The following is a 49,604-nucleotide window of genomic DNA, read 5'->3' as shown; positions in this document are numbered from 1 at the left end:
TATCGACCGCGCTCCTCACGAACGGATCTTTCCGACACGAAGCTTTGGAAGCTCTCCAACGGACAACTCTACGAACGCATCTCAGCGGCCAAGTCCGCGTGACCACCAGCATGGTCAACGACAGGGGGCAGGTCATCCATCTTCGGCGCACGTCAGAGCCCGAACCGGTTCACTTGAAAATTGACAATGCTCTCGCCGTCTGGCCTCGGCCCCTCAAAAGGCTGATGACCGTCAAATGAAAAATTTGTAGTGAAGAATCGAAAATGCACTCCCAACAATATCACTACCTTACGCAGAAAAGTGACAAACTTGGGCTCATGGCTGCCCGTGTGGCCCCTGGCCCACAAGGAGGTGGTCCCATGGTCCCATGTAGTGGGGTATTGATGGCCATGCGCCAGCGAGCCGAGGGCCCATAAGGGCGAAGTTCCATGATACCTTTTGCCGTGAAAAGCTTGATCCGCGGGGATGCCGCCGTGGGTTCGCGCATTGCCTCACGGCCCCGCCCATGGCAAAGCCTTCGTCATTGACTTGGAGCGGCCAGCTGCGCCCGCAATCGGCGCGCGTTGTCTCGCGCAAAATCCAGGGACGGATCCAGTTCCAAAGCCATTTCAAATAAACGCAAGGCTTCTTGCAAATGCCCCATTTCTCTCAAGTTGGATCCGATATTGGCGTAGTCGATGGCGGATCCTGGGTCGATGTCGATGGCTTTTTCAAAGGATTCAATGGCCTGCAGGTGTTTCTTGAGTTGATAGAAACAGAATCCCTTGAGGTTATAGATTTCCTTGAGCGTGGCATTCCATTTTTCCGCTTCCTGCAGCGCTTCCAGCGCCTCCTCATAGCGGCCGAGGTCTTTGTGACAAGAAGCCATATGGACATAGATGCTGGCGATTTCCTTGGGGTCCGGTTTCTGGGTAAGCGATTGTTGAAAGAGGGCCAGCGCATCTTCAAATTGTTCTAATTTTTCCAGAGCATGAGCTGTAAAAAAGGTGAGGTCAAAGCGGGGCCCAAAGAGGTCGGCGAGACGGCGCAGGTGGGACAGCGCCTCAAAGGGCTCAAGGCTTCGAAGGATCGTTCGGGCCATGTGCTGAGCGAAATCCGTCTGGCGCGTATGCTCCAAGAAGTGCGCTCCGGGAATGATCACATACACGCTGGGAATCTGCAAAGCTTCGTGGGTCACATTGACCGCCAAAACGGGCAGGTCCAGTCGGGACAAGCTCTGAACGGCCTGCTGAATTTCCACGCGCATGTTGTCGTGACTTATATCGGGCAAGGCCGTCAGCGGCACCGTGCGGTCGGATTCCATAAAATAGCGGGCTTCCTGAAGGGAGGCGTACTTGGGCAGCGTCGGCTTGTAGGTGGTGCGGTTTTCAAAATCGCCGGCCAGTTGGGCCACTTCCGTCAAAGCGCGGCACAGGGATTTTGCGGGATGAGACGTGGTGCCTGCGGTAAAGACGATTTCACTGCGCTGGGGAAAGGTTTCGGGATCGTAGGCCAGAACCCCCACGGAGGGAATCCCCGTGTTCAAGGAGAAATCGTGGACAAACAGGCGAATGCCGCACCGCTGGAACTTTTCCAACAGCTCCTTAGCCGCCGCATCGTCGACGCTTTGAAGATCAATGGCCGGGGTGATGCGCCGCTCATGAGAGATCACCGACCCCACGTGGCGTTCCACCACCTCGCACAAACCCTGCAAGACGGCCTCTTCCAGCGTGTTTCCCGCTGCTGGGCCGTTGTATTCATTGATGAGATAAAACCAATCGATGGGAACCCATTCGTCTTGTTCGTCGGTGAAGTTCCGGCCGGGAACCCAGCGCAAGGGACAGGTTTCCAGAAAAGAGCGCACGCGCTCTACAGGGGTTTCCGGATCATGGACGGACTGCAAAAGCCGTTCCGGTGGCGTAAAGGGGCCGCGCAAGGCTTTTATGGAAGCTTTCAGGAACCTCTGGGCATGAATAAAGGAGAAAAAGCTGAACCGTTCCATGAGTTCCATAAGGGCGCTGGCTTCCGACTGGGCTGGGGTCGCGCCTTTACCCATCTGTTTCTTGGTGCCTGTTAGTGGGGATGCGTCGGAACCGCACAGGCTGATATAGACGGGAATGTTCAGACGCCCGGTATCGATGCGCAGGGTCTCGGCCAGAATATCCATGTTCAGGTTTTCCAGGCGTTGACGAACCCAGCGCACGGTGTCCTGAGGATCTTTGGCCTTTTCCTGGTCATGGCGAAAGGTTTTGAAACAGTCTTGTAAGGTAAGGTGCGCATCGAGAATCACAGTGCCCTCCATGAGTCCTAAAGTTGTTCGGGGTTCACTCGTAAAGGCGGTGCCGTGCCATGGGTTGAGCCGTTGTCACGAAAACAGGCTTTGTTCGCCAGCGTTTGGATGGGCTTCCAGGGCATCACGAATCACGGCCAAGAGTTGCCGAGCCTCGGTGCCTGTCTTAATGGTCTGAGGCAATCCCTTGACGGCACGAAGCTCTTCCATGGTTGTGGGCAGGCGTTGTGCCAACCGCACAAGGGCTTCGTTGGGGAGCACGCGGAAGGGGGCGCGATTTACTCGTCTGGCCAACGTGTCTCGATAGGCGTACAGATCGCGAAGGAGGGCTTTGGCTTTTCGAGAAAGGCTGCGCGTGCCCGGAAGCCGCTCATAGCCGTTGGCGGGAAAGCGTTCTCGAGGGGGCGCCTGAGCGCACACCTTGGCAAAGGCTTCCTGCGCCTGAGGCCACAGGCCGCGCCGAACCAGCTCTTCATGCAGTTTATCCCGCAAGGGAATGAGGTAGTGGGTGTCCAGGCGCGCGTAATGGAGTTGACTGTCTTTCAAGGGACGCGCTCCCCAGTCGCAACGCTGCCATTTTTTGTCCAGCTGCACCTGAAAATGAGTTTCCAGAACATGGGAAAGGCCGAGGCGCTTTTCCCCCAGCAGTTTACAGGCGATGGCGGTATCGAAGACATGGCGGAAAGTGAACTGAAAATCTCTTTTGAGAGCTCCGATGTCGTTGGACGCTGCATGAAAGATCTTTTCCACGGCCGGATTTTCAAAAAGCTTTGACAAACACGCCGGGTGGGCGATGTTTAAGATATCGATGATGTAGTCGTCCTGGTCCGTGGACAACTGGATCAGGCAAACCCGTTCATAATAGGCGTAGTAGCCGTTGGATTCGGTGTCCACGGCGATGCGACGGCACGTGAGAAGCGTCGAAATGGCCTCTTCCAGCCTCTGGTCCGATGCAATGAGGATGTAAGGACGCATGAATACGTGTCCCGGTTTATGCCCTTGGGTTGTGTGTCCAAAACCTATGGAGTGCGCTCATGAGTCGAAGACGAAAAAGAATCAAGACCCCGTCGGCCCATGAAAGCCCGCCGCCCGTCAAAGAGCACGGCTTCTATACTCCCTTCTCCTGCTTGAATCAATACGGGAAACACCAGAAGAAGCGGGGTGCGAGCCAGGAGAGCCTTTCGCAAGGGCTGCCCAAGGATACCGTGGTGAAGGCGCCGCCCGAAACGGAAGCGAATCTTTTCTTGAGGGCTGTGGACGACGTGACGCCCTTGCCCGAGGATTCCCGGCGTCGTGTGGCCCCCAAGGGGCCGACGCGCCGTTTTCCTCATTTTGCCCGGCTCGAGGATGCCGAGGTGCTGGCGCATTTGGCCGAACTGGTGAGCGGAGAAAGCCGGTTTTCCGTGCATTTTTCCGATGAATACATGGACGGTGCGGTGATCGGCCTGGCGCCCCACATCCTCAAAAGGCTGCGCAACGGCGACTTCAGTTATCAGGCTCACATGGACCTGCACGGGTTAACCCGCCCAGAAGCGCAAAGGGCCTTGACGGATTTTCTTGTGTGCAGCCACACACGAGGTCTGCGCTGCGTGCTGGTCATTTGCGGGCGCGGGCTCAATTCCAGAGGCAAGGAACCTGTATTGAAGCGGAACCTTGTGGGATGGCTGACCCGAGCGCCCCTCAAAGGACTAGTCTTGGCCTTTGCCAGCGCCAGAACGTGGGACGGCGGGGCTGGAGCCGTCTATGTGTTGCTGCGGCGCCGCAAGGGGAAAACCCCCGTGTGCACGCCGGCTCTTTGATCGTAGAACCTGTAAGATCTTGAACAAGCCCTCGCGCTCGGCCCCTTGGTGCGAAGAGGTGCTTACGCGCACGCCCGCCAGAATAAGGAGGGCGCCCACCAATTGAGCCCAGGACAAGGTCTCGTTGAGGAGCGCACGCGCGCTCAGCACAGTCACCAGTGGAATCAGGTTGATGAGCACGGCCACTTGAGATGCCGGCAGAACACTCAAGGAAAAATTGTACAGCCAAAACGCCCCCAGTGTGGCTAACACACCCAGAAAGATCAAACTGCTCAGGGCCGATGCCGATAAAGGACTCAACACGACGGAGGACTCGTCCGTAAAGGCCAAGAGGGTGAAAAAGACCGTGGCAAACGTCGCTTGAATGGTCGTCAAGGTCATGGGGCGGTACCGAGCGCTTAAAGAGCGGCTGACGATGGTGTAGACCGAAGCACATAGGGCCGCGCCCATCATGAGCAGATTGCCCTTAAGCAGAGAAGGGCCCACCGAGGCCGCAGCTAAGTCCTTGTGCACGAGAAAGGCAATGCCCACCAAGGTCATGGCTGTGCCCAGCGCGGTCCTGAGGTGCAACGGCTCCTTTAGGAAAATGGAAGCCAAAAGCATCACGAACACGGGAATAGACCCGATGATGAGTGACGCCACGGATGCGCTCGTGTAGAGCAGACCTCGCGTTTCGCACAGAAAATACAAACCCGGTTCCATGAAGCCCAAAAGGCAAAAGAGCCCAAGGTCCCGTAGACGCAACACCTCCCTTTGAAACACCAGGAATGCAGGCACCAAAATGGCGCACGCCATGGCGAAGCGCAGAACGAGCAGTCCGTGGGGTGTGAAACTGAGCAGGGCCACCTTGGTGGCCACAAAGGATCCTCCCCAGATCACACACGCCGTCAGGGCCGCCAAGTAACCTTTTGCCTTTGGATGCATGGGGTGTGCTTGAAGCGCCAAAAAAAGAGAGAACCCCCATGAAGAGCCGGCGGGTTCTCTCGTGGAATGAATCGTTCAGTCCGCCATCAATCCCAGCTGAGAATCTGGTCGTCGTAGATTTCCTCAATCTTGCGTTTGTGTTTGATCTCTTCCTGCGCAAGCATCTCAAAAACCTTGGCCGTCTTTTCGTGTATGCACTTGTCTTTCCAGGCACTGTAAAAGGCATGCGCCTTTTCTTCCTTTTTCATGGCCAGTGTGAGTGCCTCTTGGTACGTCATATCATGTCGAAAAGGAACGTCCATAAGGTAATCGCTGATCTTAAGATCTTGCACCGTGTCGAGCTTGAAGCTTTCCAGCCCGGCGGGATCCAGTCCTTTGAGCAGTTCGCGATGTTTCTTCTCTTCCTCGACCATTTCCAGAAAGAATTCCTTGATGCCGGGGTTCTTGGCCTTATCGGCGCACTGCTGGTAAAAATCCATGGACAGTTCCTCTTTCTTGATAGCGAAATTCACCACGTCAGCAAAGGATCGACAAGTCAAGACGGACATAGTGGCCTCCTCTTTCGGTCCATTGTTGGAAAAATTTCTTCTAAGCGGCGAGCCGCGAGCTTGATTCCTCATAACAGAACCGCTCGGCTCGAAGCAACTGGTTTCCCCTTTCTTTTCTCCATTGGCCCTTGGGTACCTGTCTTGAAACCATCACCGCATGCGTTCCGTCGATGTCTTTCGTGTGGGCTCAAAACTTTCAATGAATTACAAGGCTGCATTTGACCAAAATAGGCATTTTCGGAAGCCCTAAAGCTTGTTTGAGAACGCCTTCAGGAGGAGCGGCGCAAGCGGCACTTCGGACTGACGCGGGTTCCATGGCCGTCTGGGTCCATGGAAAGACCGCGCCTTGCGGAGCTCTCAAAGAATGCAACGAAAACGGCCCCGAATAGCCATTTTCAGATACGTTCCAGCCCATGCGCAGGCCTTCGCCTGAGGCTCAGACAAACAGGGACACAATGGCAAACCGTTCCACATCCACTAACCCCCGTGAGCTTATCTTGAGGGCCGGTATGACCGGCAGAGCAAGAAAAGACAGGGCCATAAAGGGATGCCGAAGCCTTGAACCCAGGGCGTGCGCCGCTCGGGTGACCTCTTCCAGCGCTGCACACACACGATCCAAGGGCTCCACGCTCATGAGCCCGGCAAGGGGCAGAGGCATTCGGGCCACGACACCCTTGGAATGACTGACACAGAAACCGCCTCGGCTTTCCACCACGGCCCGCACGGCACGACTGATGGCTTCATCACTGGCCCCCACGGCAATGAGATGATGCGCATCGTGGGCCACCGTGGCGGCCAACGCGCCTTCTTTCAGTCCAAAGCCCTGCACAAAACCCACCGCCGGCTGCTCGGGCGCTTCGGATCCCGAATACCGGTTGAAGACCACCACTTTCAAAAGATCCCGCGAAGGATCACAGACCGCCAAACCGTCCTGAACCGTGGCGGGAAGAATCCGATGATCCGTTATCAGAGAGCCTTCCCGCACTCCGATAACGCGCAGGTTCCGTCCTGCCGCGGCAACGCGAAACCGTTCCACCTCCACGTTCCGGACGGCCATGGGGCTGGGCAGGGCTTCCAGCAAAGCGTTTTTGTCTGTGAAGGTGGTTTCACAGAGGCACCCGTTCGAGGATACCAGACGCCCGTCTTTAAACACCATCACGGGATTCCAGGGGGTGAGGGTTGGGCTGACGGAAAAATCGGCGATATATCCTGGCGCCAAGGCTCCTCGGCGCCGAAGCCCGAAAAGATGGGCCGGATTCCAAGACGCCATGGCCACGGCGCGCACGGGATCCATACCCAAAGCCGTCGCACGGTTCACAATGGCGTCCATGTGCCCTTCGTGAAGCAGATCCGTGGGGTGGCGATCGTCGGAGACGAACAGGCATCGAGGCCATGTGGTGTCAGTGACGGCGTCAAGAAGGGAAGCCAGGTCCTTGGATTGGCTGCCTTCTCGAATCATGAGGGCGAGACCCTTGGCCAGTTTTTCCCGAGCTTCTTCAAGGTCCGTGGTTTCGTGGTCGGAGTGGATGCCGCAGGCGATATAGGCGTTGAGGTCCAAGCCCCTGAGTCCCGGGCAGTGGCCGTCCATCAAAGTGTCCTGAAATAGAACAATCTTATCCAGAACCTCGGGATCCATGGCCAGCACCCCGGGAAAATTCATCATTTCCGCCAACCCAAGGACATTGGAACGGGTCCGCACGGTCTGCAGGTCGGCTGCGCGAAGCACAGCTCCGGCAGGGTCCAGGGGAGCCGCGGGCACACAGCTGGGAAGCATGAAGAAAAAATCCAGCGGAAGCCCCTCGCAGGCCTGTATAAGGGCGCGCACACCGCGCAGCCCCAACACATTGGCGATTTCGTGAGGATCCAGCACCACGGCCGTGGTGCCGTGAGGGACCACGGCGGCGGCAAATTCCGCCGGGCACAGCAGGGTGCTTTCCAGGTGAAGGTGCGCGTCGATGAATCCAGGGGCCACGTAAGCCCCGTTCAACGGGATTTCTTGAAGGCCTTGGTAGGTGCCCCAACCCACAAAGCGGCCGCGGTGCACGGCCAGATCCTGGCTCAGCACCTCCCCCGTCCAGACGTTGATCAGGCGCGCGTTTTTCAGGCACAGTTCGGCGCATTGCGTGCCGCGGGCCACCGCGATGAGATCCGCCAGGGTCTCCCCATCCATCATGGCGGCATGGCGCTCACAAACCATCGTGAAGGCTCACATCTTGTATTTACCGAAATCTTCCGGGTCTAGCTTCTCCAGCAGCTCTTGCAGATTGTCCTTGTCTTCCTGGCGAAAGACGGGAGGCGTTTCTTTTTCCGAAACCTTTTGGGAACGCCGCAGCACATCCTCTTTCACGTAAATGGGGGCGTTGGTCCGCAGCGCAATGGCAATGGCGTCACTGGGGCGCGAATCGATGGGACTGATGCCCATTTCGGTCCGCAAGTAGATCAAGGCATAGTACGTGTTTTCCCTCAGGTCGTAGACTTCGATTTTTTCCACCTGAACCTGCAGGTGGTCCAGAAGATTTTTCACCAGATCATGGGTCATGGGACGCGGAAACTTAATCTTTTCTAGTTCAGTGGCAATGGAAGTGGCCTCCAGCAGACCGATCCAAATGGGCAAATGGTCGTCCCCTTTGGGGTCGTTTAAAATGACGATGGGCGTATTGGTCTGCGGGTCCATAACCAAACCGGCAACCTTCATCAATCGATACATGGGATCTCCTCGTATGGAAAGAGCGAAGGCAGTGCACTGGGGGCTTGCCGAACCTTACGCCCCTATCCCGCTCGAGGTGCGAAGCGGTAAAACCGGTCGTCCCTTGAGCGAATGCGCATAGGCTTCCGTAATTGTGACCGGAATCAAGCGGCCTTTCAATGCCTGCGAGCCTTCTAAATTGACGATCCTGTTTTGAGGCGTGCGCCCGCTCATTTGTCCTCGTCCGGCTTTGCTCGTCGATTCCACCAACACTTCGCGGGTGCGACCCACTTCCGAAAGGTTTTTTTTCAAGGTGATGGCCGCCTGTAGGGCCTGCAGTTCGGTGAGGCGACTTGCCTTTTCTTGCTCGCTCACCTTGTCAGGAAACAGACGGGCCGCCGTATAGGGCCGGTCCGAATAGCGAAAGGAAAAGAGGGCGTCGAATTCCACACATCGCATGAGATCCAAGGTTTTTTGGAAATCCTCTCGTGTTTCTCCGGGAAACCCCACCATGACATCGGCGGTGAGGCTGATTTCCGGGCAGGCGCCTCGAAGAAGTTCCACTTTTCTGATGTATTCTTCCGCGCTGTAGCCGCGATGCATTTTTTGAAGAATGCGGTCGGACCCGGCTTGAAAAGGCAGGTGAATGTGGGGGCACAACTGAGGAAGATCCACAAAGCACTGGATCAAATCTTCGGTCAGGTCTTTGGGATGCGATGTGGTAAAGCGCAGGCGAACCACGTCGGTTTCTTGAGCGAGAAGGCGCAACAGATCTGAAAACCGTGTTTTTTCCTGCAACCCCTTGCCGTAGCTGTTGACATTTTGGCCCAAGAGAAGGACTTCTCGGGCTCCTTTTTCCACCAGCAACTGTACTTCTTGAAGAATTTCCCGGCTGGGACGGCTGCGTTCCCGGCCGCGCACATAGGGCACGATGCAATAGGTGCAAAAGTTGTCACAACCCTGCATGACCGTCACTGGAGCCACCACGTCCGTGACCCAAGCTTCGGTTTGCCCGAACAATTCCCGCCAGCCTTCTTCATCCTGGTCCGGCAGATGCGCTACCCGTGGAGCGCCGCTGCGGACGGAACGAACAATGTTGGGTAACGACCCTAAAGCCCGGGTGCCCACAACAATATCCACGAAGGGAAAGCGTTCCAAAAGGGAGGATCCCAGTTGCTGTGCCACACAGCCCCCGACCACGATGATGAGAGAAGGCTTGCGCCATTTCAGACGCCGCAAGCGCCCCAGCAGGGAAAAAACCTTTTGTTCGGCTTTTTCCCGCACAGAACATGTGTTGACAAAAATGACGTCCGCGTCGGCCGCGTTGGTGGTAAGGGCATAGCCGTCTTGCGCCAATAGCCGTTGCACGCGCAGGGAGTCGTAGGTATTCATCTGGCAGCCGAAGGTGTGCACGTAAAGTCGCCGCGGCTGCGCGGCCTGATTCACACAAAGTCCTTCCATTCTTTCGACCTGATGTCCTTTTCGGTCAAACGAATATTGGCAGATGAAAGCCGCCGGGCGAGAGTGCCGATGATTTTCATGGCCAGCTGAGGGTTTTCAGACACGATCTGTTCCAAGCGTTGTGGCCGATAGACCTGCACCAGGCTTTCCCCCATACTGGTCACCGTGGCTTGGCGCGGGACCTTGAGTAAGCAGGCCATCTCCCCGAAAAAATCCCCCAGGCCGTCGATGCGACCGATTTCGACCCCTCGAAGCGTGACGCGAAGGCCGCCGTCCGAAGAAATCAAGCGGTAAAATTCCTTACTGTCTTCCCCTTCCACAATGATGGTTTCCCCGTCCCCGTAATGACGCACTTCCACATCACTGGACAGGACAAGCGGTTCTTCACCGTTGACGGCAAAGGAAGTGTCCGTCAGTTGCCGAAGCAGCGACATGACCAGTTCGCGAAAGGCTCGAGGACGCGTGTGTAGAAAGTCGTCAAAGGCTTCCGTCTCATAAAACATCACGCGGCACGGTGTCAGGGCTCTGGCGCTGAGAGGAGACCTTTTCTTAAAGACCATGGACTCCAGCCCAAAGACATCCTTTTCCCTCAAGACGCGCACTCGACGGTCCCCTCTGGAAAGTCGCACACGGCCGTCCAGAATGACAAAAAACCCCTCAAGGGGCTCGTCCTCCGCCACGATGAGCTCCCCTTCCTGATACGTGCGGGCTTCCGCCGCATAGGGTTGAGGTTCACCTGAGCCGTTGGGGGCCTGATGGACAGGCCGAAAGCGCGTGTCACTCATGGCATGTGGCCTCTTTGGGTTCAAACGTTTCCTGCCGCTCAAGGCTTTCAATGTCTCCGGTCATCGTTACCGTCCCATTCCTCTTAGTCCAACCCAAAGCGTATTTCAAGAAACGCCGTGCACAAAGGATCGAATGCCCAGGCGTTCTCTTTCATGATCGAGCACAGTCAAAAGGTCCCCTTCACAGCCCGGAGCCACGGCAATGCGCACGTGTGCCAGTCGAGGATCTTCTGTGGTGACCACACCCAGGCCTTCGTAAGCTTCGATGATGGAAGTGAGCAAATGGATGTGTCGTGGATCCATCCACACCTCAAAAACCCGACATCGATCCATGTTCATGGAGTCACATCCCGCCACTTTGAACTTTGAGTTGAGAATCAACTTATGATAACAATAAAAATTAGTGCAGGAAAGAGAGGATGTTTCGGGATAGGGCATCTCAAAGGCTTTTCCACAGGATCGGGGTGCACACAGGGTGAGGGACCCATGAAAAGACATTTCGGCCACCGATGGGTGCTCGGGCTATTTTGTCTCGTCATGGGGCTTGGCCTGGGGATCGAGCCGTGGGCAGGGACCGCGCAGGCAGGTCCCCAGACCTTTGTGGCGCAGGGGACCGCCCCCTTGCAGCCGAGCAATCGCGCTCAATCCCGCGCTCAAGCCCTTGAGGATCTTCTCCATCAGGCGGTGTGGCAAGCCGTGGGAACCATCCTTTCGGGGCAGGAACTGTCCCAGAAAAGCAAAGAGATTCGAAAGGATGTTCTTTCCCAGGCGGAACGGTACGCCCAGAGCTATAAAATCCTCGGCGAATACACAGACGGGGATCTTTACCGCGTGCAAGGAGCCGTGGACGTGGCCCTGGAAATGCTGCGAGCCGATTTGGAAAAATTGGGCTTGATCGCTCAAGCCCCACCTTCCACGGGAGAAGGAGCTTCGGAAGCTTTCCACGAAGAAGCGCTGCGCGAGGTGACGGCCAGGGTGCCGCCTCCACAGATGAAACCTACAGGTTTGGATCGTTCGCGCCCTGAAACAGTGGAGAAGCGGATTTTGTGGGTGGTGGCGGAAAACTGGGACGGGTCGTGGTTTGCCTTTACCAGAGACACCCTATTGACCTCAGGGGGCCTGGCCCGGTGGGTGGCCGACGAAGCCTCGGACTATGGATGGCAGGTGGAATTTCCGGGCATGCTGCCCAAGGAGCTTCCTCTGACGGCGGAACATATGACACCGTGGTTGGAAGAGGCCCGTCGATTGGGAGCGTCCCACCTGGTGATGGGGACGGCGCAGAAAATGGGTGACGCCTTGGCGGTTCGACTGGAGGTGGTGGAGGTGGGTTCCGGGCGGCGTGCGGGGATCGTGGACGAACGGGTCTCGGCTCTCGGGCAGGACGTCCTGGAAAGTCTGCTTCTTTTGGCGGCGGTGACGGTTTCCAAAATGGAAGGGGTCTTCCGCGGAGGGACTACCCCAGGGCCGGTGGCCGCCAAGCCGGCACCCACAGCCCCTGTTGCGACTCCGGCAAATCTTCCGGTCGGCATCTGGGAAATGGCCGTCAAGGGCGATGCGGCCTATGCCGCATGGTTGGCCATGGAAAAAAGGCTTTCGGAAATATCCAAGGAATTTGCCGTGGAGTCGGTGGTTTTGAAAACGGAGGGCGTGAACGCGCGAACCAAGAACCTGCCTCCTGAAGCGGCAAAGGTGCTGGACGGCATGCGCATAGGCGCGGCCATGGTTGTGCGTTTAGAGGGCATTGACCCCTCCGCCCGCACGCTGACCTTTACCGTGGAAGCCATGCCCGTGGAACCGGAAGCGTCCCCGGCCCAGGAATCAAAAACCCAATGACTGTTCCCAATATCCTGACGCTCCTGCGCATCCTGCTTACCCCCCTGCTCGTCTGGCTTCTGGTGAACGAGAGACTCTCGGGCGCCCTGGCGGTTTTCTTTGTGGCCGGCATCACCGATGGTCTGGACGGTTTCATTGCCCGCGTGTTTCATCAAAGGAGTCGACTGGGGGCGTACTTAGATCCTTTGGCGGACAAGATTCTTTTAGTGAGCAGCTTCATTTTGCTGGGGCATATGCACCTGGTGCCCAATGCCTTAGTGATTGTAGCCGTCAGCCGAGACCTGCTGATTTTGACCGGGGTGATGACCTTTTGGTTGTTTCAGATTCCTTTGGAAATTCGTCCGAGCCTTGTGAGTAAATTGACCACATTGGCCCAGATTCTAACCGTTTTGGTCACACTGTCGCAGCCTCTGATGGCTTGGTCCATGGGGCTGCGCCGCCTCCTTTATGTGGCCACTGGACTCATTACCATGGCCAGCGGACTGCACTACATCCTTGTGGGGATGCGGCTCTGGGACAAAGGCCGACCTTCGGGAATGGCCGGATTCCCGTGACAGCCATGGATGAGGGGCAGCATTTTCCTTGACACGGTGGGCACCGATTCGCTAATAGGAAAGCCAACTTCGTAGGCACGTAGCTCAGTGGGAGAGCGCTACCTTGACGCGGTAGAAGTCGGCGGTTCAATCCCGCCCGTGCCTACCATGTGGAACCTCTTGACGGGGTCCACGGAATCGAAATCGGACGCAGACCAACGTACCAGAGAATGGTTTAAGGCTCGCGGGTGGAACAGCACGGGGTACGGGTTTTTCCTTTCAGCGCCCAGACAGGTTGAATGGAGTACAAAGCATCGGATCCGTCTTGAGGCGGCTGATGCTTTTTTTATGGATGCGGCACCGCGCCCAGCCCCACACCGGCTGCAGCGGGAAGAGGGGAAGAAAACAACCATGGCGGAACAGGCAGAAAGCGTTCGTGTAAACTTTTCAGACGGGACATCCATGGAAGTGCCCAAAGGGACGGCCGTTGCGGAGGCTTTGGCCCAATGGAAAAGAACCAAGAATACGTGGGTGGCGGCTCGGCTGAACGGTAAGCTGTTGGATCTTCGAGCGCCCATTGAAGAGGGCGGCGCCTTGGAACCCTTGGCGCCGGAGTCTCCGGAAGGGTTGGAGATTCTTCGTCACAGCACGTCCCACATCATGGCGCAGGCGGTGCAGGAATTGTTTCCCGGAACCAAGATCGCCATCGGCCCGGCCATTGAAAACGGCTTCTACTACGATTTCGACCCACCCCAGTCCTTCAGCCCTGAGGATCTGGAAAAGATTGAAGCCAAGATGGCGGAAATCATTGTGGCGGCCTTGCCCTTTGAGCGCCGGGAGATGCCTCGAGAACAAGCCATAGAACTGTTTCGCCAACGCGGGGAAACCTATAAGGTGGAACTTCTGGAAGAGCTCACGGAACCCACGGTGTCCGTGTACCGCCAGGGAACGTTTGTGGATCTGTGCCGAGGGCCACACATTCCCGACACCGGCTGCGTGAAGGCGTATAAGCTTCTGTCATTGGCTGGAGCCTACTGGCGCGGGGATGAACGCAATCCCATGCTGCAGCGGATCTACGGGACCGTGTTCCCCGATGCCAAAGGGCTCAAAAAATACCTGGATTTCCTTGCCGAAGCCCAGCGCCGGGATCATCGTCGGCTGGGGCGGGAACTGGATCTTTTCAGTTTCTCCGACGAAGTGGGCGCGGGAATGGTCATCTATCATCCCAAGGGAGCCCTTTTGCGGCATATTCTGGAGACTTTTGAAAAGAAAGAGCATCTGCGTCGAGGTTACCAGATCGTCATGGGGCCCACGCTGCTCAAGACCGATTTGTGGAAGCGATCGGGCCATTTCGACAATTACCGGGAAAACATGTACTTTACGGAAATCGAGGGGCAATCCTACGGCATCAAGCCCATGAACTGCCTTTCGCACATGCTCATCTACAAATCCAAGGTGCGCAGTTACCGGGATCTGCCTATCCGGTATTTCGAACTGGGCACGGTGCACCGCCACGAAAAATCCGGTGTGCTGCATGGGCTTTTGCGCGTGCGCCAGTTCACGCAGGATGATGCGCACATTCTGTGCACGCCCGAACAATTGCACGCGGAAATTCAAGGCATTGTGGACTTCGTCATCGAGGTCATGGGGCTCTTTGGGTTTTCCTACGAAATGGAGATTAGTACGCGGCCGCAAAAGTCCATCGGCACCGATGAAGATTGGGAACGGGCCACCACGGCGCTCATGGCCGCTCTAGAGGACAAGGGCATCCCCTATCAAATCTGCGAAGGGGAGGGGGCTTTTTACGGGCCCAAGATCGATGTGAAGCTTCGAGACGCCTTGGAACGCAAGTGGCAATGCGCCACCATTCAATGCGATTTCACTTTGCCCGAACGTTTCGACCTCACCTATGTGGGCCCGGACGGTCAACGGCATCGGCCGGTGATGCTGCACCGCGTGATCCTCGGGGCCATGGAACGGTTTCTGGGTGTGCTCATTGAACATTATGCCGGCGCCTTTCCCACATGGCTGGCCCCGGTGCAGGCCGTGATTGTGACCGTGACGGACAAACAGCTGCCCTTTGCCCGTGCCGTGTATGAACAGATGAAGGCCGCGGGAGTGCGTGTGGATCTCGACGAACGCAGCGAAAAGTTGAGCTTCAAGATTCGAGAAGCACAGATGCAAAAAATTCCTTACATGTTGGTCATCGGTGACAGCGAAGTGGAAGCTCAAGCGGTGCGTCCCAGAAGAAGAGACGGGCGGCAATTGGAAATCATGCGCCCCGAAGCGGTGATCGAACTCTTGCAAAAGGAATGTCTGGAAGGGTCCGGTGGACGGATTGGTTTGGGCGCGGTGTAACATGGCCGCGGTGTGCAAGCGTGACCTTAAGCGAAGGGAGGACCAGGCTCTGAAAAAAGAACAAGAAAACATCAATGAAAAAATCCGCGCACGGCAAGTGCGCGTCATTGGTGCGGACGGAAGCCAACTGGGCATTCTGTCCTTGGAAGAGGCTCTGAACGCGGCTCGAGAAGAAGGGCTGGACTTGGTGGAGGTGGCGCCTACTGCCGATCCGCCAGTCTGCAAGATCATGGATTACGGCAAGTTCCGCTACCAGCAGAGTAAGCGTTCTCAAGAAGCCAAAAAGAAGCAAACCGTCATTCAAGTCAAAGAAGTCAAACTTCGACCTAAGACCGACGAACACGACATCCAGACCAAGGTGCGCCATATTCGCCGCTTTTTGGCCCAAAAGGACAAGGCCAAGGTGACAGTGATCTTTCGAGGCCGAGAGATTGCCTTTAAAGATCGAGGCGAGATGGTCCTGCAAAGGGTGTTGGAGGAACTCAAGGACGAGGTGGTGGTGGAAATGCCGCCAAAGATAGAAGGGCGCAACCTGGTCATGATTCTCGCCCCCAAGTCTTGAGGTTCCCGAGCGCCCTTCAAGGCGGGTGCCACGGGACAAAAGGCTTGACACCCATAGGGCCTGTCAATAGATTACACGCTTCAGTCGCCGAAAGACCGCGGTTCAGAGTGGCGTGAGCCACAGGTGATGTGTTGCGACCACTGATGAAAGAATTGTGGAGGAATTCATGCCCAAGTTGAAAACCAAACGTGGAGCCGCCAAGCGCTTTCATCGCACGGGTGGCGGTTTATTTGCGAGAGCCAAGGCGGGCAAGAGCCATATTCTGACCAAGAAAACGGCGAAACGCAAACGCGCTCTGCGCCAATCCACCCTGGTGGACTCCGCCAATTTCAGGGCTGTCTCGCGCATGCTTCCTTATGCCTGAAACGAACCGAGAAGGCAAACGCCGTCTGTGGCACGGCGCGCGTGAAGAAGGACGGAAGGAGCTGGTACCATGCCTCGTGTAAAAAAAGCGGTGAAATCGCGCCAGCGGCGCGGAAAGATTCTCCAGATGGCCAAGGGGTATCGAGGGGGGCGAAGCAAGCTGTTGCGCACGGCCAAGGAAACGGTGCAGCGGGCTTTGGTTTACGCCTACCGGGATCGAAAGGCGCGAAAGCGTGATTTTCGAAGCCTATGGATTATGCGCATCAATGCCGCCGCCCGTCAGCATGGCATGAGTTACAGCCGTTTCATGGACGGACTGAAGAAGGCTCAGGTGGCTTTGGACCGCAAGGTGCTTGCGGGGCTGGCGGTTCATGATTGCCAGGCCTTTGCTCAACTGGTGGCCCTGGCCAAAGAAGTTGCATAAAACCCATGGAAGACACAGCCCGTGCCCTGCTCGATCAAGCGGAACAGGCCTTAACCGCCGCCGCGGAAGACCTCAAGGCGCTGGAGGCGCTGCGGGTGCGCTATTTAGGGCGCAAAGGCGAACTGACGGCCTTGTTTAAGGCCCTGGGTCAAGTGGACCCGGACCGGCGCCCCGCTGTAGGAAAAATCCTCAACGATGTCAAGGCCCGCCTGGAGGCGCTCCTGGATGCGGCCATTCAACGGGCCAAAGAACAGGCGGCTCAAAGCGGCGATTCTTTGGACATTACGGCGCCCGGCCGACGCCCCCTTCGAGGGCGGCTGCACCCCATCACGCAAATCGCCATGGAAATCGCCGCCATTTTCAATCGGCTGGGCTTTGAAACGGTGGAAGGTCCCGAGGTCGAGCTGGATTACTACAACTTTGAAGCCTTGAACATTCCCAAGGACCATCCGGCTCGGGACATGCAAGACACTTTCTACGTCTCCGAAGATGTGGTGCTACGCACCCACACATCGCCCCTGCAGGTGCGCACCATGGAACGCAAGAAGCCGCCCATCAAAATCATCGCGCCGGGAAAGGCCTACCGGTGCGATTCCGACGTGACCCATTCTCCCATGTTCCATCAGGTAGAAGGCCTCATGGTGGGCCAGGGCGTCTCTTTCGGCGACCTCAAGGGAGTCCTGACCGTCTTTGTGCATCAGATGTTCGGCCCCGATGTGGGCCTGCGGTTTCGCTCGAGCTTCTTTCCTTTTACGGAACCCAGCGCCGAAGTGGACATTCAATGTGTCATCTGCAAAGGGGCGGGATGCCGTGTGTGCTCCCACAGCGGCTGGCTTGAAATCCTTGGCTCAGGCATGGTGGACCCGGAAGTGTTCAAGATGGTGGGCTACGATCCCGATGAAGTCACCGGGTTTGCCTTTGGGATGGGCATCGAGCGCATCGCCATGCTCAAATACGGCATCAACGACCTTAGGCTCTTTTTTGAAAACGACCTGAGATTCTTGCGACAGTTCTGAGGGGATGACGAACTCACGAGGTCGGCGGCGCGGATTGGACGGAGCACGCAAAAGGGCACGAGAGCGCATGGTCGTGCCCTTTGCCTTGGTGAGACCGGCCCGCCCGCCCAGGTTCATCAAAAGGGGATAATCCATGATTGTCAGCGGCGAGTGGCTTCGCGATTACGTGACCCTGACCATGGACATGGAACAGTTGGCGGAACGGCTGACCATGGTGGGGCTCGAAGTGGAAGCCGTGGAAAAACCCTATGCCTACCTGCAAACGGTAGTGGTGGGGCGCATAACGGCCGTGGAAGCGCACCCCAAAGCCGATAAGCTCAAGATTTGCCGAGTCCATGACGGCCACCAAGAACGGCGCGTGGTGTGTGGCGCGCCTAATGTGGCGGAAGGCCAAAGGGTGCCCCTGGCTTTGCCGGGAACGGTGTTGCCGTCCGGCATGCCGATTCAGGAAGCGACCATTCGCGGCCAAGTGTCGCAGGGCATGCTGTGTTCCCAAAAGGAACTGCAACTGGGCGAAGACGCTTCCGGCATATGGATTCTGCCGCAGGAAACGCCCATAGGCCTGTCGTTGGCGGACGCCTTGGATCTCGACGATGTGCGGCTGGACGTGGCCATCACACCCAACCGAGGTGACTGCCTGTCCATGGTGGGCATGGCTCGGGAAGTGGCGGCCATTTGCGGCACCTCCGTGCGTTATCCGGTCATTGATGTGAAAGAGACAGGACCACGGATCGAAACGCTGGCTTCTGTGACGGTGGAAGACCCCGTGGGCTGCCCTCGCTACGCAGCGCGCCTCATCGAAGGGGTCACCATCGGAGCGTCCCCTCAATGGATGCAACGCCGTCTGGAATCCGCCGGCATTCGTTCCATCAACAACATCGTGGATGTGACCAACTACGTGCTCTTGGAACTGGGACAGCCTTTGCACGCCTTTGATTTCGACCGGCTGCGTGAAAGGCGCATCGTGGTGCGTCGCGCCGTGGCCGGAGAAAAATTTGTGACACTGGACGGTGTGGAACGCACCCTCTTTGATGACACTCTGCTTATCTGTGATGGGCAAGGCCCGGTGGCCATTGCGGGCATCATGGGAGGGTTGGAGTCGGAAATTACGGCATCCACCACGCGGGTTCTCATTGAAAGCGCCTATTTTCAACCGGAATGCATTCGCCGAAGCAGTCGCAAACTGGGGTTGCGAACGGAGTCCAGTTACCGTTTCGAACGCGGCGTGGATCCCGAAGGGGTGCTGCGGGCCGTCGACCGAGCGGCGCAGCTCATGCAAGAGCTTTCCGGAGGATCCATTGCTCAGGGGCGTTTGGACGTGTATCCCACGCCTGTGCCTCGGCCCCGCATTCGGCTGCGTGTCTCCAAGGTGAATCGCTTTTTGGGCATGAATCTGTCCGCGCACCAGATGGTCGATGTGCTGCGGTCTCTGCATATGGACGTGGAATCCGTGGATGCCGAAACCTTTGAGGTCATCCCGCCTTCTTTTCGACCGGATGTGACCCGGGAAGTGGATCTGGCCGAAGAAGTGGCCCGCTTGATCGGATACGACAAGGTGCCGGTGACCCATGCGCAGGTGCCCCTGTACAGCGATCCCGTGGATCCTCATGCCCAGACCCGTGGGGAGCTCAAGAGGGTTTTGGAGGCCGCCGGGTACCACGAAGTGCTCACCTTTTCCTTTACTTCCGAGAAAGCGCTGCGATCCCTGCGGCTCGTCGAGGACGACGTGAGGCTGCAGCCGGTGCGGTTGCGCAATCCCCTGAGCGAGGAACAGGCCGTGATGCGCACATCCCTTCTTCCGGGATTGTTGCAGACGGCTCGGCTGAACCTGGATCGCGGCAACACCGATGTGCGGATCTTTGAACTGAGCAAGGTCTTTCTGCCTCGACAAGGTGAGCTGCTGCCTCGAGAAGACCATCATCTGGTCGGGGTGGTGGTGGGCCGTCGGGATCCTCGACCGGTCTATGGAGCCGAGGACCCGGTGGACTACACGGACGTCAAAGGGGTGGTGGAAGAGGTTCTTGCGGCGCTACATCTGGACGAATCCCAGTATCGTTTCACCCGGGACGCGCTCCCCCCTTATGGGGATCCGCGATATGGTGCGACCCTGGAAGTGAAGGGCCGTGGAGTGGGTTCCCTTGGGCGCATTCACCCCGATGTGCAGGAAGCCTTTGATCTCAAGCGCGAAGCCTACTACTTCGAACTGGATTTTGAAGCGCTGTTTGCTCTCCGGAATCCCCATCCCGGATTTGTTCCGCTGCCCAAGTTTCCATCCGTTGTTCGGGACATGGCGCTCGTTGTGGAAGCCAAACTGCCGGTGGCCGACCCCTTGGCCTTTATCCGCTCATTGCCGGAACCGCTCATGGAATCCGTGTCCATCTTTGACCTCTACCGCGGAAAGCCCTTGGCCGACCATCAAAAGGGGGTGGGATACCGGATTGTGTATCGGGCCGCGGATCGCAACCTCACCGATGAAGAGGTTAATGCCGTGCATGAGCGGGTTACGGCACAAGTGCTGGAGCGGTTTCAGGCGACCTTGCGCTGAAATGGCCCTCATGCGGCTCAACTCTTGCGTGCGCGTTCTTGAAGGATTTCCATGTTAGCCAACGGCATCCTGCAGGACAAAGGTGAAGAGGATCGTCCCAAACCGTGTCACGTGACCTTTGTCCACGAATCCCGAAAGGGTCTGGGCCGGTCCTGTCATTTTAATGAAATCGGCATGCTGGTGCTGTGTGCGGATCCGGCGCCGCTCCAGGCGCGACTGCGCATGAGCCTCCTTTTCCCCGGTCTGAAGAATCCCATCGACGTGGAAGCCGAGGTGGTGTGGACCAATCCTTATGGGGCCGAAGACGCCGTGACGCCTCGAGGCATGGGTGTGAAGTTTGTGGAACTGGATGCGGCCACGGCGCGCCTTCTCGCCGATTTTTCTCAGCGCTACAGAGTGTACGGCACGCAGTACGAAATCTTTTACACCTAAAGCTATGGCTGGAAAGGCGCTTGAACCTCCAGCTCGAAAGGCCGCTCGAAAAACCTCCCATGAGTGCCTTGGAAACCCTTCTTCTTGCCGTGGCCTTGGGCTGCGACGCCTTTGCTGTGGGGCTTGGTGTGGGCACCAGGTTTTGTGCGCCTCGGCAAATCTTTCGGCTGGCCTTTCATTTCGGACTCTTTCAGTTCGCCATGCCCCTTGTCGGCTGGGCCATGGGTCTTTACCTGGTGAACCTGGTGCAGCGGTGCGGACCGTGGCTGGCTTTTTTTCTTCTTGTTTTCATTGGCGGAAAAATGGCTTATGAAAGCGTGCGGGGTGAGGAATCCCACGAGGTGTGTGCGGATCCCACGCGGGGCATGAGCTTGGTGGTGCTTTCTGTGGCCACCAGCATGGACGCCTTGGGCGTGGGGTTCAGTTTGGGTATTTTGGGTCGCCACTTGCTGGGAGCGGCGGTGGTCATCGGGATCACGGCCGCCGTGATGACCTGGGCGGCCATGCGCATCGGCAACCGTTTCTCCGTCCTCTGGGGGCGGCGCATGGGTGTCTTTGGCGGCCTTGTGCTGATCGCCATCGCCTTTAAGCTTCTCTTGGACTGAACAGCCCACAGACTGACCAGGAACACTATGGCGGTTCGACTGGAAATCGCGCTGAAACCCCATCTGTTTGATGCCGAAGGATTTGAGCTGTGCCGCAAGATTCGCGAGTATTTCGGCTGGCACGTGGAAGGGGCTCGAGTGCTTCGCGTGATCATGTTGGAGACGGGCCTGAGCCTTAAGGAACTGGAAGAGGTGCGGCGGGAAATTTTCACCAATCCCGTCTCGCAGATCTCTTCTTTTCGACCTTTGGCCACGGCTTTTGACTTTCAATGGGCCGTCTGGGTCGGGTATCGACCGGGCGTGCGGGATACGGCGGGCAGCGTGGCCCTGGAAGCCATCGCCGATTATCTTCGCCGGCCCCTGAGCCCCCACGATGCGGCCTACACCTCCAAGATTTTTCTTTTGCAAAAGAGCGCCTTGGACCGTTCTCAAGTGGAAACCATCGCCCGCGAACTTTTGGCCAACGACATCATTCAACAGTGGCGCATTGCCGCGCGTGAGGAGTGGGATTCCGAACAGGGGATCGGCATCATTATACCCAAGGTGGCCTTGCGGCACACGCCCGCGGTGGAAACCATCGCCATGGAAAGCGATGAGCAATTAAAGGCCCTGAGCGATGCGCGCCATCTGGCTTTGAACCCTCGGGACATTCCCGTCATTCGCCGGTATTTTTTGCGCCCGGAGGTGCTTCGGGAACGCGCGCGCGTCGGCTTGCATGGACCTACGGATGTGGAACTGGAAGCCATCAGCCAGGCGCGAAGCGATCATTGCAACCACAACACCTTTCGCGGCCTTTTTCTTTACAAGGACTTGGATACGGGCCGGGAAACCGTGGTGGACAATCTGTTCAAAACCTGCATCGAAGCGCCCACGCTGGCGGCGCGCGATCAAAAAAACTGGGTGGTTTCAGTGCTCTGGGACAACGCCGGCGCCGCCCGCTTTGATGAGGACCACCTTTACGTCATCACGGGAGAAACCCACAACAGTCCGTCCACCATGGAAGCTTACGGCGGCGCGCTGACGGGCATTGTGGGCGTCTATCGCGATCCCATGGGCACCGGCAAAGGCTCGCGGCTTATCGCTGGCCTCTACGGCTACTGTGTGGGACCTCGAGACTATGCCGGTCCTCTGCGACCGCACTTGCATCCGCGGCGCCTTTTGGACGGGGTCGTGGCGGGGGTGCGGGACGGCGGCAATAAACACGGCGTGCCCACGGTGTTCGGCAACCTTTTCCATCATCCATCGTACTTGGGAAAATGTCTTGTCTTTGTGGCGGCCATCGGGCTCATGCCCCGCACCATCTGTGGAGAACCCGCGGAACAAAAGAAGCCCCACCCCGGGGATATCATCATTATGGCCGGAGGGCGCGTGGGCAAGGACGGGATTCACGGGGTCACGGCTTCCAGTGAAGGCTACAGCGAACAGACGCCTGCAGGCCACGTGCAGATCGGCGACCCGTACACACAAAAAAAGATGCACGATTTCTTGCTGGAAGCCCGAGACGAGGGGCTTATCACCTTTATTACCGATAACGGCGGCGGCGGTCTGTCCTCGTCCATTGGGGAATCGGCGCATCTGGCGGGCGGTGCCCATGTGGCTCTGGATCGCGTGCCGCTCAAATACGAAGGCCTGGATGTGTGGGAAATCTGGGTCTCGGAATCCCAGGAACGCATGACGGTGGCGGTGCGGCCCGAAAACGTGGACCGTTTCATGGAATTGGCGGCGCTCCATGAAGTGGAATGCACGGCCATCGGCCGTTACGAAGATACAGGAAAATTGCACCTGACCTATCACGGCAAAACCTGCGGTTACCTGGACCTGAGTTTCTTCCGGGAAGATTTTCCGCAGTGGCAGTTCGAAGCCCACTGGCGGTCCCCCGCATCCCGTGGTCTGACGGAGCCCGTTCTGAGCGAACCCACGGCGTACGGCCGTCTTTTAATCGAACTTTTAGCATCGCCGAACCTGTGCAGCCGCGAATGGATTCAGCGCCAATACGACCACGAAGTGCAAGGCAGCAGTGTCATCAAATTGCTTGTCGGCCGGCGCGGAGATGTGCCCAACGACGCCGCGGTGCTGCGCCCGGTGCTGACCTCCCGCCGCGGCTTGGCTGTCACTCAGGCACTGCATCCCACCTACGGCCAGATCGACACCTACCACATGGTGGCGGCGTCCATTGACGAATGCGTGCGCCGGCTTCTGGCGGTTGGAGGGCTTTTGAACGAAATCGGCGGCGTGGACAATTTTTGCTGGCCCTCCATACAATACGACCCGAAACAAAACCCCGACGGCCGCTACAAGGCCGCGCAGCTCGTGCGGGCCAACTGGGCCCTCAGGGATATGTGCCTTGCCTACGGGATTCCGCTCCTTTCAGGCAAGGACAGCATGTATGTGGACGGACATCTGCCGGGGCCTTACGGGGAACGCCACAAGGTGTCCGGGCTGCCCACCATGCAGTTTACGGCCACAAGCATTGTGGAAGACATTGAACGCTGCCTGACCATGGACCTGAAAATGCCCGGCGACTGGGTGTATGTGCTGGGCACCACGCGCCACGAACTGGGAGGTTCGGAATATTATGAAAAGTTGGGCTATGTGGGGCTGAGCGTTCCCAAGGCGGATCCGGAGAAGTTCTTGCGCCTGTATCAGGCGTTGGAAGCGGCCGTGCAGGAAGGCTTGGTGGCTTCGTGCCGCGCCGTGGGTCGAGGCGGCTTGGCCGTGCACGGGGCTCTTTCGGCCATTGCCGGGGAACTGGGCATGGCCTGGGATCTGGGTGCCGTCCCGGTAGACGACAGCCTCTCACCCGCGGCGATCCTATTCAGCGAATCCCTGGGGCGCTTTTTGGTCACCGTGGCGCCGCGTCTGAAGGATGCCTTTGAAGCCCATTTTCGCGGTCTTCCCATGGGGTGCCTGGGAAGGGTGAGTGAGCGGCCGGTGTGGACGATTCGCGACGCTTCGGGTCAAGTGGTGCTGGAAGAGTCCGTGGAAGCCTTGGGAAAGGCGTGGCGTTTGGGTCCGGCGGCTGGGGTTGAGCAGGAAACCTGAGGGCGGTCCGATGGAGCGGTCGCGAGCGTTCTTTCTGAAAAGGGGTCACTGGGGGGTGGGATGACAGAGGTTCGAGCGTTGGTGCTGACCGGGTTCGGACTGAACTGCGATTGGGAGACGGCCCATGCGTTGGCTTTGGCTGGTGCCCGTGCCGAGCGGGTGCATTTGAACCAGCTCATTTTCGGGGCAAAAGACCTTGCGGACTATCATATCCTGGTCATCGGCGGCGGGTTCTCCTGGGCGGACGATCATGGAGCCGGCGTTATTTTGGCGGTGCGTTTGAAATATCGGCTGCGTGAAGCCCTGCTTTCCTTTGTAGAAAGGGGCGGACTGGTGCTTGGCATCTGCAACGGGTTTCAGGTGCTGGTCAATACAGGGCTGCTGCCAGGGTTTGAACCCGGCCGGCTGTCCCGTGAGGTGGCTTTGATCGACAATGACTGCGGCCAGTTTCGGGACCAATGGGTGCATTGCGTCTTTGAAGATGCATCACCGTGCGTGTTCACGCGCGGCGTGACGGCCATGGACCTTCCAGTGCGTCATGGGGAAGGCAAATTCTTTGCGGAACCGGAAGTCCTTCAGCGACTGGAAAACAACCGTCAAGTGGTCCTGCGATATGCTTTTGCCGACGGGCGCCCCGCACAGGGGACCTTTCCCGAAAACCCCAATGGGTCCCTGCACGACATCGCGGGGATCTGTGACGTCACGGGGCGCGTGTTCGGGCTGATGCCCCACCCGGAGGCTTTTCATCATTGGACCAATCACCCGCATTGGACATGGGAAAAGGAACGGTGCCGACGCCTCGGCCTACCTTTGCCTGACGAAGGCGCCGGAGTCCGTCTCTTTCGCAATGCCGTGGATTATGTGCGACATCAAGGAGCCCTGTGATGGCTTTGCACGCTGCCCACCATGGATCAAAGGCCGCGCAGTCCGAAAGCGCATCCACGCGGCTGCGCATCGGTGTTCTGATTTCAGGGAGCGGCACAAACCTTCAGGCCTTGATCGATCGGGCCAGGAAAGGCTCGCTGGAAGCGGACATCGTGTGCGTAGGCAGCGATCGAGCGTCCGCCTATGGGCTGGTGCGGGCGCAGGAAGCGGGCATCACCACCTTTGTGGTGTCCTATGAAAAGTACCTGAAAGGCGGTCGAATCGATTCCGTGGAGGACGCCGAGGTGGCGGCGGTGGATGCGCGTCAGAGAATCCTGCGCGATCAGGATCACGAAGTTCGCCGGGATCGACTGCGGCGACTGATGGCCGCCGAACAAGAGATTGCCGCTCATTTGGAAACCCATGGGGTTCAGGTGGTGTGCCTTGCTGGATTCATGAGGCTGCTCACTCCTTTTTTCCTGAACCGCTTTCGCCAAGGGGACCTACCCGGAGTGGTCAACATTCATCCGGCTCTCTTGCCGGCCTTTCCCGGGCAACACGGGTATCGCGACACGTACCGTTACGGATGCAAATGGGGAGGCATCACCATCCATTTCGTGGATGAAGGGGAAGACACGGGGCCGGTGATTGCTCAGGCCGTGTATCCCATCTGGGATGAAGATGCCTGTGAGAATGTGCAACAGCGCGGCCTACATCTGGAACACCTGATGTACCCGCAGGTGGTCAACTGGATCGCCAGGGGCCAGGTGCGCCTGGTCCCGCGGGTGGGGGGACGGCCGAGGGTGCAGATCGAGGACCCGGCTTACCGGGAGGTGGTGGGGTCATGGGTGGAGGCGGCCTTTCGACACCGGCCCGTAGTCGTGCATCGCCGAACGTGACCCCGCTTACCGTTTTCAAGGGGCGCTTCTTCCAGGAAACTGTCCGAGAATGGCTTTTCGGGCCGGGTTTCGTTTTATTTTGTAGGAGCGCCGCAAGGCGCGACTTTAGACCGGTGCGGCTCCGTGGGTATCCGACGACATGTGGAGGTGGCGGCCTGCGGCGTTCCTACAACCTCAAGGGGACAGGGAGTGACGAAGCCAAAATGGCCAAAATGGGCATGCTCGGACGAGCTCCTGGCTGTCCGATGCCGCGTTCCCCTCAAGGATGCGGACCCCTCGGCTAAAACCTGCACGCGCCGACGAAAGCCAAAACCAGGGTTCTCGAGGAGATCGGGCTGCGGCGGCCGCACCCTGAAGCGTTGCGGCGCCCGCGGGTGTCACAGGCTTTGAACGATGTGTTCCTGCACCTGGGGTTCCAGGTACGGATGCATAGGAAGGCTCACTATGCGTCGAGCCAGATCCTCACTGACGGGAAAATCCCCGGCATGATACCCCAGATGGGCAAAGGCTGGTTGAAGGTGCAGGGGCACGGGGTAATAGACCGCCGTGGGAATGCCCGCTTTCTGAAGCCGGCTTCGGATGGCGTCCCGTTCTTCCGGTGTCGGCGCCAGAAGAGAAAATTGGGCCCAGGCGGAGACCACGCCGTCGGGGATGCGCTGCACCACGAGATCCGGTCGAACCTTTTCCAAGAGCCCGATGTAGCGGGCCGCCACTTCCTGACGACGCCGGCATTCCTCTTCAAAAACGCTCCATTTGGCCAACAGCACCGCAGCCTGCAGCGTGTCCAACCGGCCGTTGATGCCTACGCGCACGTGTTCGTAACGATGGCTTCCCTGGCCGTGTACACGAAGGGACCGCAGTTTTTCGGCCATGGCGTCGTCATTGCTAAAACACATGCCCCCGTCGCCGTAGCCCCCAAGAGGCTTGGCCGGGAAAAAGGATGTGGCGGCCCCATGGCCGAATCGGCAGGCTGGAACACCGTGCATGGTCGCTCCAAAGGATTGGGCCGCATCTTCCACAACAAAAAGCCCTTCTTCTTCGGCCAGACTTTCGAGTTCGGCGTAGTCGGCCGGGACACCGAAAAGATCCACGGCAATGAGGCCGCGCACGGATGCCTTCATGGCGGCCTGAGGCAGAGGGTGCAGGGACCGGTCGCCTCTTTTCAAGGCTTCCAGGGCCAACCGCACTTTGTCGGGGTCGAGGTTAAAGGTTTCCGGGTCCACATCCACAAAGACGGGGACGGCCCCCAGCAGGGCAATGACTTCCGCTGTGGCGATGAAGGTAAAGGGCGTGGTCAGCACCGCATGGCCGGGCCCCACGTCCAGAGCCATGAGCAGCAGGAGCAGGGCGTCGGTGCCGGAAGCGCACCCGACGGCGTGGCGTGTGCCCACGTAGCGAGCCAGGGTGGTTTCCAGTTGTTCCACTTCGGGGCCGAGGATGTACTGGCCGTGATCCAGGACCGCCCTGAGACGTTCTTCCAGCAGAGGGCGCAGGCGTTGCTGTTGGCTTTTGAGGTCGATAAAGTCCATGGGGTCGGCTCGTTCTGTGTTGGGGGTTAGGGATGCACCTGAGCGTGCCCGTGACATCGTCACGGGGGCGGAGCAAGCCGGTGCTTCCTTATGGGCGAACACTTTAGGGATGTCAACGCTTTTGCCAAACGCCTCGAAGGATCCGTTGTTAACAGAAAAGGGGGTTACCGATGGCCGCTGTGATCATGGATAAATCCGGTCCCATAGCGCACCTAATATTGAACAGTCCTGAAACGCGAAATGCTTTGTCGCTTCCAGTGATGCACAGCCTGATGGAACATCTGGAGACCTTGGCTCGGGATGTGGACGTGCGGGCTGTGATTCTGCGTGGGGAAGGCCCGGCTTTTTGCGCTGGGCACAACCTCAAGGACATGGTGGCGGAAGGTGCCGATATCCACACCTATCGGGAAATTTTTTCCACCTGTTCTCAAATGATGTTAAAAATTCATGCGCTGCCGCAGCCCGTCATCGTCCAGGTGCACGGTATCGCCACAGCCGCTGGGTGCCAGCTGGTGGCCGCCTGCGACCTGGCTGTGGCGGAAACCGAGGCGCGATTTGCCACGCCGGGCGTGAAAATCGGTTTGTTTTGCACGACTCCCATGGTGCCCTTGGTGCGGCTCATCGGTCGGCGCCGGGCCTTGGAAATGCTCATGACGGGCCGGTTCGTCTCCGCGCAGGAAGCTTTGGCATGGGGGCTGGTGAATCGCGTGGTGCCCAAAGACCAATTGGGCGAAGCCGCCATGCAGTTAGCTGAGGAAATCAGTCAATTCAGCCGCTACACTCTGGCCTTTGGCAAGGACGCTTTTTATCGCCAGGTGGACCTGGACGAAAGGTCGGCCTACAGTTTTGCCAAGGAAGCCATGGCCATCAACTGCCTGGCTCGGGATGCGCAGGAAGGCATGCGCGCCTTTGTGGAAAAACGCTCCCCTGTCTGGGGCCACACCTAGGAGCGTGTCCGAGAATGCCGATTCAAACCAGTTACCGACCCATAACTAGCTGAAGTTGCTAGATCGTCTTGGGGCGAAAACGTGTTTTCGGACAGCCTCCTAGATAGCGGGCGCGGCTTGAAAGAGCTGCGTGACACAGGCAAGGCAACCCAATGAGGGCGGGTATGCCGACCCCACAGGCCCGCATCGAGTCCCTCGAGTTCCCATGGGCTTCCAGCATCATGGCTGTGCCGTGATGGGTCAAGTACCGGTCTGAGAAGGCTACCCCGGAGTCGTTCTGCGGTGTTGGGCATGTCCGGCAATCTGCTTATTGTGAAAAAAGGGATCCCTTCGTCGCAGCGTCCAGCCCGTACCAAGACTCAAAGAAGGCCCTCTGGAACAATTTCCCGGCGTGATGGCTCGTGCGGTCTTTGGTGCGAAGGGGGCTGCTTGACGGCGCAAGAGCTGGGATGCTCCGCAGGCTCTACCCACGGTCCTGGCGCAACCGGCCATAGAGCCCATTTGGGCCGTGATTTCCACGGCACATGCCTCGGGGCAACCAGTGAGGCCGGGGCAAGCCGCGACGTCGCAGCGCTCCGCACCTGAGCCCCAATCCGAAGACCCCGAAGCCTTCCATGTCCACGATTTTCACAACAAAGATCAAAGCTCGCTGGAACCTAGGTGCAGGCGGCTGTCACGGCGTCGTGCACGGCAGTCTTCGATGTCAAAAGCCTGGCAAGGGACAGGCTTGATGCGATGAATGGAGCAAAAATGGTGCGAAGATCGTGGAGACTGAAAAAGAAAGGGGCAAAGCTGGTGATTGTCCAAGCGAGTGCCTTCCAAGAGCGCGCGCCAATGGGCAGGGTAGGTCACTCCCTGCGGCGGAACCGCTGGCACCCCACCGATCTCGCAACATGTGCCGCACATACGACACCACTGGCGTGAAGGGTCAGGACAACTTCGGCCGTCCAGAGGAAGGCTCAAAGGGGTGGAATCCTTGAGCTCCCTGAGGTCCTGACGAATCTGGAGAAAGGCTTCCGCAAACTGGACCAGGTCTCTCAGAAGCAGGGGCTGCATTTCAGGGCGGTCTTTGTCGATGTAAAAACGCATGCCGGTCACATGAGCGAAAAGCGTTTTTTCCATCATTTCGACGGGACAATAAGGATCGAGAAGCGCTTTGGTGAGGGTTAAAGCGGGGACTGAGGCGCCGGGCCACTGAAGGAGGCGCTCGAGCGCTTCATAAAGAGGTTTAAATGAAAAAATGGAGCCTTCAACGTTTGAGGCGGTTTCGGTCAGGTGGCGCGGTGTGTGCGGATCGGCGTTGTTCTCGGCGGTCGCACGGGCGTGGCGGCGCGCAGCGGCAAAATCCAGAAAAAGTCGTCGAAACGATGAAGGCATTACTTTCTTCCCAATGTTTTCAGTCTATGCGCGATATCCATTCATTTTTTAGATGCATACCAAACATTTTTGAGAAGCTCCAGAGCCCAAGGCGGGTTCGGCCATGGCATGCTTTGGATCAGAAAAGCCTGGACGGCGGCGTGTTCATGAACAGCGCTTTCGAGTCGAACGGCCAAGGAGGCCGTCCGAGAGGGGTTCGCCCCGTCCTTTCGCCTCGATGCCGGTGGAGCGCCGTAAGGCGCCATAAGGCATCGCCGGTTGCGGCGTTCCGACAATCGAAGGGATGCGGTTCTGCGCGTCCGTGGATTTTCAGACTGCGACGACGCGGTCGCTCGGCCGGGGATGAGCGGGCCCGTGCGAACACCACAGACAATCGTTCACAGACGGCCTCCTGAGGTGTTTTTCACCCGCAAGGCGCACCTTGTGCGTTGACGCCGATGCGCGCCTGTGGCAGCTTTCCCGCGGAACTGATGGCAAAACTTCCTTAAAAGGAGGCCCATGTCCATGGAGCTTCGGGTATTCCCCGCATTGTCGGTGCCACAGCGGTTCAAAGCATGCCGGCTCACGTTTTTTTGCCTTCTCGCTTTGGGATTCCTCATAGGGTCGCTCGCCTGTGGAACAGCCGTCTCTTGGGGCCACGCGGCAGAAAAGCCGCTCCGCTTAGGTATTCTTCCCGTCCTGGACACGTTGCCTCTGCAGGTGGCGGTGACGGAAGGCTATTTTGCCAAGCAGGGTCTTGCGGTCGAACTGGTGGTCTTTGACAGCGCTCTGGAACGAGACGCCGCCATGCAGGCCGGGCAGCTGGAAGGCTACTTTGGGGATATGGTGAATACGGTCCTCATGGTGCGCAGCGGGGTTCCCATGCGCATGGTCACCGCGGCCTACGCCGCCCGACCGGGGCAAAGGCAGTTTGCCGTGGTGGGGCGCCCTGGCCTGAATGCGGCTTCCCTCGACGCCATGGCCTCGGGAACCGTCGGGCTCTCCAACGCCACCATCATGGAGTATCTGTTGGATCTTATGGAAGAGCGGGGCCTTGTGCCGCCGGGGCGATTCGAACGCCTGGAAGTGAAAAAGATTCCCGTGCGCATGCAGATGCTTCTTGGGGGCCGTCTGGATCTGGCCATTCTTCCAGAACCCCTGGTGACCCTTGCCGTGTCGCAAGGGGCGCGCGTGTATGCGACGGATGAAGACCTTCAGGTGCCCTTGACCGTCGTGGGGCTGCTGCACAGGCTTCTCAACGATTCAGTGCACACCGGGGAGAGATTTCTGAGCGCTTACCGGGAAGCCTTGGCGGCCCTCGCCCAGAATCCGGAGAAGTACCGGTCCCTGATGGCGGCAACCTGCCGGATTCCGGAAGAACTGGCGGCCTCGTACCACGTTCCTGAGTTTCCGGAAGCGGGTGTACCGCCCGAGGTGGAAGTGGAACGGCTTTTGGCCTGGATGCGGGTTCGCGGACTGCTGACTGAAGCCTTGAGCGTCCGGGATCTCGTATGGAGCCCGACGCCGTGACATCCGGCCCGGTCTTGGAAGCGCGCGATCTAGTGAAGAGCTACCCTCGACGAGGCGTGGTCCTTTCCGGCGTCTCTTTGCGCTTGGGGCCGGACGACACCTATGCCGTGGTGGGTCCGTCGGGGTGCGGCAAGAGCACCTTGTTATATCTCCTGTGCGGCTTGACCCTGCCCGATGCCGGAACGGTCATGTTCGGCGGACGCCCCGTGGATCGGCCGCGGCGGGACATTGCTGTGGTTTTGCAAGACTACGGCCTTCTTCCATGGAAGACGGTCTGGCACAACGTGGTCCTGGGTCTCACCATTCAAAGGATTTCCAGGTCTGAACGGTTTCGGCGCGCGTCGGTGTGGTTGGAAAGCCTGGGGCTTCGAAGCCGGGAGCGGTGTTTTCCGGCACAGCTCAGTGGCGGGGAACAACAGCGCGTGGCGCTGGCTCGAGCCCTTGCCGCCGAACCAGGTGTCCTGCTTCTGGACGAACCTTTCTCATCTCTTGATGCCATCACGCGGGAACGGCTGCAACACACGCTTATGCACATGTGGCAGCGTGTGCGCGTCCCATATGTGCTGGTAACCCACAGCGTGGACGAAGCCGTGTTTCTTGGGCGAAGGATTTGTATCATGGCCGGATCGCCGGCACACTTTGTCACCATGGTGGACAACCCGCACTTCGGCAACCCCCGGGGGCGAAGCGATCCCGCCTTTTACGCCACGGTGCAGCAGGTGCGTGCCGCTTTGGACCGGGCCGTCAACGGGGGTGGCGTTCCATGAACCATTCCGCGAACGCCCTTCTGCCGCGCCTGGTGCGTTTGGGCGCCGCGGTGGCTGTTCTGGCTCTCACCTGGTGGGCCGTTTCCAAAGGGTTTCGGCAAGGTCATGTGCTGCCGGGCCCGCTCCAAGCCGCCTCAGCCTTCTTTGGAGCGCTGGCTTCTAAAGCCTTTTGGGATCATTTCTTCGCCAGCGCTCTACGCGTGATCCTGGCCATGACGGCGGCCTGGGTCGTGGCGTTTCCTCTGGGCATTCTGATGGGAAGTCACAAGAAGCTGGACGCCTGGCTGGCCCCCCTGGTTTTCCTCACCTACCCCATTCCCAAAATCGTGCTCCTGCCTGTGGTCCTGCTCCTTTTCGGCCTAGGGGATTTTTCCAAGGTTTTCCTTATCGCGCTTATTGTGGGTTACCAGGTGCTCGTGGCCGTTCGCGACGGCGTGGCCGGCCTCAACCCCAAATATGTCGATTCCGTCAGGACCTTGGGAGGCGGCCCATGGCCTTTGTTCCGTCATGTGTTTCTTCCGGCCGCCTTGCCCTACGGCTTTACGGCACTGCGTCTGGGCACGGGTACGGGCATTGCCGTGCTGTTTTTCGTGGAATCCTTTGCCACTTCGCGAGGCCTGGGCTACCTCATTATGGACGCGTGGGGACGGTTGCATTATGGGGACATGATCGTGGGCATTTTGGGAATGAGCCTTCTCGGGGCGGCTCTTTTTGAAACCATCGAAGTTTTGGAAAAGACTTTGTGCCGTTGGCAAGGCGCCCGTCGACGCGCCTGAGGCGCTCGGTGGGGAGTGGTCCCACGGCCAGCGCGACAAAGCGCTGGACGGCGCGCCTGTGAATGTGGCCATTTTTTGTATGAAGAGCTGGTCCGAGAATGGCTTTTCGGGGCCGTTGTCGTTTTATTATGTAGGAGCCCGGCAAGGCGCGATCAGAAATCGCGGCCTGCGCCGGTCCTTCTGAAGGCAGGCTCAAGCCGCATGCTTCGAACAACCATCCGATGGGGCATCGCGGCGTGCGCGCCTCCTGTGGATGTTCTCGAACAGCCTCGTATCAAGAGGCGTCCGGAGACTCGACCGCTGTGGGTGTCCAAAGGCTGAGCCCCAGGGGTAGGGTCTCTCCGAAAAGCCAGCTTTCTTCTTCGGGGCGAAGGGCGCTGTCGGGATTGCGCAGCCGATCCCGGTACGCTGCTGCGCCCGGGCCGAGACCTTCCAGCCATTGCTCGATCCGTGCCAACAGCTCTTCGGAAACATCCCGAGCCCGGTCTCCGGTTTTCCTTGCCACATGGACCACCATTTGGGCCACGGGGTCCGTGACTGCAGCATGGGCCGTGAGGATGCGCTCGATCCATGGCGTCACCACCTGAGCCGGGATCACGCGATCCGCGGGACCGTAAAAGGGGGCGCGGGCGGCGAGCCGCGTGAACACCCACAGGTCCTGAGGTGTAGGGCGTCGAACCAGGACCCGTTCCAGCGCGGTTTTTCCCAAGGCTTCCTTGACATCCGTAGAAAGCCTTTCAAAGTTGGCCAAGGCCATCCACACTTCGCCCACTTCCTGCGGAAGCAGACGCAGGCCGGACTTTTTTTTGGCCTTTTTGCGCGGTTCTTCAGGGGCCAGCATGGGGAGAACCTGCTGTCCGATGTGCCACTGGCGCCCTGCGGAAAGGCCACCGGCTACGCGCCGCCAAAAAATCCACCACTCCACGCGGCATTGCACCTGGCGGGAAAAACACAGGCCCTGGGGGTACATTTTCCACACTTCCTGCATTCGCCACTCGTCCACCGGATCCCCGTAGCCCGGGCGCAGACAGTAGCCCAAGAGGTTCAGCCAACGCGCCTCATGGGCCGGGCTCAGGGCGCGGCCGTCCCGGTGTTCCAGCAACACGTCGGCCAGTGTGCGAATGAGGCTGGTGGACCATCGGTGTCGCGGCAGATCCAAAAGGTCGATCAGATCCTTGGTGAGTTTGTCCGGGGAGGCGTGAGGACCAACGGATCCTTGGGCTTTGGAAAAGGTGGCGGCCAATCCGTCTTTGGCTTTTTGGACAAGGGCTTCTTCCACGGTTTCGGAGGCAAAAGGCGAAGGCGCCGGTGTGTCCGAACCCTGACGGCGCACATCAAAGCGCAGACGCCACTGATGGGGCGTGTGCAGAGACCGGCACCACAGTTCCAGAGTGCCCACTTCCGTCAGTTTGATGGCGATTTGCACGGGAATCCGTTGCGCGCTGCTTCGCTTGCCGTAACGCAGCGCCGTGCGGATGGGGGGCAATGTTGTGACCTCATCGGCACTCAGGGTTACCAAATCTCCTTGAGCGTCCCCCAACCGCGAGTGGGAACTGAGAATCTGAAAACCGGCAGGCTGATTGGTGAGCACGGCAAAGGTGGGTTCCTGCAGGACGCTTTCAAAACCTTCTTCCGTGCCTCGAGGCATGAGACACACGGCGCGATGGCTCAACGACGCTTCCGGTTCGGCGCCCGCTTCGCCCTGGGGCGAAGCCACCACAAGGTAATAGGCTCGCGGCGTGCCAGCCCCGACGCGCACGCCGGCTCCCATGCGCACCAAACCGTAATAGGCGGCCCCCATGGCCACGGCCAGGTCTGGTCGAGGATTGTCCAGTTCTTTGGGCATCCAACCGGGCTCAGCCCGGTCCTGAAACCATCGGCCCACGACTTCGCAAAGGCGCCGGCGAATCTGTGAAGGGCTTAAAGCGCCGCCGTTAAAAAGGATCCAATCCGGATAGGGATCGCTTCGGCCGGTCTGCCGGCGCAGCAGCGGTTCATGGCGCCGCCAGAAAGCCGCCAGATGCCGCGTTACCGCAGGGTCTTGCACATAGGGCAAGCCGAATTCACTGATGCCGGAGCGACGGCTTTCTTGAGGATTTTCATCATAGGGCACAGGCGGAAAGAAGCCTTCTAAAATCCACTGAAAAACGTCCTCTCGCCTCAGAATGCCTTTCAGCGTACCGCCGATGAGTTTGCCTCCCGAGCCCATCACCGTGACATCGAAACGGTCTTTGCCGGCGGTTTCCGAAAGGAGGACTTCCTTGGCCTGTCGGCATCCGTGGCACAGTTGGTGCCAGCGTTGTGCATCCAGCGTGCCTGGTGCGCCCAGCAGCGTCATTTCCAGGCGGCGCGCCAGGGTGAGGTCCATGTTGTCCCCGCCCAGCATAAGGTGGTCGCCTACGGCGAGCCGATCGAAGCGAAGCCCCGCGCGGCCGGATCGCACGGCGATGGCCGTAAAGTCGGTGGTGCCGCCGCCTACGTCACAGACCAGCACCAGTTGCTGCGATTGCACGAGGTGTTCCCACGAGTCTTCATGGGCGGCCAGCCAGGCGTAAAAGGCGGCCAAGGGTTCTTCCAAAAGCACCACTTTTTTCAAACCGGCTTGGGAAGCGGCTTCCACGGTGAGTTCCCGAGCCACCTCGTCAAAGGATGCGGGCACGGTGAGGATGATCCGTTGGGCTTCCAGAAGGTTTTCTTCATCGTCGGGCCCATGGGCCATGACGTGATTCCAGGCTTCGCGCAGATGGAGCAAGTACCGCGCCGACGCCTCCACGGGGGAAATTCGAGGAATGTCCCGGGCCGCGCCCCATGGCAAAATGGGGGCCTGCCGGTCCACGCCGGCATGGCACAGCCAGGATTTGGCGGACGAGACCAGGCGACCGGGCACCAAAGCCCCTTGTTCACGCGCAAATTCGCCGACGGCATAGGACCGGGACGGATCCCAAGGCAACGCCGTGGCGCCGGCCGGAAGGTCATAAGGTCCCGGAAGATAGAGAAAAGACGGAAGCAACGGCCTTCGAGCCCTTTCTCCCGCCGCCACCAACTGCGGCACGGAAAAGATGCGAATGGCCGAAGAAAGCTTCTCCTGATCGGCCTGCCGCACATCCACGAAGGCCATGGCCGAATTGGTGGTGCCCAGGTCGATGCCCACCACATAGCGGGATGAAAAACGTTCCATCGTCATGCGGAATGATCAGACTCTCGCAGGTTAAACTGGAGTTTCCATCGGCGTTCGGGATCGTCCCGATGCACACACCACAGTTCCAACACACCGGTTTCCGTATAGGCGGCTTCCAACCTGACGGGCACGATGGTGCCGCCCGCATCCGATGCCGTGGGGCTGAGCGCTGTTTCCATGGTGACTACTTCGGTGATTTCTCCCGCCCAGTCTTCCACCACCTCACCGGCAGGATCTTCCTTACGGGTGGTGGAAGCCAACAGCGGAAACACGGCCGGTTCGCCTACCACAAGGCCGAAATCCCGCTCTTCCAAGGTCACGGTGCTGCCTTCTTCCAAGCCAAAGGGAACCACACACAGGGCCTTGACCGGGGTGGGTACCCCGGGCACCGCCGGCATCGCCGATTCAATGCCGATGTAGTAACTTCGCGACGCTCCCGCGCGAATGCGCAACCCTCGCCCTCGACGCACCTGCCCATACGCCGCCGCCCCCTTGGCCACGGCCAGATCCAGGTCTTGAGCGGGCAATTCCTGAGGGGGAGCCGCCGGGTACCAGCGCGCCAGCACGTCCAGGAGACGGCGGCGCACCAGATCGGGTTTCATGACGCCACCGTTGAAAAGAACATGGGTGGGAGCCTTGGAAGCGTTCATGCCGGACCCATGCAGATGGAGCGATAAAAAGGACGCCAGATGCCTTGTGACCGCCGGGTCGGTTTCGTAGGGTAACCCCATTTCCCGCACCCCCACCTTTGTGGACGGCATGGGCTGGGCCTCCAGGGTACAGTCCGGGAAAAAGCCGTCCAGAAGAATCTGTTCCAATTCGGTGCGGGTGAGTTCCGTGCGCAGCGTGCCAGCGATGAGCGAGCTGCCTCGTCCGAAAACACTCAAAGGCACACTGTCCAGGGCCGGCTTGGTCAAGAGCTTTTCCTTGGCCTGGCGGCACTGATGCCACAGGCCGCGAAACTGCCAGGCATCCAAAGGAGTGCCCGATGCGGCCAGCTTGGCTCGCACGGCGTGGGCCAGAGCCAGATCCATATTGTCGCCGCCCAGAAGCAGATGGTTGCCCACGGCGATGCGCCGAAGCCCCAAAACGCCGTCTTCTTCGATGACTTCAATGAGACTGAAGTCCGTGGTGCCGCCTCCCACATCACACACCAGGATCACGTCCCCCACTCGAAGCATATCCCCCCAGGTATCGGTGTGGGCCGCCAGCCACGCGTAGACCGCTGCCTGGGGTTCTTCGAGAAGGGTGAGATGTTCCAGGCCGGCGGCGCGGGCGGCCTGCACCGTCAGTTCCCGAGCCACGGCATCAAAGGATGCCGGCACGGTCAAGTACACGTCCTGATGTTCCAAGAGGTGATCCGGATGGTGGCGGGCCGTCACGTGGTTCCAGGCGTCCTTAAGGTGTCGAAGATACAGAGCGGAAGCTTCCACAGGCGACACCTTGCGCACATCCTTGGGGCTGTCCCAAGGAAGAATGGGGGCTGTGCGGTCCACTCCCGTGTGGCACAGCCAGGATTTTGCCGAAGACACCAAGCGGTTGGGAAGCTCAGCACCCCGCTCTCGAGCGAATTGGCCCGCGACCCAGCCGGGATCGTTGGACCAAGGCAGAGCCAAACTGCCGGAAGGCACATCGTGAGGGCCCGGCAGGAACAGAAAGGACGGCAGAAGCGGCCGGGGTTTCACTTCACCGGGAGCCACCACTTGGGGAACGGGCGCTATCTGAATGTCCGTGTTGCCGCGGGAGACGGCCTCCTCCGACGTCCATGCCAGGACCGAATGCGTGGTACCCAAATCGATGCCCACAACGAAAGGCGAATCCAACAAAGCCAGCCTCCTTATGCCGCTTCCGTGATTTCCACTTCCGCAGGAGCCACGATGCGCTCTTTGCCGGTCTGTGCCGTCAACTTGGGCAAGTGCACCGATCGCACGCGCCATCCTCGATGCCGCAGCACACCGCGAAAAGGAGGGTCCCCGACAACATGGCCCGTCAATCGAATGGCGGCGGGGTCAAAACCCGACGGCACGGTCACCAGAGCCCCTTCTTCCTGAACCATGACGGCTTCCAGCTGCACACAGTCGATGAGCGCCGATTTGCACGATTCATGGATCGTGCGGACCGCTGCACCGATCTGCGCGTCGTCGTACCGGCTCAGATCTTCTTGAAGAAAGTCGATAAATCGCCCCTGTCTTTGCAGGACGGAAAGCAGCTGGACCGCCCCCACGCTCTTCGGGTCCATGTCCGACGGCAAGACTTCCGAAGTGGCGTATTCCTGCGGGAACACAGCAGCCTGAGCGGAAGCTGCGGGGGCTGAGGCCTTTCCCAACGCTTCCGTGATGGCGCGGCGCCCCATGGCCTGGACCACGATCCACAGAAACAGCGTGCCCAAACCGCCCAAGCCGAAAATCACCCAGGGGGCATAATGCCGGGCCTGCTGCAGGAGGTTTTCCAAGCGGCGGAGAGCCTCCATCAGTTCCGAAGGCACCATGGCGCCTTGGTTGCCGCCGAAGGGCTGCAGGCAGGTGAGAAAGCTCTGAAGTCCTTGGTGCACAATCCAGAAAAAGGCCGCCAACACGACGCCTTGAAAGAGCGCACTGGCGATGAAGGTTTGCAAGGTGAACTTGGATTTTAGCTGCATGGTGATCCTCCGTGTTGTCATGAACGCTCATCGGCCCCAATGTCGCAAGGGCGAAGCTTACCGAAAGATTTCGGCGGAAACAAGGGACCCAAAGGCGTTGTCACAACAGGTGTCGAAGAAGAAAGAAATAGACGATGCTGCAGCCCATGAGCACGGCGCAAGGGCGGGCCGTCAGCCGCAGGACTTTCATGAGCGATGTACCGAAATACTCGTTGGAAAGAAGCAGGCACAAATGCAAGGGGGACAACAGCACACCGAGGAAGCCGTTCACGAGCGCCAGCATCATGTAGCTCAGCAGGGCCTGGCTTTCTCCAAAACTGTGCACCAGGGAAATGAGGATGGGAAAGGTGGTGCCCACAAAGGCAATGGTGATGCCCACCACCATGCCCACAAAAAAGGGAAGGATCACGGTAATGGGAAGAAGTGGAATTTTCATGGCCAAAAGCTCGGCACTGATGGCTTCCACCGCATGAGCATCATCCAAAAGGCCTTTGAAAACCAAAATGGCTCCGACCACGTAAAACATGTCCCATAATGGACGGCGTTTCAAAAGGCGCCATCGTTGCGCGGCTTCCAGGCCCCCTGTGTGCCACACCCAAAGAATGCTGGATCCCAGGGCTGCGATGAGGCCCAGTTCCTTGGCGACGGGCACTGAGGGCGGAAGGGTCAGGGACAAAACGAACCCTAATCCAAGGCCGCCCACGATGACCGTGGCGATGGGTGTCAATTCCCGAAGAAAAGGCCACAGGGAAGGCCGCTTGGGCTCGTGCGCCCCCTCGTCGGGCTTGGCAGGACTTTCGCTGCTTCGGGCAAAAGACAAGGGAAGATACCCGGCGGCCAGGGCCACAACAGTCATGGGAAAGAGGGCCGAAACAAACACCCACAGATCCAAGGCAGCCAGCGTGGTGGTCAAAAGCACTCCGGGATACAGAGGCCACCAATATTCCCAAATGTGCCGAAACCAGTAGTTGATGTAGCTCAACTGGTCCCCCGAGAACCGAAAATTTCCACCCAGTGTCTTCACCATGGGCGCGGAAAAGATAGCCCCGCCGGGCATGGGCAAAAGGCCGATGAGGGACGGAAAGACCACCAGGTTCACCCGCGGTGTTCGGACCAAGCCCTGAAAATTGGCCAAAAGACGCTGCATTTGACCGACGGCTTCCAGGCTGTGGCTGAGGATTAAAATGAGCGAAACCACGGCGGCCAGGCAAAGGGTTTTGGCATGGGTAAAGGAGCGAAACACCGATGCGGCCACTTCCAGGGGGCCCAAGCCGAAGAGAAACCCCAACAAGATGGATCCCGCAAAAAAGGCGTGACCTAGAGGGACCCTCTTACGAATGGCCAAAACCATGCCGCAAAAAACCAAAAGCACTCGCACCAGAGCGGGAAGATAATCCAACACGAAAAACGCCTCCTTGACCTAAAGCCCTGTGGCCCCCTCGGAACATTCATGGGTCATCCCTGCTGCAGATGACAAACCCATGGGCATGACAAAATCTTCTAGAGGCTTGGCATCGGCCCCGAAATCCAGATCCATGCGCACAAAAACCGCCCGTTCCGCCAAAGGCACAGGAAGGCGCACGGCGTCTTTTTCCGTCGTCAGGATCCACCGGGCGCCGACATTGCGCATCGTTTCCAAAAGAGACCGCACTTCGCCCGGTTTCCACCGATGATGATCCGGAAAGGCCAGCGTGCGCGCGCACGGAATTCCCCTCGATCGCACCGCGGAAAAAAACCGCTCAGGTCGCGCAATGCCCGCCACCACCACGCATGGATGGTCCACAAGCTCCTGAAAGGCCATTTCCACCCCCGTGTGCGCCCGAAAGAACCCGTCGAGGACCGGAGCGGCCCGAAAGCACGGCTTTTCTTCAAGCCGAAACGTTTCCACCAGCGTGCGGTAGGCCGCCGCATCATGGACGTCTCCGATAAAAACCAGCGCATGAGCCCGGGTGAGATGGGCCGCGGGTTCTCGAAGAGGTCCTGCCGGCAACAAAAGGCCGTTGCCCAGAGGGTGCGCCGCATTCAGGACGACGATGTCCACATCGCGGTGCAGTTGCCGGTGCTGAAACCCGTCGTCCAGCAGGACCACATCCGCGTGGTGCCGTTCCAGGGCCTGTTGCGCCGCCTGAAAACGATCGGCCCCCACCCATACGGGCACTTGATAAAGACGCCGAGCCAACAGCACGGGCTCATCCCCAAAGCGAGCCGCTGCGTCCTGAACGGAACCCTGCAGGGTGACGTGCGCCGCCTTTGAGACCACACGCCCGTAACCTCGGCTCACAATAACCACGGAAAACCCTTTTTCACGAAAACGCTGCGCCAGCCAGAGCACCGTTGGGGTTTTTCCTGTGCCGCCTACGGTGATGTTCCCGACGCTGATCACGCGACACCGCAGCTTGCGCCTTAGAGCCAGGCGTCTGCGTTGATCCGTAAAAAGAGCGGCATGGTACAGGGATGCCAAGGGCCGAAGGCACGCTGTCAGGAACCGGCGACCGAAATGATCGGAGGCGCCGTACCACAGCCATTGCGCCACAGTGTGTGCATGCCTTTTCATGGCCTCTCCTTTTGCTGTCGTGCCGCAAGCGTTTCCTTTTACCCAATTGCCATGCCGGGAACAAGCGCGCTTGTGCCTTCGCCTTGACAGTCCGAAGAGCGTGTCCAAGAATGTTTGGCCGCGCCATTTCAGCGTGAGATAGGTGAAGCGCCCCAAAGTGCGACCTTCACATGAAGCCGGAAGGTCATGGGATCCGCATCGAGCTGGGTACGCAGCCGGCGGCGTTCCTCCTAAAGGTGTTCTCGGACACGGGGCTGGATGCCAAAAGGCATCGTTACGCACGGCACGATCATTTTCGCCGCCAAAGGGCGGGTTCTTTGAAGGAGCATGAACCAAAGGCTTGCGAACGCAGGCATGAAGAAAGACAAAAAGCCATGGGAGGTTCAAAGGATGTTCAACGCTGTGGAAGTGCTGAAGATGGCGGTTCGTATCGAAGAAAACGGCGCAAGGTATTATCGCCGAGCCATGGAGCTGCAGAATGATCGTCAGTTGCGGGAAATTTTGCAGGACCTTGCGGAGGATGAGTCCCGGCACGGAAAATGGTTTGAAGAGATGCGCCAACGCTTGAGCGCTCAGGAAGGCGAAGAGCGCTGGGTGCGTGAAGTGAGCGGAGACCTTTTGCAGTCCATGATCGGGGACCAGACCTTTAGCCTTAAGGAAGTGGATCCGGCCCAATTGGACAGCGTGGAAAAGATACTGGAAACGGCCCTGGCGTTCGAAAAGGACAGCATCCTTTTCTACGAGATGCTCACAGGGTTTATGGACGAAGGCGAGAGCGCTCGAGCCCTGCAGGAGATCCTTGACGAAGAAAAACGTCACGTGGCCGTTTTGGAAACGCGCTTAAAAGCGCTGCGCTTGGAGCCTGCGATAACGCCTTCCTGAGCCGCATCACCCGCATCCTGGGAGCGCCGAATGCCCGGCTGCAGAGGTAGTGCCTTCGAGGCGAATCGCACAGTGAATCCGCGGCATCGAAGGGAGGTGCTTCCGCGGGTCCGGGAAGTTGCGGACAACCAAGACCTGGTCCTTCCCCTGGGGCATGCAGGTTTGAACGATCGCCGAAAAAAGGTCTTTTCAGCCAGGCTTGGAGCACCCAGTGCACGCGCCGCTTAGAAAACGATGCGGTTCAGGATTTCTAACGAAGGGTTGTCGGGAAGCACAGGCCGACCGAGGGCCCGTGGAGCCCGTGCCCTCAAAAACCGCAACAGACGCCCAACCCAGGGTTTTGCGGCCGCCCACTGTTCCATTTCAGCTCTCTCGCCCACGTGCATGAAGACCAGCGTAAAGATCATGAGCGGAAAAGGCGCGGTTTGAAAGACCTGCGACGGAATGGAAGGCCACAGACCCTGCAGGGTGATGCCGAGCATCTGCAACAGAGCGAAAAGGTCGGCGCCCGCGGCTACCTTTATCGGATGCCAGCCGCCAAAGATGACCAGAGCCAGCGCGATCCAGCCGATGCCTTCGGCGCCTTGAGGCCGTCCCCATCCCGGCTTGACGCTCAAGGAAAAGGCGGCTCCTGCCAGCCCCACAAGGACGCCTCCAAGCACCGTGACCAGGAACTGCACGCGGCGAGCATGAATGCCCCGCGCAAAGGCGGCTTGAGGATTTTCGCCGACAGCGCGAACGACCAGGCCGAGGCGTGAGCGGTACAGAAAAAGCCAGGTGACGGCAAGGCACAGCAGGGAACCGTAAGTGACCAGGGAGTGTTGAAACAGGGTGGGGCCGAGACCCGGAAGGGCCTTGAGCCACGGCACGGGCTGGGAAGGCACCTGCGGCCCGGGTAGGCGGGCGTAGGCGTTTCCGAGAAAATAGGCCAGATCCTTGGTCATGAGGGTCAAAACGAAGCCTACGGCCACTTGAGATCGGCCCAGCTGCAGGCTCATGAAAGCCACCACAGCCGCCGTCAGGGCCCCGGTCAAGGCTCCGATGCCGAATCCCAAGAGAAGGGACTGGGTTTTCAGAGCGGTGACGAAATCGGCCATGGCCGCCAAAAGAATGGTGCCGTCCAGGGAGAGATTGATGATGCCCGCTCTTTTTGTGAGCGTTTCCCCCATAGCGGCCAGCACCAAAGGGGCCGCACCCGCCAAAAGACTTGACACAAAGAGTGCAACATGCCCGTCGCTCAAGACGATGTGCTCCGCTTCCATGCCATGCCTTGCACCGCCAACGCGGCCAAGACCAGGCTGCCCTGAATGACCCCGGCCAAGGAAGAATCCATGCGCAGCATCATGGGCAACTGAATGCTGCCCACATTCAAGGCCGCAAAGAAAAAGGCGATAACGGGAATCATGGCCCGGTGTTCTCCGGCGAGCATCACCACCAGCAAGGCCAGGTATCCGTATTGGCTGGAGATGTTGGGAATGAGCCGATGGTACACGGCCAAGGCCTGGTAGGCTCCGGCCAACCCGGCGAGGCCTCCGGCCAGCAGCATGGCCAGCAGCATCCATCGAGAAGGGCTCAGGCCCAGAAGATAAGCCGCGTGGGCGTTTCGGCCAATGGCTTTCAGGGCCAACCCGATGCGGGTGGTGCGCAGAATCCAGGCCGTGAGTCCCAACAGCAGCACGGTGGCGGCCAAAGCGTAGGGGGACACGGCCCATCCAGCCGGGCTCGGAAACCAGTAGGCTTGGGGAAAGGTTTCCGTGCCGCTCATGCTGGCCATGCCCGGCTGTTTCCACGGGCCGAAAATGAGCCACAACAGCGGGCCTGTGGCGACGAAGTTGAGGCCCAAGCCAGCGAAGATTTCATGGACACCGGCCCGCGTCTTTAAAAGTCCCGCCGCCAACGCCCATAGCCCGCCGCACACCGCAGCACTCACAAGGGCTCCGGGCAGCACCAGTTCTGCAGGGGCACCAAGACCCCAGCGCACCACGGCTGTGGCACCCACCGCGCCCAGTACCACCTGGCCTTCCACCCCGATGTTCCACAAGTCGATGTGAAACATGTACAAAAGGCCCAAGGAACACAAGGTCAAAGGCACCCAAACGTGAAGCACTTGGGCCAGTTTTGCCCACGATCCTGAAGAACCCATTAGCATGTGGCGGTAGGCGTCCCAGGGAGAGGCACCGCTTAGGGCCACCACGGCAGAACTGAGACCCAGGGCCAGGGCCAGGATCCACGCCAGACGACGGCAGGTTTGTGAAAAAGGAGGCGTTTTCATGCTTTCCTTAGGTTTCATCGAAACAGTCGACCGGCAATGGCGCCCCCCCCACAATGTCGGGGTGCGCGTCCTGAGCGTCCACGTTCAGCACAATGCGCCCGTTAAAGAAAACCAGGACACGGTCCGATACCATAAGAATCTCGTCCAATTCGGGGGAACTGAACAGCACGGTCACACCGGCGTCGGCCAGGCGCAACAGATGTTCCCAGACCCAGTGCGAGGAGGCCACATCGAGACCCCGCGTAGGCTATTCCAGCAAGAGCACCGAAGCGTCAGAAGGGATGAGGGAAAGGAGCAGGCGCTGCTGGTTGCCCCCGGAAAGGGCGTCGGCACAAAAGTTTGGGCTGAGCCGCGAATGCGAAACTGCTGCACCTTTTGTTCGGCCACCTGACGCGCCTGATGCCACGGAACGCGGAAACGGGGGGCGCAGGCGGCCAGAGCGAAGTGTTCCGTAAGGGTAAGACCCGCAATGAGGCCTTCTTTCAGGCGGCCTTCGAGCACGAACGCCACGCCGCGGCGTCGAAAGATATCGTGATGCCAGTTCGTGCAATCCTCGCCAAAAAAAGGAAAGGCGTCCTGATGTGGGACGTTGCAGTCCGGCGGCGATCCGTAAAAAAACACCTTGACCGCTGCCTTCCAGCCCTGCCAGTCCCACCACTTCTCCTTGTCGAAAAGTCGCCGTCGCCTCACGCAATCCCGCCCGTCCTCCTGGAGCGCTCACCTCCTGAAATTCCAAGCTGACACGAGCGAGGGGGCGTGCCGATTTGCGCAGGGGGGGTGGAGGGGTACCGAACATGAGCGTCAAAATGTTCCGGACATCAAAGGGGGCGTGCAGGGATCCCGTCACTTCCCCTTGGCGCAGGACCGTGACGTGTTCGCACAAGCTTTCCGCATCTTCGAGTTTATGCGAGACGAGCAGCACGGTTCTGCCTTCTTGGGCCACGCGCCGCAAGGCGCGAAATAAAAGCTCCTTTTGAGCCGTGGAAATACCCGTTGTGGGCTCATCCAAAATGAGCAGGCGGCATCCCAGGGACAGCAGGCGAACCAATTCCAACTGCTGGCGTTCCCCCAAGGTCAAGGATTCCAGAGGGGCTTCGGGATCCAAATAAAAACCGAAATCCCGACACAGGGCGTCCAAAAGGTTCGCCCAGGTTTTGGCGGATTTTCTTGGATGCGTGGGTTGTCCGAGCATGAAGTTTTCAAGCACGGTCAGGGGGGGGAAATCCAAAGGATCCTGATACAGCATGCCGATACCGGCTCGAAAGGCTTGCGCCGGATGCGCAAAATCCACTGAGCGGCCGTCCAGCAGGATTTCTCCGGAAGATCGGTGAATGGTCCCGGCAAGAATCTTCATGAGAGTGCTTTTGCCGGCGCCGTTTTCTCCCAACACACCGTGAATGGTGCCTGAGCCACGTGCAGATCGACGCCGCGATTGGCGTGCACCGACCCGTAAAACTTATGAATCTTTCGAAGCTCAATCTCCATAGCACCCCATGGGAAAACATAAGGCGGCCCGCTTGCTCAAGCGCACCGCCTTCCAGAAACGGCCTTGGTTTCCAGCCCTCTACTTGGCGCTGCTTTGGCCTTCCATACCCTGCAGAAGCTGTTTCATGCTCCAGATGTCATGATCCGATGCCGCACCTCCCGCCGGCACGAACACCGACCCATCCTGATAGAGCAGAGGTCCGGCAAACAGGTTGAGTGTTCCCGAGGCCAGTTCCGTTACGAAACCGTCCAAAGCGCGCGCTACCTCGGGGTTCAAGGCCGGCCCCTTCATAAACCCAAGGGCACTGGTGTCTTCGTGATTCAAGTCTTTCCAATCCGGTCCCAGCCACAGCCATTGGGGTTTCCAGTTTTCCGACATGGCCGCTTGCACAAGGGCCACGTAGCCCGGGCCCCAGTTGTAGTAGGGCACACCCAGGCATGCATCGGGAGCGGCGTCGCAGGCGCCCTTGTAATCGTAAGGCACAGCCCAGGCTTTCCGACCCTCCTTGCGCTTTTGCGACGCCACAGTGAGGGCTTCTGTGGTGTCGATGCCGGAAATGACCACATCATAGCCGCTGTTGAAGAAGTTGTGGGCCACCTGCGTGGGATCGGCCGTGACCCCTGGAATATTGAACCAAAAGCCGATCCAGGTGACCTTGAAATGCAACTTGTCCGCGGGTTCCTTGCGCACTTGAGTCCATGCGTGGCGTGCGCCCAGATAGGTCGCCGCCGCCAGGCGGCGGGTTTCTTCATTGATCAGCGGGCCCAAGTAGCCGATTTTGCCCGTTTGCGTGGTCAGAGCCGCCACAAAACCGGCCATCATCTTGCCGTGTATTCCATGCGCACCATGAGATTGGACAGGTTCGAGGGGTTGACCTTGTCGATGTAGAGCATCTTGGCGCCCGGAATTTTCCGTTCCACGTACAAGCCGGCATCATAATGCGCTTGACTCCAACCCTTGTCGTTGTACGGTCCCACCAGAAGCAGCCCGAAAACGAAAGGCTTTTCCTCGGCCCAGGTCGGCGTTGGAGGCCTCAGAAGCACCGCAGCCAGGAGCATGATGCTCCACGTCACCAGACGAACTCGCTTACCCATGATGTTCCCCTCCACGATGATCGGCCTGCCGCGCTGTGATTCTTTGTTTTCCGGCAAATTCTGTGTTGCATGCGGCACCGGCTCTCAATGCTCAAATTCTAAAGAGAAGGGCCTGGGAATGCAATCGCCGCTTCCTTAAAGAACCTTTTTTCCGAAAGGTCGTCGAGCCTTGACAAGGCGGGATCGAACCTTATAATGCGTTCGAAACATCTTGTGCGTCACACACAAGGTTATTTCGCCCCAATCGGTAAGGAGGTCGAAGGTTATGCCCATCTATGAATACGAATGCACCCAGTGCGGCCACATCACCGAAGCCATGCAACGCTTTTCCGATCCGCCCCTGACCGAGTGCTCCCATTGCCAAGGGCCGGTGCGCAAGATGATTTCCATGAGCACGTTCCATCTCAAGGGATCCGGTTGGTACGTCACCGACTACGCTGGAAGAAAACAAAACGGCAACAGCCATTCCAAGAAGAGCGGCGAAACAGGATCCGGCAACGGTTCGGAAGCGACGAGCGCGTCCAACGCTTCCTCCAGCGCGTCCTCAACGTCATCGTCCGGCGAATAAACTTCCTTTATGCCTCGGCAGCAAGCGGGCCCTTCGGGACCCGCTTTTTTTTGAGCCAAGGGTTGGATCGCTTCTCGGGAACCTTGCTCAGTGAAAAAACCCTTGGGATTCGCCCTGCGTGGCCAACTCTTTACCCTCGGCGATTCGGCCTAAAATGTCCGCCGCCACGCCCGTTCCCATGCGGCAGGGAACGCACTTGCCGCGGGATTCCCGCTGCACGGTTTCCACGTAAGTGCGGGCCATATCCACTCAATCCACGGACCTGGGATCGAAAAGAAAGAACCCGTCCCAGCCCATCACGGCCTGAATCGGATTGCCCGGCGCAAACTCTCGAATCGTTTGAAGGGGCCCAAGTTGGGCGTCATTCAAGGCATCAGGGTCGGCTCGATGAACGTGCCCGTCCCAGACACCGAAAAATTCCGAAGTGGAAAGCTCCTATTCTGCACTGTACCTACTGTTCCTGGTTGCCATGCTGTCGTCATCCCACAAAGTTGCTCGCGGTGTCAATCGTCAAAGCTCAAAGCCGCCCGTGTGGCTGGCCCCACGATGCCATCCACTTTGAGGCGTCCCGAGGCCTTTTGAAAAGCTTGAACAGCCCGGGCCGTCTCGGGCCCGAACACGCCGTCCACCGCGACCGTGTGTCCCGCACGGCACAGAGCTTCCTGAAGCCGAAGCACATCATTGCCGCAAAGGGCCGGTGTGTGCAGTCGAAGCACGCGCGCAGCCTCCGGTTCTTGCGCGGAAACGCGCACCGGAGCATCCAGCACCATGGAGGCGTCGATGCGCACGCCGCGCACCATAAAGGGCAGTTCCAGGTTCCATTGGCCTTGGTCCATGAGGCTTTTAAAGCTTTCCATGCGGTAGACGGTTTTTCGAAGCAGCGCATTGCTGTGTTGGGCGAGCCAGTCCCGGCGGCGGCGCACATAGGCCTGAATCCAAGCCTTTTCCCCCACTTGGGACGGGTTTCCCATGTGGTCCGTGGTGAGATCGCGCAGGCGCTGCCAAGATCCATGCACGCGGCTGTCATAGATCACCGAGATTCCCAAAGCCGAGGTGATGTGAATGTTGTTTGCTGAAATGAGGCTCGGTTCCCAATAGACGCGATCGAAAAACCGATCCTGACTATCCCGCATGACAGGATCCTGGCCTGCTTCACCCAAAAGAGCTCTCAGGCGTTCGTCAAAATTGAGAGAGCGATCTCGGTTGGCCAGTCGATCCATATAGATGTAAAGATTCGGGCCGAAGACGGCGTCCGGCGCGGCGCAATAGTCCCGCACCAGCAGGTACAGGTTTCCACTGGCCAGCGTAGTGTGTGATCGGCCGTAGGTCAATTGGCCGGGATCCTTAGGATGATACGTCACTTTGCCGTAGTCGCCCCGAGGCCGACCTGTTTCAAAGACGTTGACGATGGCCTGGGCGGCCTTTTTCTGCAGTTCACTCAGTATATTTTCCCTCCTTTTTGCGGATGCCTCTTCCATGTAAGACGGCTTCATGATATCCAGACGGGACTGAATGGCATTCATTTTATGTGCGGACGCCTTGGAAAGACAAGCCGAGGTCTGCGGAAAGGCAAAGCTCGTGAGCAAAAGACTGGATAATTTTCGATGGCACGTGGCGTGAGAGGCCTTGGTTCCCTTGATGATCGGCGGCATGGGCGTGAACATCTCTACGGCCGAATTGGCTCTGGAAGCCGCCAGGCTCGGCGGCCTCGGACACATCTCCGATGCCATGATGCCCGCGGTCACCGATCAAGTGCTTGGGACTCTCTTTGTACCGGAAAAGTTGCGGGAGCATCGGGCCAATGTGAAGCGACTCGACAAGTCTTCAGTGCGTTTTCAGGTAGCGCGTGTGGCGGAAGCCACCCGGCTGTACGTGACCCAGACCATGGAAAAAAAGCGGGGACCAGGACTCATTTTCCTCAACTGCATGGAAAAGCTCACCATGGCAAACCCCAAGGAAACCCTGCAAGCGCGCCTCAAGGCGGCTCTGGATGCGGGCATTGACGGCCTTACCCTGAGCGCGGGGTTGCACCTGGCGAGCTTTTCCCACATGGCCGACCACCCTCGCTTTCGCCAGGCG

Annotated in this window: 43 protein-coding genes, 1 tRNA gene and 1 pseudogene (1 of these 45 cut by a window edge); 22 read left to right on the top strand and 23 right to left on the bottom strand. The window is 58.8% G+C overall.

Annotated features, from left to right (window positions below; all coding sequences use genetic code 11):
* Nucleotides 1-520 precede the first annotated feature (520 nt).
* Entirely contained in the window at nucleotides 521-2,281 is a 1,761-nt protein-coding gene (locus ACUVSA_RS06920; protein ID WP_445894267.1) for a YcaO-like family protein, read from the bottom strand.
* Nucleotides 2,282-2,344: 63 nt separating this feature from the next.
* Complete coding sequence (locus ACUVSA_RS06915) at nucleotides 2,345-3,244, bottom strand: ribonuclease D (RefSeq protein WP_445894266.1); 900 nt, start codon at nucleotides 3,242-3,244, stop codon at nucleotides 2,345-2,347.
* Nucleotides 3,245-3,303: 59 nt separating this feature from the next.
* Between ACUVSA_RS06915 and ACUVSA_RS06910 the strand changes: the two genes are divergently transcribed.
* Nucleotides 3,304-4,068 (top strand): Smr/MutS family protein, encoded by a 765-nt coding sequence (locus ACUVSA_RS06910; protein ID WP_445890404.1) that lies wholly within the window; start codon nucleotides 3,304-3,306, stop codon nucleotides 4,066-4,068.
* Here ACUVSA_RS06910 and ACUVSA_RS06905 read toward each other — a convergent pair.
* The 7 genes from ACUVSA_RS06905 to ACUVSA_RS06875 all read right to left on the bottom strand — a co-directional run bounded on the left by ACUVSA_RS06905 (nucleotide 3,958) and on the right by ACUVSA_RS06875 (nucleotide 10,910).
* Nucleotides 3,958-4,992 carry a DMT family transporter gene (locus tag ACUVSA_RS06905; RefSeq protein WP_445894265.1) on the bottom strand — a complete coding sequence of 345 codons (1,035 nt, stop codon included), beginning with the start codon at nucleotides 4,990-4,992 and terminating at the stop codon, nucleotides 3,958-3,960. The genes ACUVSA_RS06910 and ACUVSA_RS06905 overlap by 111 nt on opposite strands.
* Nucleotides 4,993-5,078: 86 nt before the next feature.
* On the bottom strand, nucleotides 5,079-5,540 hold the full coding sequence (locus ACUVSA_RS06900) for a ferritin-like domain-containing protein (RefSeq protein ID WP_445894264.1): 462 nt from the start codon (nucleotides 5,538-5,540) through the stop codon (nucleotides 5,079-5,081).
* Between the two features lie 436 nt (nucleotides 5,541-5,976).
* Nucleotides 5,977-7,737, bottom strand: coding sequence for an adenine deaminase (ade, locus tag ACUVSA_RS06895; RefSeq protein WP_445894263.1), 1,761 nt, complete (start codon nucleotides 7,735-7,737; stop codon nucleotides 5,977-5,979).
* 9 nt (nucleotides 7,738-7,746) lie between these two features.
* Nucleotides 7,747-8,247 (bottom strand): bifunctional nuclease family protein, encoded by a 501-nt coding sequence (locus ACUVSA_RS06890; protein WP_445894262.1) that lies wholly within the window; start codon nucleotides 8,245-8,247, stop codon nucleotides 7,747-7,749.
* A 54-nt stretch (nucleotides 8,248-8,301) separates the two neighbouring features.
* Nucleotides 8,302-9,687 carry a tRNA (N6-isopentenyl adenosine(37)-C2)-methylthiotransferase MiaB gene (gene miaB / locus ACUVSA_RS06885; protein ID WP_445894261.1) on the bottom strand — a complete coding sequence of 462 codons (1,386 nt, stop codon included), beginning with the start codon at nucleotides 9,685-9,687 and terminating at the stop codon, nucleotides 8,302-8,304.
* A complete protein-coding gene (locus ACUVSA_RS06880; RefSeq protein ID WP_445894260.1) occupies nucleotides 9,669-10,472 on the bottom strand; it encodes a Crp/Fnr family transcriptional regulator in 804 nt (267 codons plus the stop codon). The genes miaB and ACUVSA_RS06880 overlap by 19 nt, the downstream gene beginning before the upstream one ends.
* A 105-nt stretch (nucleotides 10,473-10,577) precedes the next feature.
* Entirely contained in the window at nucleotides 10,578-10,910 is a 333-nt protein-coding gene (locus tag ACUVSA_RS06875; protein ID WP_445894259.1) for a DUF4911 domain-containing protein, read from the bottom strand.
* Between the two features lie 48 nt (nucleotides 10,911-10,958).
* Between ACUVSA_RS06875 and ACUVSA_RS06870 the strand changes: the two genes are divergently transcribed.
* The 14 genes from ACUVSA_RS06870 to purN all read left to right on the top strand — a co-directional run bounded on the left by ACUVSA_RS06870 (nucleotide 10,959) and on the right by purN (nucleotide 25,948).
* Nucleotides 10,959-12,305: a hypothetical protein gene (locus tag ACUVSA_RS06870; RefSeq protein ID WP_445894258.1), complete on the top strand. Its 1,347-nt coding sequence runs from the start codon at nucleotides 10,959-10,961 to the stop codon at nucleotides 12,303-12,305.
* Complete coding sequence (locus ACUVSA_RS06865; protein WP_445890413.1) at nucleotides 12,302-12,859, top strand: CDP-alcohol phosphatidyltransferase family protein; 558 nt, start codon at nucleotides 12,302-12,304, stop codon at nucleotides 12,857-12,859. The genes ACUVSA_RS06870 and ACUVSA_RS06865 overlap by 4 nt, the downstream gene beginning before the upstream one ends.
* Nucleotides 12,860-12,932: 73 nt before the next feature.
* Nucleotides 12,933-13,007: transfer RNA gene (locus ACUVSA_RS06860), tRNA-Val, on the top strand.
* Between the two features lie 242 nt (nucleotides 13,008-13,249).
* Entirely contained in the window at nucleotides 13,250-15,196 is a 1,947-nt protein-coding gene (thrS, locus tag ACUVSA_RS06855; protein ID WP_445894257.1) for a threonine--tRNA ligase, read from the top strand.
* Nucleotides 15,197-15,245: 49 nt separating this feature from the next.
* Nucleotides 15,246-15,758 (top strand): translation initiation factor IF-3, encoded by a 513-nt coding sequence (infC, locus tag ACUVSA_RS06850; protein WP_445894275.1) that lies wholly within the window; start codon nucleotides 15,246-15,248, stop codon nucleotides 15,756-15,758.
* Between the two features lie 166 nt (nucleotides 15,759-15,924).
* Nucleotides 15,925-16,122, top strand: coding sequence for a 50S ribosomal protein L35 (gene rpmI, locus ACUVSA_RS06845; RefSeq protein WP_445890415.1), 198 nt, complete (start codon nucleotides 15,925-15,927; stop codon nucleotides 16,120-16,122).
* Nucleotides 16,123-16,191: 69 nt separating this feature from the next.
* Nucleotides 16,192-16,545: a 50S ribosomal protein L20 gene (gene rplT / locus ACUVSA_RS06840; RefSeq protein WP_445894256.1), complete on the top strand. Its 354-nt coding sequence runs from the start codon at nucleotides 16,192-16,194 to the stop codon at nucleotides 16,543-16,545.
* 5 nt (nucleotides 16,546-16,550) lie between these two features.
* The gene (pheS, locus tag ACUVSA_RS06835; protein ID WP_445894255.1) at nucleotides 16,551-17,561 is read left to right on the top strand and encodes a phenylalanine--tRNA ligase subunit alpha; all 1,011 of its coding nucleotides are present in this window, start codon (nucleotides 16,551-16,553) and stop codon (nucleotides 17,559-17,561) included.
* A gap of 133 nt (nucleotides 17,562-17,694) precedes the next feature.
* A complete protein-coding gene (pheT, locus tag ACUVSA_RS06830) occupies nucleotides 17,695-20,106 on the top strand; it encodes a phenylalanine--tRNA ligase subunit beta (RefSeq protein WP_445894254.1) in 2,412 nt (803 codons plus the stop codon).
* 51 nt (nucleotides 20,107-20,157) lie between these two features.
* Nucleotides 20,158-20,538, top strand: coding sequence for a PilZ domain-containing protein (locus ACUVSA_RS06825; protein ID WP_445894253.1), 381 nt, complete (start codon nucleotides 20,158-20,160; stop codon nucleotides 20,536-20,538).
* A gap of 59 nt (nucleotides 20,539-20,597) precedes the next feature.
* Nucleotides 20,598-21,143 (top strand): manganese efflux pump MntP, encoded by a 546-nt coding sequence (locus tag ACUVSA_RS06820; protein ID WP_445894252.1) that lies wholly within the window; start codon nucleotides 20,598-20,600, stop codon nucleotides 21,141-21,143.
* Between the two features lie 27 nt (nucleotides 21,144-21,170).
* Nucleotides 21,171-24,185 (top strand): AIR synthase-related protein, encoded by a 3,015-nt coding sequence (locus ACUVSA_RS06815; protein ID WP_445894251.1) that lies wholly within the window; start codon nucleotides 21,171-21,173, stop codon nucleotides 24,183-24,185.
* Between the two features lie 60 nt (nucleotides 24,186-24,245).
* The gene (locus tag ACUVSA_RS06810; protein ID WP_445894250.1) at nucleotides 24,246-25,070 is read left to right on the top strand and encodes a phosphoribosylformylglycinamidine synthase subunit PurQ; all 825 of its coding nucleotides are present in this window, start codon (nucleotides 24,246-24,248) and stop codon (nucleotides 25,068-25,070) included.
* Nucleotides 25,070-25,948, top strand: a complete 879-nt coding sequence (purN, locus tag ACUVSA_RS06805) for a phosphoribosylglycinamide formyltransferase (protein WP_445894249.1) — start codon at nucleotides 25,070-25,072, stop codon at nucleotides 25,946-25,948. The genes ACUVSA_RS06810 and purN overlap by 1 nt, the downstream gene beginning before the upstream one ends.
* A 377-nt stretch (nucleotides 25,949-26,325) precedes the next feature.
* Here the strand turns inward: purN and ACUVSA_RS06800 are convergent, their stop codons facing one another.
* Complete coding sequence (locus tag ACUVSA_RS06800) at nucleotides 26,326-27,477, bottom strand: DegT/DnrJ/EryC1/StrS family aminotransferase (RefSeq protein WP_445894248.1); 1,152 nt, start codon at nucleotides 27,475-27,477, stop codon at nucleotides 26,326-26,328.
* A 170-nt stretch (nucleotides 27,478-27,647) separates the two neighbouring features.
* Between ACUVSA_RS06800 and ACUVSA_RS06795 the strand changes: the two genes are divergently transcribed.
* Nucleotides 27,648-28,424 carry an enoyl-CoA hydratase gene (locus ACUVSA_RS06795; RefSeq protein ID WP_445894247.1) on the top strand — a complete coding sequence of 259 codons (777 nt, stop codon included), beginning with the start codon at nucleotides 27,648-27,650 and terminating at the stop codon, nucleotides 28,422-28,424.
* 639 nt (nucleotides 28,425-29,063) lie between these two features.
* On the opposite strand, the gene ACUVSA_RS06790 is transcribed toward ACUVSA_RS06795, so the two are convergent.
* The gene (locus tag ACUVSA_RS06790) at nucleotides 29,064-29,801 is read right to left on the bottom strand and encodes a hypothetical protein (protein ID WP_445894246.1); all 738 of its coding nucleotides are present in this window, start codon (nucleotides 29,799-29,801) and stop codon (nucleotides 29,064-29,066) included.
* 504 nt (nucleotides 29,802-30,305) lie between these two features.
* Here ACUVSA_RS06790 and ACUVSA_RS06785 point away from each other — a divergent pair.
* From ACUVSA_RS06785 to ACUVSA_RS06775, 3 genes are read left to right on the top strand one after another with little or no spacing between them, the layout of a single operon-like run.
* The gene (locus ACUVSA_RS06785; RefSeq protein ID WP_445894245.1) at nucleotides 30,306-31,310 is read left to right on the top strand and encodes an ABC transporter substrate-binding protein; all 1,005 of its coding nucleotides are present in this window, start codon (nucleotides 30,306-30,308) and stop codon (nucleotides 31,308-31,310) included.
* Nucleotides 31,307-32,077 carry an ABC transporter ATP-binding protein gene (locus ACUVSA_RS06780; RefSeq protein WP_445890428.1) on the top strand — a complete coding sequence of 257 codons (771 nt, stop codon included), beginning with the start codon at nucleotides 31,307-31,309 and terminating at the stop codon, nucleotides 32,075-32,077. The genes ACUVSA_RS06785 and ACUVSA_RS06780 overlap by 4 nt, the downstream gene beginning before the upstream one ends.
* Nucleotides 32,074-32,853, top strand: a complete 780-nt coding sequence (locus ACUVSA_RS06775) for an ABC transporter permease (RefSeq protein WP_445894244.1) — start codon at nucleotides 32,074-32,076, stop codon at nucleotides 32,851-32,853. The genes ACUVSA_RS06780 and ACUVSA_RS06775 overlap by 4 nt, the downstream gene beginning before the upstream one ends.
* Nucleotides 32,854-33,127: 274 nt before the next feature.
* Here the strand turns inward: ACUVSA_RS06775 and ACUVSA_RS06770 are convergent, their stop codons facing one another.
* The 5 genes from ACUVSA_RS06770 to lpxK all read right to left on the bottom strand — a co-directional run bounded on the left by ACUVSA_RS06770 (nucleotide 33,128) and on the right by lpxK (nucleotide 41,223).
* Nucleotides 33,128-36,037, bottom strand: a complete 2,910-nt coding sequence (locus tag ACUVSA_RS06770) for an Hsp70 family protein (RefSeq protein ID WP_445894243.1) — start codon at nucleotides 36,035-36,037, stop codon at nucleotides 33,128-33,130.
* Nucleotides 36,034-37,857 carry an Hsp70 family protein gene (locus tag ACUVSA_RS06765; protein ID WP_445894242.1) on the bottom strand — a complete coding sequence of 608 codons (1,824 nt, stop codon included), beginning with the start codon at nucleotides 37,855-37,857 and terminating at the stop codon, nucleotides 36,034-36,036. Before ACUVSA_RS06765 ends, ACUVSA_RS06770 begins: the two co-directional genes overlap by 4 nt.
* Before the next feature lie 11 nt (nucleotides 37,858-37,868).
* Complete coding sequence (locus ACUVSA_RS06760; protein ID WP_445894241.1) at nucleotides 37,869-38,690, bottom strand: DUF2760 domain-containing protein; 822 nt, start codon at nucleotides 38,688-38,690, stop codon at nucleotides 37,869-37,871.
* 79 nt (nucleotides 38,691-38,769) lie between these two features.
* The gene (locus ACUVSA_RS06755) at nucleotides 38,770-40,071 is read right to left on the bottom strand and encodes a DUF401 family protein (protein ID WP_445894240.1); all 1,302 of its coding nucleotides are present in this window, start codon (nucleotides 40,069-40,071) and stop codon (nucleotides 38,770-38,772) included.
* Nucleotides 40,072-40,089: 18 nt separating this feature from the next.
* Entirely contained in the window at nucleotides 40,090-41,223 is a 1,134-nt protein-coding gene (lpxK, locus tag ACUVSA_RS06750; protein ID WP_445894239.1) for a tetraacyldisaccharide 4'-kinase, read from the bottom strand.
* A 354-nt stretch (nucleotides 41,224-41,577) separates the two neighbouring features.
* Between lpxK and ACUVSA_RS06745 the strand changes: the two genes are divergently transcribed.
* On the top strand, nucleotides 41,578-42,105 hold the full coding sequence (locus ACUVSA_RS06745; protein WP_445890435.1) for a ferritin family protein: 528 nt from the start codon (nucleotides 41,578-41,580) through the stop codon (nucleotides 42,103-42,105).
* Between the two features lie 224 nt (nucleotides 42,106-42,329).
* On the opposite strand, the gene ACUVSA_RS06740 is transcribed toward ACUVSA_RS06745, so the two are convergent.
* The 5 genes and pseudogenes from ACUVSA_RS06740 to ACUVSA_RS06720 all read right to left on the bottom strand — a co-directional run bounded on the left by ACUVSA_RS06740 (nucleotide 42,330) and on the right by ACUVSA_RS06720 (nucleotide 46,921).
* Nucleotides 42,330-43,367, bottom strand: coding sequence for an ABC transporter permease (locus ACUVSA_RS06740; protein ID WP_445894238.1), 1,038 nt, complete (start codon nucleotides 43,365-43,367; stop codon nucleotides 42,330-42,332).
* Nucleotides 43,343-44,377, bottom strand: a complete 1,035-nt coding sequence (locus ACUVSA_RS06735; RefSeq protein ID WP_445894237.1) for an ABC transporter permease — start codon at nucleotides 44,375-44,377, stop codon at nucleotides 43,343-43,345. Before ACUVSA_RS06735 ends, ACUVSA_RS06740 begins: the two co-directional genes overlap by 25 nt.
* Nucleotides 44,378-44,384: 7 nt before the next feature.
* The gene (locus ACUVSA_RS06730; RefSeq protein WP_445894236.1) at nucleotides 44,385-44,606 is read right to left on the bottom strand and encodes a hypothetical protein; all 222 of its coding nucleotides are present in this window, start codon (nucleotides 44,604-44,606) and stop codon (nucleotides 44,385-44,387) included.
* Between the two features lie 18 nt (nucleotides 44,607-44,624).
* Entirely contained in the window at nucleotides 44,625-45,776 is a 1,152-nt protein-coding gene (locus ACUVSA_RS06725; protein WP_445894274.1) for an ATP-binding cassette domain-containing protein, read from the bottom strand.
* A 165-nt stretch (nucleotides 45,777-45,941) separates the two neighbouring features.
* Nucleotides 45,942-46,921, bottom strand: a pseudogene (locus ACUVSA_RS06720) (BMP family lipoprotein).
* A 301-nt stretch (nucleotides 46,922-47,222) separates the two neighbouring features.
* Here ACUVSA_RS06720 and ACUVSA_RS06715 point away from each other — a divergent pair.
* Nucleotides 47,223-47,525 (top strand): FmdB family zinc ribbon protein, encoded by a 303-nt coding sequence (locus ACUVSA_RS06715; RefSeq protein ID WP_445894235.1) that lies wholly within the window; start codon nucleotides 47,223-47,225, stop codon nucleotides 47,523-47,525.
* Nucleotides 47,526-47,612: 87 nt separating this feature from the next.
* Here the strand turns inward: ACUVSA_RS06715 and ACUVSA_RS06710 are convergent, their stop codons facing one another.
* Together ACUVSA_RS06710 and ACUVSA_RS06705 are read right to left on the bottom strand one after the other, a co-directional pair.
* A complete protein-coding gene (locus ACUVSA_RS06710) occupies nucleotides 47,613-47,768 on the bottom strand; it encodes an NADH-ubiquinone oxidoreductase-F iron-sulfur binding region domain-containing protein (RefSeq protein ID WP_445894234.1) in 156 nt (51 codons plus the stop codon).
* Between the two features lie 260 nt (nucleotides 47,769-48,028).
* Complete coding sequence (locus tag ACUVSA_RS06705) at nucleotides 48,029-49,048, bottom strand: peptidoglycan-binding protein (RefSeq protein ID WP_445894233.1); 1,020 nt, start codon at nucleotides 49,046-49,048, stop codon at nucleotides 48,029-48,031.
* A 115-nt stretch (nucleotides 49,049-49,163) separates the two neighbouring features.
* On the opposite strand from ACUVSA_RS06705, the gene ACUVSA_RS06700 reads away from it, so the two are divergent.
* Nucleotides 49,164-49,604, top strand: partial view of a nitronate monooxygenase gene (locus tag ACUVSA_RS06700; protein WP_445894273.1) — the 5' portion only. Its footprint extends 768 nt past the window's final position; the window shows 441 of its 1,209 coding nt (coding positions 1-441); its start codon is at nucleotides 49,164-49,166; the stop codon falls past the right edge of the window.

This window comes from Desulfosoma sp. (assembly GCF_052743555.1).
Note: the sequence above shows the minus strand (reverse complement) of the source record. Positions and strands in the feature narration are given on the sequence as shown.

Coding starts and splice junctions, on each gene's coding strand:
- ACUVSA_RS06920 (WP_445894267.1), bottom strand. CDS start 2,281: ATGGAGGGCACTGTGATTCTCGATGCGCACCTTACCTTACAAGACTGT.
- ACUVSA_RS06915 (WP_445894266.1), bottom strand. CDS start 3,244: ATGCGTCCTTACATCCTCATTGCATCGGACCAGAGGCTGGAAGAGGCC.
- ACUVSA_RS06910 (WP_445890404.1), top strand. CDS start 3,304: ATGAGTCGAAGACGAAAAAGAATCAAGACCCCGTCGGCCCATGAAAGC.
- ACUVSA_RS06905 (WP_445894265.1), bottom strand. CDS start 4,992: ATGCATCCAAAGGCAAAAGGTTACTTGGCGGCCCTGACGGCGTGTGTG.
- ACUVSA_RS06900 (WP_445894264.1), bottom strand. CDS start 5,540: ATGTCCGTCTTGACTTGTCGATCCTTTGCTGACGTGGTGAATTTCGCT.
- ade (WP_445894263.1), bottom strand. CDS start 7,737: ATGGTTTGTGAGCGCCATGCCGCCATGATGGATGGGGAGACCCTGGCG.
- ACUVSA_RS06890 (WP_445894262.1), bottom strand. CDS start 8,247: ATGTATCGATTGATGAAGGTTGCCGGTTTGGTTATGGACCCGCAGACC.
- miaB (WP_445894261.1), bottom strand. CDS start 9,687: ATGGAAGGACTTTGTGTGAATCAGGCCGCGCAGCCGCGGCGACTTTAC.
- ACUVSA_RS06880 (WP_445894260.1), bottom strand. CDS start 10,472: ATGAGTGACACGCGCTTTCGGCCTGTCCATCAGGCCCCCAACGGCTCA.
- ACUVSA_RS06875 (WP_445894259.1), bottom strand. CDS start 10,910: ATGCCCTATCCCGAAACATCCTCTCTTTCCTGCACTAATTTTTATTGT.
- ACUVSA_RS06870 (WP_445894258.1), top strand. CDS start 10,959: ATGAAAAGACATTTCGGCCACCGATGGGTGCTCGGGCTATTTTGTCTC.
- ACUVSA_RS06865 (WP_445890413.1), top strand. CDS start 12,302: ATGACTGTTCCCAATATCCTGACGCTCCTGCGCATCCTGCTTACCCCC.
- thrS (WP_445894257.1), top strand. CDS start 13,250: ATGGCGGAACAGGCAGAAAGCGTTCGTGTAAACTTTTCAGACGGGACA.
- rpmI (WP_445890415.1), top strand. CDS start 15,925: ATGCCCAAGTTGAAAACCAAACGTGGAGCCGCCAAGCGCTTTCATCGC.
- rplT (WP_445894256.1), top strand. CDS start 16,192: ATGCCTCGTGTAAAAAAAGCGGTGAAATCGCGCCAGCGGCGCGGAAAG.
- pheS (WP_445894255.1), top strand. CDS start 16,551: ATGGAAGACACAGCCCGTGCCCTGCTCGATCAAGCGGAACAGGCCTTA.
- pheT (WP_445894254.1), top strand. CDS start 17,695: ATGATTGTCAGCGGCGAGTGGCTTCGCGATTACGTGACCCTGACCATG.
- ACUVSA_RS06825 (WP_445894253.1), top strand. CDS start 20,158: ATGTTAGCCAACGGCATCCTGCAGGACAAAGGTGAAGAGGATCGTCCC.
- ACUVSA_RS06820 (WP_445894252.1), top strand. CDS start 20,598: ATGAGTGCCTTGGAAACCCTTCTTCTTGCCGTGGCCTTGGGCTGCGAC.
- ACUVSA_RS06815 (WP_445894251.1), top strand. CDS start 21,171: ATGGCGGTTCGACTGGAAATCGCGCTGAAACCCCATCTGTTTGATGCC.
- ACUVSA_RS06810 (WP_445894250.1), top strand. CDS start 24,246: ATGACAGAGGTTCGAGCGTTGGTGCTGACCGGGTTCGGACTGAACTGC.
- purN (WP_445894249.1), top strand. CDS start 25,070: ATGGCTTTGCACGCTGCCCACCATGGATCAAAGGCCGCGCAGTCCGAA.
- ACUVSA_RS06800 (WP_445894248.1), bottom strand. CDS start 27,477: ATGGACTTTATCGACCTCAAAAGCCAACAGCAACGCCTGCGCCCTCTG.
- ACUVSA_RS06795 (WP_445894247.1), top strand. CDS start 27,648: ATGGCCGCTGTGATCATGGATAAATCCGGTCCCATAGCGCACCTAATA.
- ACUVSA_RS06790 (WP_445894246.1), bottom strand. CDS start 29,801: ATGCCTTCATCGTTTCGACGACTTTTTCTGGATTTTGCCGCTGCGCGC.
- ACUVSA_RS06785 (WP_445894245.1), top strand. CDS start 30,306: ATGGAGCTTCGGGTATTCCCCGCATTGTCGGTGCCACAGCGGTTCAAA.
- ACUVSA_RS06775 (WP_445894244.1), top strand. CDS start 32,074: ATGAACCATTCCGCGAACGCCCTTCTGCCGCGCCTGGTGCGTTTGGGC.
- ACUVSA_RS06770 (WP_445894243.1), bottom strand. CDS start 36,037: ATGACGATGGAACGTTTTTCATCCCGCTATGTGGTGGGCATCGACCTG.
- ACUVSA_RS06760 (WP_445894241.1), bottom strand. CDS start 38,690: ATGACAACACGGAGGATCACCATGCAGCTAAAATCCAAGTTCACCTTG.
- lpxK (WP_445894239.1), bottom strand. CDS start 41,223: ATGAAAAGGCATGCACACACTGTGGCGCAATGGCTGTGGTACGGCGCC.
- ACUVSA_RS06745 (WP_445890435.1), top strand. CDS start 41,578: ATGAAGAAAGACAAAAAGCCATGGGAGGTTCAAAGGATGTTCAACGCT.
- ACUVSA_RS06740 (WP_445894238.1), bottom strand. CDS start 43,367: ATGGAAGCGGAGCACATCGTCTTGAGCGACGGGCATGTTGCACTCTTT.
- ACUVSA_RS06735 (WP_445894237.1), bottom strand. CDS start 44,377: ATGAAAACGCCTCCTTTTTCACAAACCTGCCGTCGTCTGGCGTGGATC.
- ACUVSA_RS06715 (WP_445894235.1), top strand. CDS start 47,223: ATGCCCATCTATGAATACGAATGCACCCAGTGCGGCCACATCACCGAA.
- ACUVSA_RS06710 (WP_445894234.1), bottom strand. CDS start 47,768: ATGGCCCGCACTTACGTGGAAACCGTGCAGCGGGAATCCCGCGGCAAG.
- ACUVSA_RS06705 (WP_445894233.1), bottom strand. CDS start 49,048: ATGAATGCCATTCAGTCCCGTCTGGATATCATGAAGCCGTCTTACATG.